A 57,296-nucleotide genomic window follows, 5' to 3' on the forward strand; every position below is an offset into this window, starting at 1 on the left:
GCGGCGTCGGCCATCACGCCGAGGTACCGTGCCGACGGTAGCCCGCCCTCCCAGGCGTCGAGCACGTACAGCCACGCCAGCGCGGGATCGGTGGTGGTGTCCGACGAGATGCGCTCCACCCGGCACCGGATCTTCTTGTGCACCCCGAACTCGGAACCCTCCCACCGGTCGAGGTTGACCTCGTCGGCCGGCGTCATGTCGTAGAGCACGACGAACACCTTGGAGCCGGGGTCCTCGACGATGGTCGCCAGGGCGCCTTCCCAGCCGATGTCTTCGCCGCCGAACGTCAGCCGCCACCCGTGCAGCCAGCCGGTTCCGGCCATCGGCGAGTGCGGTGCGCGCTTGAGCATCTGCTCGGGATCCATGTTCGACCCGTACGCGGCGTAGAGCGGCACGGGGAAAGCTTAAACGTCGCGCGCTCGCGCGGTATTCACCCGAGCGTTTAGCGGGCTTCGGGCCGCCCCGATAGGTTAGGGCGTGTGGTGACCCGCATCGTGATCCTCGGTGGGGGGCCGGCCGGTTACGAAGCCGCTCTGGTCGCCGCCACCTCGCACCCCGACACAACCCGCGTCACCGTGATCGACTCGGACGGGGTCGGCGGGGCGGCCGTGTTGGACGACTGCGTGCCGTCCAAGACGTTCATCGCCTCCACCGGGTTGCGCACCGAACTGCGCCGCGCCCCGCGCCTGGGCTTCGACATCGACATCGAGGACGCCAAGATCTCGTTGCCGCAGATCCACGCCCGGGTGCGGACGCTGGCCGCCGACCAGTCGGCCGACATCACCGCCCAGCTGCTGGCGGTGGGCGTCGAGGTGGTGGCGGGCCGCGGCGAGCTGATCGACCCGACGCCAGGGCTGGCCAAGCACCGGGTCAGGGCCACCGCCGCGGATGGCACCACCAGTGAGCACGAGGCCGACGTCGTGCTGATCGCCACCGGCGCCAGCCCGCGGATCCTGCCGTCGGCGCAGCCCGACGGCGAACGCATCCTGACCTGGCGGCAGCTCTACGACCTGGAGGCGCTGCCCGAGCACCTGATCGTGGTGGGCTCCGGGGTGACCGGCGCCGAGTTCGTCAGCGCCTACACCGAGCTGGGCGTACAGGTCACGGTCGCGGCCAGCCGCGACCGGGTGCTGCCCTACGAGGACGCCGACGCCGCGCTGGTGCTGGAGGAGTCGTTCGCCGAGCGGGGCGTCAAGCTGGTCAAGAACGCCCGCGCCGAGTCGGTCACCCGCACCGACGCCGGGGTGCTGGTCACCATGACCGACGGGCGCACCGTCGAGGGCAGCCACGCCCTGATGACCATCGGGTCGGTCCCCAACACCGGCGGCCTGGGGCTGGAGCGGGTCGGCATCGAGCTGGGGCGCGGCGACTACCTGCGGGTCGACCGGGTGTCGCGCACGTCGGTGCCCGGCATCTATGCCGCGGGGGACTGCACGGGGCTGCTGCTGCTGGCGTCCGTCGCGGCCATGCAGGGCCGGATCGCGATGTATCACGCGCTGGGGGAGGGCGTCAGCCCGATCCGGCTGCGCACGGTGGCGGCGACGGTGTTCACCCGGCCCGAGATCGCGGCCGTCGGGGTGCCGCAGTCGATGATCGACGACGGTTCGGTGCCGGCGCGCACGATCATGCTGCCGCTGCGCACCAACGCGCGCGCGAAGATGTCGGGCCTGCGGCAGGGGTTCGTCAAGATGTTCTGCCGCCGCTCCACCGGCGTGGTGATCGGCGGCGTGGTGGTGGCGCCCATCGCCTCCGAGCTGATCCTGCCGATCGCGGTGGCCGTGCAGAACCGCATCACCGTCAACGAACTGGCGCAGACGCTGGCCGTTTACCCGTCGTTGTCGGGTTCGATCACCGAGGCCGCGCGCCGGCTGATGGCCCACGACGATCTGGATTAGCAACTAGCCTGGGTAGCGCTACCGACGAGTAACCGGACAGGAGCCCCCGCAGTGAGCGACCCGATCGACGCGCTGGGACCGCAGCAACGCACGCTGGCCTGGGAGCGCCTCGGCGCCGAGCAGTTCGACGTGGTGGTCATCGGCGGCGGCGTGGTCGGCTCCGGGTGCGCGCTGGACGCCGCCACGCGCGGGCTCAAGGTGGCGCTGGTGGAGGCGCGCGATTTCGCGTCCGGCACGTCGAGCCGGTCGTCGAAGATGTTCCACGGCGGGCTGCGCTACCTCGAGCAGCTGGAGTTAGGCCTGGTCCGCGAGGCGCTGTACGAGCGCGAGCTGTCGCTGACCAAGCTGGCGCCGCACCTGGTCAAGCCGATGCCCTTCCTGTTCCCGCTGACGCACCGGGTCTGGGAACGCCCCTACACCGCCGCCGGCATCTTCCTCTACGACCGCCTGGGCGGCGCGAAATCCGTTCCGGCGCAAAAGCATTTGACCCGGGCGGGTGCCCTGCGGCTGAGCCCGGGCCTCAAGCGCACCTCGCTGATCGGCGGGATCCGCTACTACGACACCGTCGTCGACGACGCCCGCCACACGATGACGGTCGCGCGCACCGCGGCGCACTATGGCGCGGTGGTGCGGTCCTCCACGCAGGTGGTCGCGTTGCTGCGCGAGGGCGACCGGGTGACCGGGGTGCGGGTCCGCGACTCCGAGGACGGCGCGATCACCGAGGTCCGCGGCCACGTCGTGGTCAACGCGACCGGGGTGTGGACCGACGAGATCCAGGCGCTGTCCAAGCAGCGCGGGCGGTTTCAGGTCCGCGCGTCCAAGGGCGTGCACGTCGTGGTGCCCCGCGACCGCATCGTCAGCGACGTCGCGATCATCCTGCGCACCGAGAAGTCGGTGATGTTCGTCATACCGTGGGGCAGCCACTGGATCATCGGCACCACCGACACCGACTGGAACCTGGACCTCGCCCACCCCGCGGCCACCAAGGCCGACATCGACTACATCCTGGGCACCGTCAACACCGTGCTGGCCACCCCGCTGACGCACGCCGACATCGACGGCGTGTACGCCGGGCTGCGCCCGCTGCTGGCGGGCGAGAGCGAGGAAACCTCCAAGCTGTCCCGCGAGCACGCCGTGGCGGTGCCCGCGCCCGGGCTGGTCGCGATCGCCGGCGGCAAGTACACCACCTACCGGGTGATGGCCGCCGACGCGATCGACGCCGCGGCCCAGTTCGTTCCGGCCCGGGTGGCGCCGTCGATCACCGAGAAGGTCAGCCTGCTGGGCGCCGACGGGTACTTCGCGCTGGTCAACCAGGTCGAGCACGTCGGCACGCTGAAGGGTCTGCACCCGTACCGCGTGCGCCACCTGCTGGACCGGTACGGTTCGCTGATCGGCGAGGTGCTGGAGCTGGCGGCCGAAACCCCCGACCTGCTCAGCCCGATCAAGGAGGCGCCGGGATACCTGCGGGTGGAGGCCCTCTACGCCGTCACCACCGAGGGGGCCCTGCATCTCGAGGACATCCTGGCCCGCCGGATGCGCATTTCCATCGAGTACTCGCACCGCGGCGTCGACTGCGCCCGCGAGGTGGCCGAGGTGGTGGCCCCGGTGCTGGGGTGGACCGCCGAGGACGTCGACCGCGAGGTGGCCAACTACACCGCGCGGGTGGAGGCCGAGGTGCTGTCGCAGGCCCAGCCCGACGACGTGTCCGCCGACGAGCTGCGGGCCAGCGCGCCCGAGGCGCGCGCCGAAATCCTCGAGCCGGTGCCGCTCAGTTGAGGCCCGCGCCGCTGCCGGTGCGCGACGGGCTCGGCCCGGCGCGGGTGCGGCTGCGCGGTGGCCCGGTGCTGGCCGAGCTGACCGACCGGTTCGGTGCGGCGGCCCGCGCCAAGGTGCTGGCCGGCGAGGTCGTCGACGCCGACGGCGCGGTGGTCGGTGACGCGACGGTGCTGCGGGCCGGGTCGTTCGTCTACCTCTACCGCGAGCTGCCCGACGAGGTCCCGGTGCCCTTCGACATCCCCGTGCTGTACCGCGACGACGACATCGTCGTCGTCGACAAGCCGCACTTTCTGGCCACCATGCCGCGGGGCCGGCACGTTGAGCAGACCGCGCTGGTCCGGCTGCGCCGCGAACTCGGCCTGCCCGAGCTCAGCCCCGCGCACCGGCTCGACCGGCTGACTGCCGGGGTGCTGCTGTTCACCGCCCGCCGCGAGGCGCGCGGCGCCTACCAGACGTTGTTTGCGGCGGGTGCGGTGCGCAAGACGTACCTGGCGCGGGCCGCCGTCGACCCCGCGCTGGTTTTTCCGCGGGTGGTGCGCAGCCGGATCGTCAAGCGCCGCGGCGTTTTGCAGGCGTGCTGCGAGCCCGGCGCGGCCAACGCGGAGACGTTGGTGCAGCTGGTGTCGCCGGACGGACTGTACCGGCTGACCCCCCGCACCGGGCGCACCCATCAGCTGCGGGTGCACATGGCCTCTCTCGGCCTCCCGATCGAGGGTGATCCGTTGTATCCCAACGTGATTGACGTGCCAGCCGATGACTTCAGCACACCGCTGCGGTTGCTGGCGCAGCGCATGGAGTTCGACGATCCATTCACGGGTGCGCGCCGCGAGTTCGCCAGCGGCCACCCGGGCCCCTGACCAACACGCCGCCGCGGAGTTACGAGATTCGTTGCCCCCGGCGAACTGTCGGTGGCTATGGTGGCGGAACCACGCGCGGCGGCTGCGGTCGACGAGTCTGAGGAGCGCCAGTTGACGACGCCTGATTTGCGGCTGATGGGCGGCATCGGCCGGGGCCCTCCTGGTGGCCGGCACGGTGCTCTGTGCCGCGGTGCTCACCGCGGCCGGGGCGGCCGCCGACGGCCCGGTCCAGTTACGAAGCCGGCTGGGCGACGTTTGTCTGGACGCCCCGAGTGGGAACTTTTTCGCCGCGGTGGTCGTCAACCCCTGCAATGGTGCGGACTCCCAGCGCTGGACTCTCAACGGCCGGCAGCTGCAGAACGTGGCCTCCGGCGGGTGCCTGGTCAATCCCGCGGGCAACGGTGTGTTTGCGCACTTGAGCGCCTGCATCGGAATGTGGGATCAAAACTGGAATTTCGATTCCAACGGTCAGGTCAAGACCGATCCGGGGTGGCTGTGCCTCGCCGTGCTCGGCGGACCGGCCCCCCGGACGTGGGTCTCCACCCGCTATTGCAACGGCGATCCGGGCCAAGCGTGGGATGTCATTTCCTGACGGGGCTGGCCGGGGCCTCCCGAGTCGACCCGACCCACCGCCGTTCTGACGGCGTGAATGCCGCGGGACCGGGTAGCCCGCGGTCATGGACATCACCGTCACCTTCGTGGGCAACGCCACCACGTTGATCAGCGCCGGCGGGCTCACGCTGTTGACCGATCCGAACTTCCTGCACCGGGGGCAGCATGCCTACCTGGGCTACGGGTTGGTGTCCAGGCGGCTGCGGGAACCGGCGCTGCACATCGACGAGCTGCCGCCCGTCGACGCCGTGGTGCTGTCGCACCTGCACGGCGATCACTGGGATCGGGTGTCGCAGAAACGCCTCGATCACGGGCTGCCGATCGTCACCACACCGCACGCCGCCAAGCGGCTGCACCGCCGCGGCTTCGGTCACGCGCTGGGGCTCTCGACATGGCAGCGGCACACAGTCACCAAGGGGGGCAACACCGTTCACCTCACCGCGCTGCCGGGTCGGCACGCGCCGCTGGGGGTCCATCGGCTGCTGCCGCCGGTGATGGGCACCATGCTGGAGTTCGTCGCCGCCGACCGCTCGGTGCGCCGGCTCTACGTGTCCGGCGACACCCTGCTCGTGGAGGAGCTCGACGAGATTCCGGTGCGTTTCGACTCGATCGACGCCGGCGTGCTGCACCCGGGCGGGACGCGGCTGCCGGCCGGCCGGCGGCTTCCGTTCGGGCTGACGGTGACCATGGACGGCCGCCAGGGCGCGGAGCTGGTGGCAAAGCTCGCGCTGCCCACCATGATCCCCGTGCACTTCGACGACTACACCGTGTTCGCGTCGCCGCTGGCGGACTTCGTCGAACAGATGAAGCGGCGCGGCATGGGCGACCGAATCATCGAATTGGACCGCGGCGCCTCCGCGACCGTGTGACGGGCGCGCGGCCGCCTAGCTGCAGATTTACTTCGCTGGCTAACCTCGTCGGTATATCGTTCGTCTCATCCGGTACTCGAACGAACAGAGATCGGGGGGCCACTCGTGAGGCGCCGACGTGTAGTGTTTCCGCGCTGGTCGCGACGCGGTCAACCCGACGTTGCCGGGTCGTTGTCCGCATACGGAATGTGAGATGTCATGGATCTTCTGGCGCTGCCCCCCGAGGTGACCTCGGCGCTCATCCACTCCGGACCTGGAGCGGGCTCGCTGATCGAAGCGTCCGCCGCGTGGCAGGCCCTCACCATCGAATTGGAGAACTCGGCCAGCACCTACACGTCGGCGTTGTCCACGCTCAGTGAGTCGTGGAAGGGTCCCTCGTCGGCGGCGATGGTGGAGGCCGTCCAGCCCTACGTCACGTGGCTGCGGAGCACCGCGCAGCAATCGCAGCAGTTGGCCGAATCTGCGAACGCCGCCGCGGCGGCGTTCAACTCGGCGCAAGCGACCGTGGTGCAGCCCGCGGCGGTGACCGCCAACCGCACCCGGCTTGCGCAACTGATAGCCACCAACGGGTTCGGCCGCAATCTTCCGGCCATCGCGGCGACCGAAGACCAGTACCAGGCGATGTGGGCGACCAACTCCGCGGCGCTGAGCCGCTATCAGGCGGCCACCACGCAGGCGCTCGATCTGCAGCAGTTCCTGTCGCCGCCGGCGATCACCGATCCGGCGGGGACGGCCGCGCAGGCCGCCGCGACGTCCAGTGCCGCGGCCGCTCCGGCGCAGTCGATCGGCCAGTTCCTGGAGTCCATCGTCGGCACCCCGCTCGGCTTCGACCCCAACGTGGGTTGGTTCGGACTGGCGAACACCTATGCCAACCAGTTCATCTCGTCCGGATTCCCCATCAACATGCTGAGCTATATCGCACAGAGCACCTCGGCGCAGGCGTTGCAGAGCGTGGGCGGCGACATCGGCCAGGGCCTGTCGGAAGGCGAGTCGGCGCTGGGGGCGGTGGGGGCGAACTTGGCCAGTGCGGTCAGGGCGGCCGGGTCGGCGGCGCCCGCCGGGGCAATGGGGGTAGGGGTGTCGATCGGCAAGCTGACCGCGCCGCCCGCGGTGGTCGGGCTGCTGCCGGCCTCCCAGACGCCGGTCCAACTCGCCTCGGCGGCATCGCCTTTGGACGGCGCGGACGCCGGGTTCGGAATGCTGCCGCCGTTGATGCCGCCGCCCATCTCGGCCGGCAGCGGCTGGCGCAAGCGCAAGCAACCGACGCCCGAGGAGCTGCAGGTTGGCGCGGAGGTCAAGGGCAAAGTGATGCGCCCACCGCCGTCGGCGGGATGAGGACGATCGAATGTGCTGCCGCACACGGCAGTCGAGAGTCGCCACAGAGCGGCGGGGCTGAGACGTCATGGACTTCGGGACGCTGCCCCCAGAGATCAGCTCGGCGCTGATCCACTCCGGACCCGGTGCCGGTTCGCTGATCGAGGCGGCCGCCGCATGGGAGCGGCTGGGCACCGAGTTGGAGGAATCCCTGCCCAACTACTCCTCGGTGCTGTCCACGATGACCGAAACCTGGCAGGGTCCGTCCTCGGCGGCGATGACGCAGGCGGTCGACCCCTACCTCGGGTGGTTGCGCACCACCGCGCAGCAGTGCGACCAGGTCGGCTCCTCGATGCAGGCCGTCGCGGCCGCATTCGAATTGGCTTGCCGCACAGTGGTCTTCCCGGTCCAGGTCGCCACCAACCGGACCCGGCTGGCCCAGCTGATCGCCACCAACTGGCTCGGCACCAACTCCGTGGCGATCGCCGAGACCGACGCCCAGTACGAAGCCATGTGGGTGAACAACTCGGCGGCGATGTATCGCTACGCGGCAACCGCGGCGCAAGCGACCCGGCTGCCCCAGTTCTCCTCGCCGCCCGCGATCGCCAACCCCGCCGCGGCCGCCACGACGGCCGTGGCGGCCGCTCCGGCGCAGTCGGCGATCGGGGATTTTCTGACGTCGGTCCTCAGCACCCCGTTGGGCTTCAACCCGCAGGCCGGGTGGTTCGGGCTGGCCAACGCGTACGCCGACCAGTTCATCGCAGGTGGGATCCCCATCAACCTGCTCAGCTATCTGGCGCAGCTGAACGCCGCCCAGGCGCTGCAGAGCGTGGGCGGCGAGGTGGGCCAGGGCCTGGCGGAGGGCGAGTCGGCCCTGGGTGTGCCGGAGGGGGTGGGAACGATCAGCGCGCTGCGCGCCGCCGGGTCGGCGCCGACCGCGGCGGTGGGCGTCGGGGTTTCCATGGGCCGGCTGACCTTTCCGCCCGCCACCGTCGGAATGTTGGCCGCCGCGAAAACGCCGGTGCAGCTGGCCGCGGCGGTATCGCCGCTTCCGGCCGGGGAATCCGGGTTCCCGTTCATGCCGCCGCCGATGATGCCGCCGGTGGCGCCGCGCAAAAAGGGCAAGCGCGACGGGGGCAAATACGACGACATCGAGATCGGGCTGGAGATCAAGGGCACGTTCATGACCCGGCCGCCCTCAGCGGGATGACCCCCCGGGCCCGGCGGGTTCGGTGGGCGTGTCCTCGGCCAGCGTGAAGTAGTTCTCCTCCTCCTGCACAAAGTGCAGCCGCAGCAACGCGTGCAGCCCGTACAGGCAGGCGAGCAGGTCGTCGACCTGGTCGGGGGCGATGCGGCCGCCGCTCTGGGCCAGGGCCAGGTGCGCGCCGATCCGGTCCGACAACCGTTGTATCTCGGCGTGGGTCCGGCTCATCGTGGCGGTGGCCTCGCCGGTGCCCAACGGATGGGCCAGGGCGGGGTAGAGCTGGGTTTCCTCGGCCCGTTCGTGGGGAAGGATGCGCTCCACGAGCAGGCCGTGGGCACGCGTAACCGCTTGCAGCGCGGCCTGATCCGGCGCTTCGGCCAATCGGTCGGCCGCTTCCCGCAGCAGGCCGACGGTGTCGCGCAGCTCGTCGTGTTCGGTGTCGAAGCGGCGCAGCATCCGTTCGGTTTGCTCGGGCAGGTCGACGTCGAGGGACGGGTCGCCCCGCAGGGCCCGCAACGCGTTGAGAATCACGGCTACGTCGATGCCCTCCTGCAGCAGTGCGCCGGCGGCCGGCGGCAGCCACCCGAGTGCTGCTGCGGCCATCGCGGCCAGCGACAGGCCCATGCCGACGACGGCGCTCTGCACGGCGATGCGCCGTGACCACCGGGCGATGTCCATCGCGTCCGCGAGCCGCTCCAGGCGATCGGTGGTCAACACGATGTCGGCGGCCTCCGAGGACGCGGTGGCGCCGCGGGCGCCCATCGCCACGCCGACGCCGGCCGCGGCCAGCGCGGGGGCGTCGTTCACGCCGTCGCCGACCATCACCGTGACCGCGCGGCCCTGTTCGGCGCGCACGGCGGCCACCTTGTCGGCCGGGCTCTGCTCGGCGTAGACGTCGTCGAGCCCCAGCACGGCGGCCACCTCGCGGGCGGGCTCGGCCCGGTCGCCGGTGAGCATCACCAATCGCCGCAACCCGGCGCCGCGCAACCGGCGCACCGTCCGCGGCGCGTGACGGCGCAGCGGGTCGCGCAGCAGCACCGCACCGGCCGGTCGGCCGTCGACGCAGACCCAGGCGATCGCGGCGGTGTCCAGCAGGGCCCGGTTCACCGCCGCGCGGCCCCACTCCGCGGACGTGTCGCCGGCGAGCTTGCCGACGTAGACGCGCTGGCCACCGACGGTGGCGGTGACGCCCCGCCCGGGTTCCTCGACCACGCCGGTGGGCAGCGACAGCCGCAGGCCGCGGGCGAGCGCTTCGGTGACGATCGCCTCGGCGAGCACGTGCGGGGACAGCTGATCCACCGAGGCGGCCAGCCGCAGGATGTCGATGGCGTCGCGCCCCGGCGCGGCCGCCACGTCGACGACGACCGGCCGCCCCCTGGTCAGCGTGCCGGTCTTGTCCATCACCAAAGTCGTTGCGTGGCCCAGGTTTTCCAGCGCGGCGCCGCCGCGGACCACCACGCCCCGGCGCGAGGCGCGCGACAGCCCCGACACGATGGCCACCGGGGCCGCCAGCAGCAACGGGCACGGCGTCGCCACCACCAGCACGGCCACCGCCCGCACCGCCGACCCGCTGGCCAGCCACGCCCCGCCGGCCACCGACAGGGCCAACGGCAGGAACCACGCGGCGTACCGGTCGGCCAGCCGCACCACCGGCGCGGTCTGCGCGCCGGCCTCCGCGGCCAGCCGCACGATCTGCGCGTACGTGCTGTCTTCGGCCGTGGCCGTCGCGCGCATGTCGAACGCGCCGCCGGCGTTGACCACCCCGCTGCGCACCGGTTCGCCGACCCCGCGTTCCACCTGCAGCGGCTCGCCGGTCAGCACCGACTCGTCGAGCACCGCGGCCGCGCCGGCGACGCGCCCGTCCACGGGCACCACCTCGCCGGGGCCGACGACCAGCAGGTCGTCGATCGCCACGTCGGCCGCCTCGATCGTGGTCACCGCCGAACCGACCCGGCGGCGGGCGAACCGCGGGGCGTGTTCGAGCAGGGCCCGCAGGTCGTGCGACGCGCGCCGCTCGGCCGCGGCCTCCAGCGCCCGGCCGCCGGCCAGCATCACGGCGATCAACGCGCCGGCCAGATACTCGCCGACCAGCAGCGTGCCGACCAGCGACAGCACCGCGATGAGGTCCACCCCGAACCGGCCGCGGCGCAGCGCCGCCAGCACCCACACCGTCGCCGGAACCAGGGCCGTCGCCGTCCCCGCGATCCAGCACCCGTCGGCGACGTCGTGCGCGCCGACCAGCCAGGCGATCCCGCCCGAGGCCAGCGCACCGACGCTCAGCGCCACCAAAACCGCAAATCCCTTGCCGCCCACACCGTTCCCCTCGGGAATACAGGCCTTGTCGTCAGCGTGAACCGCATTCGCCGGGTCGACTAGGGCCGGGTGTCACATCACTGGCACATCCTGGGCCAGGAATTGCGAGTACCACCGCCACCTGAATTGAGGACTCAGGTCACTAGTCGCGGCGGACAAATTCCGGTGAACATTGCTGACGTGACCGAATTACCTGCCCCGACGTCCGCGGGCGCCCTCCCGATTTCCACCCTCATCGGCGAACCGGTGGCGCGCGTCGCCGCCGACGCCACGGTTGCCGACGTCGCCAACGCCCTGGTGACCGTCGACGCCGGGGCGGTCGTGGTCGGTGACGACAGCCGGCCCGCGGCGCTGGTCAGCGAGCGCGACGTCGTTCGGGTGGTGGCCCGCGGGCAAAACCCGGCCAGGGTCCTGGCCGCCGACGTGGCCAGCACCAAGCTGGTGTGGTGTGACGCAGCCGCGACGGTTGACGAGGTGTCGGCCCGGATGATGGATCACTACATCCGCCACATCCTGGTCGAGCACGACGGCGCACTGGCCGGCATCGTCTCGGCGCGCGACCTGCTCGGCGTCTACAGCGCCTACGGCGTCGATATCGATTCGGCGTGAAGCGGCGCCGGCTGGCCTGCGTCGTCGGCGGCGGCCTGGCCGGCCTGACGGGATGGGACCTGTTGCAACGCCGCCACACCATCCTGCGCAACTATCCGGTCATCGGGCACCTGCGGTTCCTGCTCGAAGCGGTCGGCCCGGAGCTGCGCCAGTACATCGTCACCGACAACGACGCGGAGCGGCCGTTCAGCCGCGACCAGCGGCGCTGGGTGTACACGTCCTCGAAGCTGTCCAACCGGTACTTCGGGTTCGGCACCGACAACGACCTGGAACGGGTGCACAACTATCCGGTCATCAAGCACGCGGCGTTCCCCGCGCCCACCCCCGCCGGCGAAGCCGGGCATCCCGACCCGGGGGTGCCCTTGCCGGCGGCCAAGGTGCTCGGCGGCGCGCGGGGCCGCGCCAGGGCCTTCCGGCCCGCGTCGCTGGTCAACGTCTCGGCGATGAGCTTCGGCTCGCTGTCCGGCGCGGCCGTCACCGCGCTCAACAAGGGCGCGGCCCTGGCGGGCGCCCTGCACACCACCGGCGAGGGTGGGGTGTCGCCGTATCACCTGCACGGCGGCGACCTGGTCTGGCAGATCGGCACCGGTTACTTCGGCTGCCGCGACGACGACGGCGGCTTCAGCCTGCCCCGCCTGATCGACCGGGTCGCGGCGACGCCGTCCATCCGGGCCATCGAGATCAAGCTGAGCCAGGGCGCCAAGCCCGGCCTGGGCGGCATGCTGCCCGGCGCCAAGGTCACCCCCGAGATCGCCGCGATCCGCGGGATCCCGGTCGGGGTGGACTGCAAGAGCCCCGCCGGCCACTCCGCCTTCCGCGACGTCGACGGGCTGCTCGAGCTGGTGGAGACCATCGCGGCCGAGACGGGCCTGCCGGTGGGCATCAAGTCGGCGGTCGGTCAGGAGCCGTTCTGGCTGCAGCTGGCCGACCGGATGGCCCGCACCGGCACCGGAGTCGACTTCGTGACGGTCGACGGCGGCGAGGGTGGCACCGGCGCGGCCCCGCTGGTCTTCACCGACCACGTGGCCTTGCCCTTCAAGTGGGCGCTGCCCCGCGTCTACCGGGCCTTCGCCGAGGCGGGCCTGCACCACGACGTGGTGTTCATCGGCTCGGGCAAGCTGGGCATCCCCGAAAACGCCCTGCTGGCCCTGGCCGCGGGCTGCGACATGGTCAACGTCGCGCGGACTGCCATGTTTTCGATCGGGTGCATCCAGGCCCAGCGCTGCCACACCGGCCGCTGCCCCTCCGGCGTCGCCACCCAGTCACCGTGGCTGCAGCACGGCCTGGACCCGGCTTTGAAATCGGTGCGCTGCGCGAACTACCTTGCCACCCTGCGCTTCGAGCTGCTGTCGCTGGCGCGCGCCTGCGGGCACGTCCACCCCGCCCTGGTGCCGCTGGGCGCGATCGAGCTGCTCGACGTCGACCTCAAGACCGTGCGGGCCGACGAGTTGCTCGGCTACCAGCCCGGCTGGGGCGTGCCCGGCCCGGCCGACGTCGCGGCGATCACCGCCGCGATGGCCTAGCCGGCGGCCGGCTTAGCCGGTGGCCGCGGTCGCCGCGCGGGACTCGATCATGCGATTGCGGACGATGTGCTCGACGAGGATCGGCACGAAGGTCTGCACGGGCGCGTCGACGAACTGCTGGGCGGCCTGCTCACACCAGCCCCTGATCTGGGCGGCTCGCCGCTCGTCGCCCAACCCCTCGTGGCGGGCCAGCTTGTCCGCGACCTCGGCGACCGACCGCGCGACCGCGGAACGCTCGGCCGGAAAGTCGGGATCGGCCGGAACCGGGGCTGGTTCCGAGGCTTCTTGCAGCACCCGGCGAGCCACCTCTTCGCCGGTGTCCGGCCGGATCACGTGCAACGTGACGTGACGACCGTCCTCGCCGAACAGGATGACGCTGGTCGGCTCGTCGCTGATGAAGCCCAGCAATTCGACGGCGTGCCCGGCGATTTCGACCTCCGGCGGCGTCTCATGCCAGCCGTTGCGGCGGTAGCCCACCATCACGACCCGCCCGAGCCGGCCGAACAGCGACGCGGCCAGGTCCGGTAGTTCGTCGGCGAGGTTGGTCGATCGTGGCCACCAGGCCCCGTCGAGGTGTTCCGACGCGGACCGATAGGGCTTGAGCCCCAACCGATTTTCGTGCTCCATCGCAACCAGGCTACGGGCAAAGCGACCGGGCCGCGACTCGAACGCCGCGGGTGGCCGGAGTGTGTCGCGGGCGTGAACGGCAGGTTGCGCCAGGGACTTTGGGCCGGATCCGCGGCCCGACGAAGACGACTTAAGCCCCTGTCGTATCGGCACCCGCACGGCGATGATGGGCGAATGCGAACCGCCTATCACAGGGAGCTGGACGACTTGGCCGCGCGGCTGGGCGAGATGTGCGGATTGGCCGGGGTGGCAATGAAGCGGGCGACCCAGGCCTTGCTCGAAGCGGACATCGAGGCGGCCGAGCGGGTGATCCGGGACCACGAGCGCATCGTTGAGATGCGCGCGCAAGCCGAGAAGGAGGCGTTCGCGCTGTTGGCGTTGCAGCAGCCGGTGGCCGGCGAGCTGCGGGCGATCTTCAGCTCGATACAGATCATCGCCGACACCGAACGAATGGGCGCGCTGGCCGTGCACGTGGCCGAGATCGCCCGGCGGGAGTACCCGAAGCAGGCGCTTCCCGACGACGTCCGCGGCTGTTTCGCGGAGATGGGCAAGGTGGCAATTGCCCTGGGCGACAGCGCAAAACGGGTGCTGGTGTCACGCGACCCGGAGCAAGCCGCTCAACTGCGCGAACAAGACGAGGCGATGGACGAGCTGTACCGGCAGCTGTTCGCCGCGCTGATCGATCGGAACTGGCGGCACACCGTCGCCGCCGGTGTGGAGGCGGCCTTGCTCGGCCGGTTCTACGAGCGCTTCGCCGACCACGCCGTCGAAATCGGTCGCCGCGTCATCTTCATGGATAGCGGTGTGCTGCCGGCCGAGGACGAAATCCCGTGACCACTGTGCTGGGCTCGGCGGCGCTGACGGCCGACCGGGTCGCCGGCGCTCCGGTGGAGCAGGTCCTGGGCTGGCTGGACAGTTCGGCCGCCGGGCTGTCGAGCGCCGAGGCCGCCGCCCGGCTGGCCCGGCACGGCCCGAACGCGGTGCGGACGCACCGCGTCAACGCGCTCGCGGTGTTGGGCCGCCAGCTGCGCAGCGCGGTGCTCATCCTGCTGGCCGGCACGGCGATCGTCTCGTACTTCCTCGGCGACAGCATGCAGGCGGTCATCATCTTCGTGATCCTTGCCGCCAGCATCGGTTTGGGTTTCGTCAACGAATACCGCGCCGAGCACGCCGCCGCCGAGTTGCACGGCCGGGTGCGCCACAACGCGCTGGTGCGCCGCGACTCGACGTTCGTCTCGGTCAGGGTCACCGAGCTGGTTCCGGGCGACGTCATCCGGCTGTCGCTGGGCGAGGCCGTGCCCGCCGACGTCCGCCTGATCGAGGCCACCGGCCTGGAATGCAACGAGAGCATCCTCACCGGGGAGTCGATGGGTTCGGAGAAATCGCCCGAGGCGGTGCCGGCGGGCGCCGAGCTGGCCGAATCGACGGACCTGGCGTTCATGGGCACCATCGTCAGCGCCGGGGAGGGCGTTGGCGTGGTGTACGCCACCGGCAAGGACGCCGAATTCGGCCGCATCGCAGCGGGTTTGGACAAGCGGCAACCGGAGACCGATTTCCAGGTGGGCCTGCGCCGGTTCTCCTATCTGCTGTTGCAGGTGGCGATCGCGCTGATGGTCGTCATCCTGGCGAGCAACCTGCTGCTCGAGAAGCCGATCATCGATTCCGTGCTGTTCTCGCTGGCGATCGCGGTCGGCATCACGCCGCAGCTGCTGCCCGCCGTGGTCAGCACCAGCCTGGCGACGGGGTCGCGGCAGCTGGCCAAGGCCAAGGTCCTCGTCAAGCGCCTGGTGTGCATCGAGGACCTGGGCGACATCGACATCCTGATCACCGACAAGACGGGCACCCTGACCGAGGGCCGGATCCGCCTGGTCGACGCGATCGACCCGTCCGGCACGCCCGCCGAACCGGTCCGGCGGCTCGGGCTACTGGCCACCGACGTCGACCTGGAATCCGTTGGGGTGAGCGCCAATCCGCTCGACACCGCGCTATGGGAGTCCCCCGAGCCGCAGCGGTTGGTGGGCGAGGCGGTGCGCCGGGTCGCGACGCTGCCGTTCGACCACGAGCGCCGCGCGTCGTCGGTGTTGGTCGACGACAACGGGACGCGCCTGCTCGTGGTCAAGGGCGCGCCCGAGCAGGTGCTGGCGGGCTGCCCGGGGGCGGCCGCCGTCGCGCAGGAGACCCTCGCGGGTCTGTTCGCCGCCGGGCGCCGGGTGGTTGCCGTCGCCACCCGCCCCGCGGCCGAGCTGACGGGGATCACCCCCGACGACGAACGCGACCTGACGCTGGCCGGCTTCCTGGTCTTCGCCGACGAACCCAAAGCCGCGGCGCGCGGGTCGCTGTCGCAGCTGGCGGCGCTGGGCATCGAACTCAAGATCGCCACCGGCGACAACGCGCGGGTCGCCGAAAAGGTCTGCGCCGACCTCGGTTTGGCGTCCAAGGGCACGGTCACCGGCGCCGAGCTCGAACCCCTCGACGACGAGGGGTTCGTCGACGCGGCACAACGCCACACCATCTTCGCCCGCATCTCGCCGGAGCAGAAGGCGCGGCTGATCGTCTCGCTGCGCCGCAACGGGCGATCGGTCGGCTTCCTCGGCGACGGCGTCAACGACGCGCTGGCCCTGCACGCCGCCGACGTGGGGATCTCGGTCGACGGCGCCACCGACGTCGCCAAGGACGCGGCCGACGTGGTGCTGCTGGAAAAGGACCTGGGCGTGCTGGCCACCGGGGTCGCCGAGGGCCGGCGGATCTTCGCCAACACCATCAAGTACGTGCTGATGGGCACCTCGAGCAACTTCGGCAACATGTTCAGCGCGGCCGCCGCCTCGGCGCTGCTGCCGTTCCTGCCGATGCTGCCCAGCCAGATCCTGCTGAACAACCTGCTCTACGACAGCTCGCAACTGGCGATCCCGACCGACCGGGTCGACGAGGAACAGCTGCACGCGCCGTCGCACTGGAACGTCGCGTTCATCCGCCGGTTCATGCTGATCTTCGGGCCGATCAGCTCGTTGTTCGATTTCCTGACGTTCGGGTTGATGCTCGGCGTGCTGGACGCCGGCGCCATCGAGTTCCGCACCGGCTGGTTCGTGGAATCGCTTGCGACGCAAACGCTGATCATCTTCGCGATCCGCACGAGGATGGTGCCGTTCTTCCGCAGCCGGCCCAGCGTCCAGCTCGCGGTCACCAGTCTCACGGTGGTGGCGGTGGGCGTGGCGCTGACCATTTCGCCGCTGGCCCACACGCTGGGCTTCACAACGCTGCCGTGGCAGTTCTTCGCCGTGCTGGGGGGCTTCGTCGCGATCTACCTGGTCCTGGTGGAGCTCGCCAAGCTGATGTTCTACGCCGAGCCGATGAATCACACCGCGGCTCCGCGACGCACCCGTGGGGATGCGCATCGCATCCGGCGCCGCGCCGCGCGCTTCCACTACGCTCCGGGAGCATGAGCGAAGAGCACGCGCTGGTCATTGTCGCCGGTTACCAGGACCTCGAGTCGGCCCGCACCGACTTCGAAACCCTCACCGAGGCGACCAAAGCCAAGGACGTCGCGCTGCGGGGCGCGGTGCTGGTCGGCAAGGACGCCGACGGCAGTCCCGTCCTGGTGGACACCGGCAATCGGCTCGGTCGCCGGGGCGCCGCGTGGGGCGCCGCGGCGGGCCTGGCCGTCGGCCTGTTCTCGCCGGCGCTGTTGGCCTCCGCCGCGGTCGGCGCGGCGGCCGGGGCGCTGGCGGGCACGTTCGCCAACCACCGGATCAAGAGCGGGCTGGCCGACAAGATCGGCGCGGCGCTGGCCGCCGGCAGCGGCCTCGTCATCGCCGTGACGCCCGCGGGCGGCCGGCTGGCCGTCGAGCGGGCGCTGGGTGGCTCGCCGATGAAATCCGTTGCCGAGCTGCCCCATTCCACCCTGCGGAGCCTGGGCGCGGCGCTGGAAGAGGCGATGGGGAAGTTCAATCCCGACCGCACCAAACTGCCACTGCCGCAACGCGGCTTCGGCGGCACCATCGGTCGCACCATGGCGGACTCCGTCGGCGACTGGACGATCGTTCCCGGCGCGAAGGCGCGCGACGGCGCGCCGAACGTGCTGATCGTCCTCATCGACGACGCCGGGTTCGGCGGCCCGGACACCTTCGGCGGCGCGATCCGCACCCCGACGCTGACCCGGGTGGCCCAAAGTGGGCTGACCTACAACCGCTTTCACGTCACCGCGGTGTGCTCGCCGACCCGGGCGGCGCTGCTGACCGGGCGCAACCACCACCGGGTGGGCTTCGGCTCGGTCTGCGAGTTCCCAGGCCCCTTCCCCGGCTACTCGTCGGTCAAGCCACGCAGCTGCGCCGCGCTGCCGCGCATCCTGCGCGACAACGGTTACGTCACGGGCGGTTTCGGCAAGTGGCACCTGACCCCCGACAACGTCCAGGGGGCGGCCGGACCGTTCGACAACTGGCCGCTGGGCTGGGGCTTCGACCACTTCTGGGGCTTTTTGACCGGCGCCGCCGGCCAGTACGACCCCATCATCACCGAAGACAACACGGTGATCGGCGTGCCGCAGGGCTCGAACTCTCAGGACGGCAAGCCCTATTACTTCCCCGACGACCTCACCGACAAGGCCGTCGAGTGGCTGCACAGCGTGCGGGCCCAGGACGCCGAGAAGCCATGGCTGATGTACTACTGCACCGGCGCGACCCACGCACCGCACCACGTGTTCAAAGAATGGGCCGATAAATACCGCGGCCAGTTCGACGAGGGCTGGGACACCTACCGGCGCAAGACATTCGAACGGCAGAAGGAGCTCGGGGTCATTCCGCCCGACACCGAGCTCACCGAGCGGCCCGACCTGTTCCCCGCGTGGGAGGGCCTGTCGGACAACGAGAAACGACTCTACGCCCGCCAAATGGAGGTCTTCGCCGGGTTCTCGGAAAACGCCGACTGGAACGTGGGCCGGCTGCTCGACGCGATCGAGGACCTCGGCGAGTCGGACAACACGCTGGTCTTCTACATCTGGGGCGACAACGGCGCCAGCATGGAGGGCACCGTCACCGGCTCCTTCAACGAGATGACGTTTTTGAACGGGCTGATGCTCGACGCCGACCACCAACTCGAACTCATCGAACAGTACGGCGGCATCGAGGCCCTGGGCGAAGAGCACACCGCGCCGCACTTCGCCAGCGCCTGGGCGCACGCGAACAACACCCCGTTTCAGTGGGGCAAGCAGATGGCCAGCCACCTCGGCGGCGCCCGCGATCCGATGGTGGTCGCCTGGCCGGCCCGGATCCGGCCCGACACCGCGGTGCGGTCTCAGTTCACCCACTGCATCGACGTGGTGCCCACCGTGCTGGAGGCGATCGGGCTACCCGAGCCGACCCATGTCGACGGCTTCGAGCAGGAACCCGTGGACGGCGTCAGTTTCGCGCACACCTTCAACGACGCGGCGGCCGAAGAGCGGCACACCGTGCAGTATTTCGAAATGTTCGGTAGCCGCGCCATTTATAAGGATGGCTGGTGGGCGTGCACCCGACTCGACAAGGCGCCCTGGGACCTGTCCCCGGAGACGCTGCAGCGGTTCGCGCCCGGCCGCTACGACCCGGACGACGACGTGTGGGAGCTGTACTACCTGCCCGACGACTTCTCGCAGGCGAAAAACGTTGCGGCCACCCATCCCGACAAAGTCGCCGAACTGACGCGGCTGTGGTGGGCCGAGGCCGAACGCAACCGGGTGCTGCCGCTGCTGGGCGGCCTCGCGGTGATGTTCGGCAGCCTGCCGCCGCTGCCCACCACCAGCCGGTTCACCTTCAAGGGAGACGTGCAGAACGTCCAGCGCGGCACGGTGCCACGCATCTTCGGCCGCTCCTATGCCATCGAGGCGCGGCTGGTGGTCCCCGACGACGGCGCGCAGGGCGTGATCGTCGCCAACGGCGACTTCATCGGCGGGTTCGCCCTGTGGGTCGACGAGGACCGGCGGTTGCGCCACACCTATTCGCTGCTCGGCGTGGACACCTACCGCCAGGTGTCCTCCGAGCCCATCCCGACGGGCGAGGTGAGGGTGCGGATGTTGTTCGAATCCGAGCGGCCGGTGCCCGGCTCCGGCGGCCGGGTGACGCTGTGGGCCGGCGATCGGCTGATCGGTGCGGGTGAGCTGCCCAAGACGGTGCCGCTGGCCTTCACGTCCTACGCCGGGATGGACATCAGCCGCGACAACGGCCTGGTCGTCGACCGCCACTACGAGGACAAGGCGCCCTACGCGTTCACCGGGACGGTCAAGGAGGTCGTCTTCGACCTCAAACCCGTTGCGCCCGAAGCCGAGCAGGCGCTGCACGAACACGCCGCCGTCCAGTCCGTCGGCCGGGGCGCCGCGGGTTGATGCCGCGGCTCAACTACTGTTGGGCCCGAACGACATTCGCGCCGGCAAGGCCGGATAGAATGCCCCGGTCGATCTGGTCGGCGACGGAGGCCCCGCCGTTTGAGACGGTCTGCGGGCAGCTGCAGCTGAGGTCGTTGAACACGCTGGGGTCGGCGCCGGCGGGCGCCGCGATCGCCACGGCAGCCCCGACGGCAAGGGCGGCGCAGGCAAGGATTTTCGATACCACTCGTTGGTCTCCGCGCTAGTTGGTACCGGAAACTCTAAGTGGCAAGGGTCGCGGCCGCGCTAGCGCGGCGTTTCGATTTCGTTAAGAAGCGTGCACGGGGCAGTAAGCCCGGATGGCCGCGCCGACGAAGTAGCCGGCGTGGTAGCCGTCCAGGCCGCTGTTGGCCTCCACGGTCGACGCGACCTGGGACGGGGTCTTGCCGTTGTCGAGCTCGTCGCACACCTCATGGCCGGCGATGATGGCCTTGTCCGGCGCGGCGAAGTGGATGCCCTTGGCGGTCAGGGCCCCCAAAAACGCGTCGTCGACCGCGTCGGCATGGGCGACCGGGGCCGCCGCGACGGGCGCCAGCGCGGCCAGCGCGACCACGAAGGCGGCCCACACGCGTGACATGTCCCGTCCTCCCTCAGCCGCGGATGTTGCACGTTACAGCTTCGCACAGAGCAGCGAACGCACATTGCAATCAGGGCGAGAGAAACCTGACGACGCCGCGTTACGCCGCGCGTTAGGCCGCCGGGATATCCGCGTATTGCGGGCAGTACGCGCGTTCGGCCAGCGCGACGAAGAACCCGGCGTTGTTGCCGTCGAGGGTGCTGCTGTTCATCACGTCCGTCGCGATCTGTTCCTGCGTCTTGCCCATGTCGAGCTGGTGGCAGACCAGATGGCCGGCCGCGATGGCGGCCTTGGGCGAATCGTGGGCGATGCCGTGGGCGTGCAACGCCGCGATGAACGCGTCGTCGTTGCCGTCGGCCCACGCGGTCGGCGCCGGGGCCAGCGGGCCGAGCAGCCCGACGGCGGGTACGAAGCCGGCCGCCAGCAGCGGGAGCAGCAGGCGGGCCTTGCGGCTGCGGGTGCTCGTCATTTTTTGATACCCCCAAGGGTTCTAAGATCCGGTGTTCGACGACTGAAGGTTCGACCTAGAACGTTGCAAGTAGGTTACAGCTTGGCATCGTCCAATCATCGTAGATGTTGCGAACATCGCAACATTGGTTATGTCGTCCGGGCGCGCTCGGTAACTTGACGGCATGCCGTACGCGCGCTGGTGGACGCTCGCCGTCCTGACGGCATGCGCGGTCTACCTGGCGGGCTGCAGCGAGCGGCACGTGTCGGCGGCCAGCGCCCGAGACCTGTCCGCCACGTTGCGTTCCGGCGGCATGGACCGCACGTACACGTTGCACGTGCCGCCCGGCGACCCCGTCGGCCTGGTGCTCAGCCTGCACGGCGGCGGCGGCACCGGAACCGGGCAGCAGGGCCTGACCGACTTCGACACCGTCGCCGACGCCAACCGCCTGCTGGTGGCCTATCCCGACGGTTTCGACAAGAGCTGGGCCGACGGGCGCGGGGCGTCGCCGGCGGATCGCCACCACGTCGACGACGTCGGTTTCCTCGTCGCGCTGGCGGGCAAGCTGCGAAGCGACTACAACATCGCGCCCGGGCACGTCTTCGCCACCGGCATGTCCAACGGGGGCTTCATGACCAACAAGCTGGCGTGCGAACGCGCCGACGTCTTCGCCGCGATCGCGCCGGTGGCGGGCACGTTGGGCACCGGCGTGGCCTGCCACCCGTCGCGGCCGGTGTCGGTGCTGGCCGCGCACGGCACCGCCGACCCGCTGGTGCCGTTCAACGGCGGGAACGTGCGGGGACGCGGCGGGGTCAGCCACTCGGTGGCGGCGAGCACGATGGTGGACACGTGGCGCTCGGCCGATGGCTGCCAAGGTGATCCGTCGCCGCAGGCCTTGCCCAACGTCGGCGACGGCACCGTCGTGCACCGCTACGACTCCGCGCCGTGCGCGGCGTCGACCGAGGTGGTCTTCTACCAGATCGACAACGGCGGACACACCTGGCCCGGCGGCAAACAGTATCTGCCCCAGGCGATCATCGGGCGCACCTCGCGGGCGCTGGACGCCTCGGAGGTCATAGCGCAGTTTTTCCTCGCCCACGCGCGCGATTAGCCCGGAGGCGACGGCGGACCGATCTTGTTACTATGCCTCATGGCGGCGATCGTCTCATCCGGTCTCTCTGCGGGAATTCGCTTGAAGTGCAATCGATTTGGCGCCGCCGCGAGCCTTCTGTCGATCGGCGCGGTGCTGTTGTCGGCGTGCGGTGGCGACCATCACACCGCCGGGGGCGCCGCGCCGGCGAGCGCGCCGCCGGCGAAGGTCGCCTGCGGCGGCAAGCCGACGCTGCGGGCCAGCGGTTCCACCGCCCAGGGGAACGCGATGACCCGATTCGTCAAGGCCTTCGAACTCACCTGCGCGGGGCAGACCCTGAATTACACGCCCAACGGTTCCGGCGCGGGCATCAGCGAATTCCTGGGCAACCAGACGGATTTCGCCGGGTCGGACTCGCCGCTGAACGCCGACGAGTACGCACGGGCCCAGCAGCGGTGCGGCTCGCCCGCGTGGAACCTGCCGGTGGTGTTCGGCCCCATCGCGATCGCCTTCAACGTCAACGGGGTGAGCGCGCTGAGCCTCGACGGTCCCACCGCGGCCCGGATCTTCAACGGCGCCATCACGACCTGGAACGATCCCGCGATCCAGGCGCTCAATCCCGGCGCCGCCCTGCCCGCCGAGCCGATCCGCGTCGTGTTCCGCAGCGACCAGTCCGGCACCACGGACAACTTCCAGCGCTACCTCGACACCGCGTCCAACGGAGCGTGGGGCAAGGGCGCCGGGAAAACGTTCAACGGCGGTGTCGGTGAGGGCGCCAAGGGCAACGACGGCGCCGCCGCGGCCGTCAAGGCCACCGAGGGCTCGATCACCTACAACGAATGGTCCTTCGCCGAAGCCCAACACTTGAACACGGCCAAGATCATCACGTCGGCCGGCCCGGACCCGGTGGCGATCGCGGTGGATTCGGTGGGCAAGACGATCTCCGCCGCCTGGTTTCTGAAGCAGGGCAACGACTTGGCCCTCGACACGATCTCGTTCTACCGGCCGAACCAGCCCGACGCCTACCCGATCGTGCTGGCCACCTACGAGATCGTGTGCTCGAAATACGCCGACCCCCACGTCGGCGCGGCCGTGCAGGCGTTCCTGCGCAGCACGATCGGTGCCGGGCAGGACGGCCTGGCGGACAACGGATACATCCCGATCCCGCCGGAGTTCAAGTCGCGGTTGTCGGCCGCCGTCGACGCCATCTCATGACGCGCGGTAGCGCGGGCAGTACGCCGCCACGCTGGCGCCGATGAAATACCCGGCGTGGTAGCCGTCCAGGCCGCTGTTGGCCATCACCTCGGAGGCGATGTCGGGCTTCTGCTTACCGAGGTCGAGTTCATCGCAGACCTCGTGACCGGCGATGACCGCGGCTTGCGGCGACGCGAATTGGATGCCCTTGTTCTTCACCGCCGTCACGAACGCGTTGTCGACCGCATCGGCGTGCGCGGCCGGGGACGCCACCGCCGCCAGGCCGAGCAGCGTGGCCACCGCGCCCAGGCCGCGCGCTATCCGGGTGGTCGCTGACACCGAAAGATCATTGCACGCCGCGGCCGGAAGTTCAGCGCTGACAGGTTGGACACAAGTAGGCCACCCGGTCGCCGCCGTCGTCGAAACGGATGCGGGTGCCGCAGCGGCGGCAGGGCTGCCCGGCGCGCCCGTAGACCCACAGCTGCCGGCCCGCCCGGGTGTCGCCGGTGGTGCAGCGGTTCCAGCGGAAGCGATTGGCCCACAGCATGTCCCGGGCGCGGCTCACCAGCCGGCGCGGGTCGGTGACGGCGCTGACCGGCGCGGTGGGCAGGCGTCCGCTGACGAAACACAGTTCGTTGCAGTAGACGTTGCCGACCCCGGCCAGCACGCGCTGGTCCAACAGCGCCTCCCCGAGCGGGCGGTCGGGGCGCGCCGCCAGGTTGGCGGCGGCGCGCACCGGGTCCCAGTCGGAGCCCAGCAGGTCGGGTCCCAGGTGCGCGACCACCTCGGCGTCGCGGTCGCGCTCCAAAATCTCTAGCACGCCCAGGTCGACACCGACGGCGCGAACGCCGTTGGCCTCCAGGACGATTCGCGCCCGGTGGTCCACCCGCACCGGCCGGTTACCTACGCGCCAGCTGCCGTCCATCTTCAGATGCGAGTGAATGCTGGACCGGCCGACCCGGATGAACAGGTGCTTGCCGCGGCTTGCCACCTCGTCGACGACCTGCCCGGTGAGGTCGACGGTGGCAAACCGCGGCACCCGGACATCGCAGCGCGTCAACGTGCGACCGGCCAGGTGCTCGCGCAGCATGACCGCGGTGTGCCAGACGGTGTCGCCCTCGGGCATGGGTCAGCGCAGCCGCATTCCGCGTGGGGTCCGGGCGAATCCGGCCTCGTGCAGGGCGTCCGCAACCCGGCGGGGCCCGTCGTGCGGCTGCAGCGCCGGCGCCCCGTCGATGCGTTCCACCAGGATCGACGCCACACGCCGGGCGGCGACCAGGTCGGCCAGCGCCGCGGCCGCGGCATGCGTGGCCCCGGGGTCGTCGGTGAACGTCAGCAGCGACCTGCCGCCGCGCTCCAGGAACCAGGCCAGCGCGCCGTCGACCAGCACGACCAGCGCCCCCGCCTTGCGGCCGGGCCGCGCGCCCTCGGCGCCCGAGGCGGGCCATCCCAGCGCGGCGCCGTAGGGGTTGGCCGGGTCGGCGGCGGCCAGCGCGACGGCCCGGTATTCGGGCCGCTCGGGGTCGATGCCGTCGCTGTAGCTGCGCAGCCGGTCGACGGTGGAGGCGATGGCGAACTGGGCGCCGCCCAGCGACTCGACGAAGTAGCCGCGCTGGCACCGGCCGGCCTCCTCGAACGTGCTCAGCACCTTGTAGAGCGTCGCGAAGCCACCCGGGATCCCCTCGGCCGCGACCGCGCCCCGGGTGAGCACGCCGTGGCGGTTCAACAGCAGCTCGGCCTGATAGTGCGCCCGCAGCGTGGAATCCGGCTCCGGCACGGCCACCACCGACCACCGCCCGGCCACGGTCGGGTCGGTACTGCGGTGCTGCGGGTGCGCCACGCTGTAGCGGCTCAGCCGCGGAGGGCGCTGCGTCCGGTGCGCCGGCGCCGAACGCTTGCGGGCTCCGGCGCCGCCCAGGACGGCGCGCACCGGCGCGAACGTGTCCCCGGTGACCCAGCCCGCCCAGATCAGCTCCCACAGCGCCTCTTTGAGCCCGGGGATCGACGGCTCGGCCAGCTGGCGGAAGAAGTAGGCGCCGCCGCCGGCCAGCGTGTCCAGGATCGCGCGGTGGGCGTCGCTGAGCTCGAGCGGGGCGGGCGGGGACAGCGTGAGCGGCGCGGAATCGCTCGCGTGCAGCGCGACCCAGCCGTCGCTGCCCGAGATCGATCCGACCCCCGACCAGGTGACCTCGCCGGTGGCGAGCAGCTCGTCGAGCAGCGCGGGGGAGTAGTCCCGGATCCGGGGCGCCAGGATCAGCGGTTCCAGCGCCGAGGCCGGCACCCGGGCACCCGCCAGCTGGTCGATCGCCGCGACCAGCCCGTCGACGCCCGACTGCGGCGCCGACACGTGGTGCCAGGCCGGCAGGAATCGCCCGTAGGCGGCGGTGCTGACCGGCTCCACCTGCGCGCGCAGCGCCGCCAGCGAACGCCGCCGCAGGATGCGCAGGACGTCGGCGTCGCACCACTGCTCGCCTCCCGCGGCGCCGGACGTCTCGGCCGCGGTGACGAAGTCGCCGCGCACCAGCTTGCCGTCGGCGGCCAGCCGGCCCAGCACGTCGGCCGTGACCCGCAGCCCCAGGCCGAACCGGGCGGCGGCCTCCGCCGTGGTGAACGGGGTGTGCGTGCGCGCGTAGCGGCCCAGCAGCTCCCCGAGCGGGTCGGCCACCGCTTCGGTGAAGGCGGCCGGCACGCCCAGCGGAACCGCGGCCCCGACCCCGTCGCGCAGTCGCCCGATGTCCTCGATGGCCACCCACCAGCTGCGCCCGGCGAAGGAGACCGTCAGCGCGCGCCGGGCGCCCCGCAACCCCTCGAGCCAGCCCCCGACGTCGGCGCCGCCGGCCCGCGCCGACAGCTCGTCGGCGCTCAGCGGCCCCAGCAGCCGCAGCAGGTCCGCGGCGCCCTCGGCGTCGCGGGCGGCCCGGTCGGCCGACAGGTGCTGCAACTGCCGGCCGGTCGCGGCGATGACGTCGGGATCGAGCAGCTCGCGCAGCTCCACCCGGCCGAGCAGCTCGGCCAGCAGCGAGGTGTCCAGCGACAGCGCCGCGGCCCGGCGCTCGGCCAGCGGGGTGTCCCCCTCGTACATGAACGCGCCGACGTAGCCGAACAACAGGGACGCCGCGAACGGGGAGGGCTTGGCCGTCTCGGCTTCCAGGACCCGCACCTTGCGCTGGGCGACGCCCGTCATCAGCTTGACGAGGGCCGGCACGTCGTAGACGTCCTGCAGGCATTCGCGGATGGTCTCCAGCACCACCGGGAAGTCGGGGTAGCGGCGCGCGACGTCTAGCAATTGGGCCGCGCGCTGGCGCTGGTGCCACAACGGCGAGCGGCGGCCGGGGTGCCGGCGCGGCAGCAGCAGCGCGCGGGCGGCGCATTCCCGGAACCGCGACGCGAACAGCGCCGATCCGCCCACCTCGGTCGTTACGATCGGGTCGATCTCGTCGGCGTCGAAGACGAACAGTTCGGCTCCGGGCGGGGCGTCGTCGCCGGAAAACCCGGTGTCGGGCAGGCGCACCACGATGCCGTCGTCGGAGGCGGTCGGCTTCTCGTCGAGGCCGTAGCGTTCGCGCAGCCGCCGCCCCACCGCCAGCGCGAGCGGCCCGTGCACCCGCAGACCGTACGGCGAATGCAGGATCACCCGCCAGTCGCCCAGCTCGTCGCGGAACCGCTCGACCAGCAGGGTGGTGTCGGTGGGCACCACCCCGGCGGCGGTCCGCTGCTCGTCCAGCAGCGCCCACAGGTTGTCGGTCGCGTAGGCGTCGAAACCCAAAGCGGCGCAACGCTTGTCGAACGCCGCGCGCTTCAGCCCGGCCAGCTCGCCGGTGAACGCCCCCAGCGCGGCGCCGAGCTCGGCCGGGCGGCCCGCGTCGTCGCCGCGCCAAAACGGCAACCGGGCCGGCTGTCCAGGCGCGGGAATCACCAGCACCCGGTCGTGGGTGATCTCGGTGATCCGCCAGCTGGTGGCGCCCAGCGAGATGACGTCGCCGGGGCGCGATTCGTAGACCATTTCCTCGTCGAGTTCGCCCACCCGCGAGGGCTTGTCGGCCTCGCTGGCCAGGTACACGGTGAACAGCCCCCGGTCGGGGATGGCGCCGCCGGAGGTCACCGCCAGCCGCTGTGCACCGGGCCGCGCGGTCAGGGTGCCGGCGTCGCGGTCGTAGACCAGGCGCGGGCGCAGCTCGGCGAAGTCGGTGGAGGGGTACTTGCCACTCAACAAATCCAGGGTGGCCTCGTACACGCTGCGCGGCAGCGTCGCGAACGGGGCGGCCCGCCGCACGGTGTCGAACCACCGGTCGGCGTCCAGCGGCTCCAGCGCGGCGGCCGCCACCGTCTGCTGCGCCAGGATGTCCAGCGGGTTGGCGGGCACCCGCATGGTCTCGATCTGGCCGGCGAGCATCCGCTGCACCGTCACCGCGCAGCCGATCAGGTCGGTGCGGTGCTTCGGGAACAGCACCCCCTGGGACACCTCGCCGACCTGGTGGCCGGCCCGCCCGATGCGCTGCAGGCCGCTGGCCACCGACGGCGGCGCCTCCACCTGGATCACCAGGTCGACGGCCCCCATGTCGATGCCCAGCTCCAGGCTCGACGTCGCCACCACCGCCTTGAGCAGCCCGCGCTTGAGGTCCTCCTCGACCAGGGCGCGCTGCTCCTTGCTGACCGAACCGTGGTGGGCGCGCGCGAGCACGGCGTCCGCGCCCAGCGTCTGGCCGCTGCCCATGATGTGGGCCGGCGCGCCGCCGGGCACCTGCGCGTTGAGGTCCGCCCCGAGCGCGATCCCGCAGCGCTCGGCGTGAATCTCGTTGAGGCGGGCGGTAAGTCGTTCGGCCAGGCGCCGGGAGTTGGCGAACACGATGGTCGAGGAGTGCGATTCGATGAGGTCGACCAGGCGCGCCTCGACGTCGGGCCAGATGCTGGTGTTGGCCAGGTTGGCCATGTCGGGCACCGGCACCTGCACGGTGAGCTCGATGGTCTTGGCCGACGGCGGCGCCACGATGGTGGTCGGTTGCTGCCCGGACAGGAACCGGGCGAGCTCCTCGGGTGGGCGCACCGTCGCCGACAGCCCGATCCGCTGCGCGGGTGGCCCCTCCCGCAACTCGTCGAGCCGCTCCAGCGACACCGCCAGGTGCGCGCCGCGCTTGCCGCCCGCGATGGCGTGGATCTCGTCCACGATCACCGTCTGCACGCCGGCCAGGGTTTCGCGCGCGGACGACGTCAGCATCAAAAACAGCGACTCCGGGGTGGTGATCAACACGTCGGGCGGGTGCGCGATGAGCTGGCGGCGCGCGGCGGGCGGGGTATCGCCGGAGCGGACCCCGACGGTGATGTCCGGGGCGGGCAGCCCGTGGCGTTCGGCGATCCGGGTGAGTCCCGCCAACGGAGTGCGCAGATTGCGTTCGACGTCGACCGCGAGCGCCTTGAGCGGGGAGACGTACAGCACCCGGGTGCCGGCCGGCCTCTCGGCCGCCCCGGCGAGACCAGCGAGGCTATCCAGGGCCCACAGGAACGCGGCGAGCGTCTTGCCGGATCCGGTCGGCGCGATCACCAGGGTGTTGTCGCCCCGCGCGATGGCGTCCCACGCCTGGGCCTGCGCGGTGGTTGGCGCGGCGAAGGTGGCCTGGAACCACTCGCGCGTCATCGCGCTGAACCCGCCCAGCGGGTCGAGGCGGGGATCGGCGCGAGAACTCACCTCACCATGGTGCCAATGCGCACCGACAACACAGTGCGGGCCTCGTCAGAGCCGCGCGGTGGCCATGGCCTCCGACAGCTCCTTGGGAATCTCCGGCACCCGCGCGATGGCGTCGAGCAGCGCGTGCGCGCAGGCGTCGGCCAGCCGGTCGGCGTCGGTGGTGGGATCCATGATGCGCTGCCGGCAGATCTCGAACGTCAACGCCAGCCAGCCCTGCAGGATCACCCGCAGGTCCCGCTCGACATCGGGTTCCAGCGCGTTGGTGTCCGGCATCCCGCTGACGACCTCGCCGATGCGCGACATGATGTGTTCCATCTGGCGGTTCTTGGCCTCGTCGTCGATGCCGAGCAGAACCGGGTCGGACCGGCCGAGACCCACGTAGGCGGCCCACGCGGCCTCCGGATTCTGCTCGTGATAGGCCATGTAGGCCAGCACACCCATCCGGATCTCCTCGAACATGGTCAGGCCGGCGGGTGGCGGGTTGTTGGTCGCCTCGTACAGCCGGTCGGCCTCGTCCTTGACGACCGCGGCGAAGAACGCCCGCTTGTCGGGGAAGTAGTGATACATCAGCGCGCGGGACACCCCCGCGCGTTCGGCTATCTCGTCGATGCGGACCTCGTCGTAGGGTCGCTTCCCAAAGACTTCTGCCCCCAAAGCGAGCAGCTCGGCGCGTCGATCCTCAGGGGATAACCGCCTCCTGGCTGTCGGCATGTGTCAGATAGTACTCATCTGGTATGAGACAGCCGCCACACCGGCGCGTTGGCGGCCGATCCGCGGCGTATGCGCTGGTCAACGCGGTCCAGTCCGGGCGAGACGGCCGTTTATGGTGGTTTGCCGCCGGGTATCTGTTCCCATGAGATCTCTCGCCTGGGGGTGAGCGCCGCGACGGGGGTCGGTAACTAATTCGGCGCGCCGAACGATGGACAAAAAGCAGCTGGCAGTGGGACATGAGGGGCAGCTATGCACAAAGCGGATGAGCGGTCACCCGGCGACCGCTTGGGGCAGGACGACGGCGAGGTGCACGCCGCCATCCGGTTTGCGGTGCTGGCCGCGGCCGCCGGGGTCGGTTTCGTGGTGCTGGCGGCGCTGTGGGTCAGCACCTGCCCGGGCACGGGCGTGGACACGGTGGCCTGCGGCGCGCCGCAGCGCACCATGCTGGCTTTCGGCGGTCCGTTGATTCTGTTTGCCGGGGGTCTCTGGGCGTTCGTGCGCACCTACCGGGTGTGGAAGGCGCACGGCATCTGGTGGGCGTGGCACGGCGCCGGCTGGTTCCTGCTCACGCTGATGGTGGTCGCGCTCGGCCTGGGCGTTGCGCCCATCGCCGGGCCGGTGCTGGCCCTGTAGCTCAGGACCCGGCGGGCTTGTGGCTGACCGCGCGCCGGCGCGCTGCGGCGTCGGCTTCGGCTTTTTCGGCGATGGCCCTTTCGGCGATGAGGTGCCATTGCTCGTCGATGCGGGCCACCCGGCGATGCTCCACGACGAACCACAGCGCCGCCGCGACCACGCCGAGCACGGCGACCAGGCTCGTCGTGGCGAGCCACTCGTAGTGCCCGTAGGCGGCGGCCGCCGTCGTGCTGATCATCCCGCCCAACGCGACGATCAGCAGGATGAACCCGGGCCAGTAGAGGTTGTCCTTCATCGTGAAACCGGCGTGCGGTTGCGTGGTCCGGAAGTGATCCGTCGGATCGTGGTGCCGGTCGCCCATAACGCCTCCCTTCGTCGTGTGGTCAGGCCGGGACGGCCGGATCGCGAGCGAGCACCTCGGGCAGCGATATCGCCCCGATCGTGGTGATCAGCCACACCACCACGATTGCGGCGGCCCAGGACGCGACGCCGCGGATGGTGAGCCCGTGGCTGAGCACCGCGGCCAGCGCCAGCGCGACGAGCGTCAACACCAGGCCGGTGGCCCCGAGAAGCAGCGATGCGTACGCGCGCGGCAGCCTGACGATCGCGAGCGACAGCGTGGCCTGCGCGGCCGTGAACAACACCACGGCGGGGATGAACCCCGACACCGACACCGAGACATTCGGCACGACCCGGGCCGCCACCAGCAGTCCGACCGACCATGACGCGAGAAGCACAACTGCGCGAAGCAGAGCCTGCTTCATGCCAATAAGTGTAGGTCTCGGCGTTGCTAGTGTTAAGCAGCTGACGCGCGTTACTGGGTTATTCGCCGCCGCAAATGGGTATCAGCCCTAAACCATGAATGCTGGAACTGTTGCTGCCCATTTCACCAGCGATCACTATGACCAGCGCGATCCCGGTCGTGCCGCATGACCAACCGCTTGGAACCGACGGTCGACGGCGGGCTGCGCAGCAGTAGTAGTGTCGAGCCGACATTGCCGGGAGACCATATGACCGATGCGGGATCGCGCGCTCACAGCCGTCAACGCGGCCATCGCGCCGTCGAATTGCACGTCGCGGCGCGCCTGGAGAACCTGGCGATGCTGCGCACGCTCGTCGGTGCGATCGGCACCTTCGAGGACCTTGATTTCGATGCGGTCGCCGACCTGCGGCTCGCGGTCGACGAGGTGTGCACCCGCCTGATCCGCTCGGCCACACCGGACGCCACGTTGGTCGTCGTGGTCGACCCGCAGGACGACGAATTGGTGGTGGAGGCGTCCGCGGCGTGCGACACCCACGACGTGGTGGCGCCCGGCAGCTTCAGCTGGCACGTCCTGACCTCCCTGGCCGACGAGGTCCAGACCTTCCACGACGGTCGCGAGCCCAACGAAAGCGGCAGCGTTTTCGGCATCACGCTGACCGCGCGACGGGCGGCCTCTAGCAGGTGACAGCGCGAGCTGCAGGCGGTTCGGTCTCGCGGCCGAACGAGTATGCCGACGTCCCGGACATGTTCCGGGAACTTGCCGGCGTCGCCGCCGACTCGATGGAATTCCAGCGCCAGCGCGACAAGATCGTGGAGCGGTGCCTGCCGCTGGCCGATCACATCGCCCGGCGGTTCGAGGGCCGGGGCGAACCCCGCGACGACCTGGTGCAGGTGGCGCGGGTCGGCCTGGTCAACGCCGTCGTCCGCTTCGACGTCGAGACCGGATCGGACTTCGTCTCGTTCGCGGTGCCCACCATCATGGGGGAGGTCCGCCGGCACTTCCGCGACAACAGCTGGTCGGTCAAGGTTCCCCGGCGGCTGAAGGAGCTGCACTTGCGGCTGGGCACCGCTACCGCGGATCTGTCCCAGCGGCTCGGCCGGGCGCCGACCGCCACCGAACTCGCCGCCGAACTCGGGATGGAGCGCGACGAGGTCGTCGAGGGCCTGGTGGCGGGGAGCTCCTACAACACCTTGTCCATCGACACCGGGGGCGGCAGCGACGACGACGACGCCCGCGCCATCGCGGACACCCTGGGTGACGTGGACGCCGGCCTCGACCGCATCGAGGATCGGGAGGCGTTGCGCCCCTTGCTCGAGGCGCTGCCCGAGCGGGAACGCATGGTCTTGGTGCTCAGGTTCTTCGAGTCGATGACGCAGACGCAGATCGCCGAGCGGGTGGGCATCTCCCAGATGCACGTGTCCCGGCTGCTGGCCAAGTCGCTAACGCGGCTGCGGGACCAGCTGCAGTAGCGGCCGCGATCCCGGGCCATCCGCCCGGGTCGGCCCCAACAGCTGCTCGGCCTGCGGCGTCGTCACCGGCAGCGTGCCGTCGGGGTCGCAGATGCGCAACAACCGCGCCACCACCGCGCTGGGCACCATGGCCCAGTGCACCTGCGCCGCCGAGCACGCGACGTTGATCCGGTGTATTGCCGAAAACCCGGCGGTGCCAATGAATTCCAGGCCGCGCAGGTCCAGGATGATGCGCCTGGAACGCCTGACGCTGCGCTGCACGTAGGCCGCGAGCTGATCGGCGTTGGCGGCGTCGAGCTCGCCGTCGGCGGTGATCACGGTGCCCAGCGCGCTCGATCGCGCGGTGAATTGGGCCGTGCGGCTTTGTTGCCAAGATTGGGCCACAGACATGCTTGTCTCCGTCATTAGGAGGATCCTGCTGTGGATGACGTCGGGTGGTCGATGCTGGTTCAAGACCGGGAGTTCGCACGCCCCATGGCCCCCGACGTTATCCGGGCGGCTGTGAACTCAACCTGACCCGACCCTACCCGCGGTGGGGCGGGCCGACAACGTTTGGTGACCGAACGGTTACTTGATCTCGGCGAGGACCGTGCCCTGGGTGATGGCCGCGCCCGCCTCGACCGCCAGGCCGGTGATGGTGCCGTCCTTGTGGGCCGTGACCGGGTTCTCCATCTTCATCGCCTCCAGGACCACCACCAGGTCGCCGGTGGCGACCTCCTGACCCTCCTCGACGGCGACCTTGACCACGGTGCCCTGCATCGGCGCCGTCACCGCGTCGCCGGAGGCCGCCGCGCCCGCGTGCGACCCGCGCTTGCGCGGCTTGGGCTTCTTGCGGATGACGCCGGCCGGGTCGGCCGAACCGTTCGACAGGGCCAGGTCGCCGGGCAGCGACACCTCGAGCCGGCGCCCGCCCACCTCGACGACGACCTTCTGGCGCGGCCGGGCGTCCTCCTCGTCCAGCGGCTCGCCGCCGGTGAACGGTTCGACGGTGTTGTTCCACTCGGTCTCGATCCAGCGGGTGTGCACCGAGAAGCCGTTGTCGTCGCCGATGAACGCCGGGTCACTCACCACGGCCCGGTGGAACGGGAGCACCGTGGCCAGGCCCTCGACCTCGAACTCGGCCAGCGCCCGGCGGGCCCGCGCCAGCGCCTCGTGCCGGTCGGCGCCGTACACGATCAGCTTGGCCAGCATCGAGTCGAACTGGCCGCCGATCACCGAGCCGGTCTCCACGCCGGAGTCCAGCCGCACGCCGGGGCCGGTGGGCGGGTGGAACTTGCTGACCGGCCCGGGCGCGGGCAGGAAGTTGCGGCCGGCGTCCTCGCCGTTGATGCGGAATTCGATCGCGTGCCCGCGCGGGGTCGGGTCCTCGGTGATGTCCAGCTTCTCGCCGTTGGCGATCTTGAACTGCTGCAGCACCAGGTCGATGCCCGCGGTCTCCTCGGTGACCGGGTGCTCGACCTGCAGGCGGGTGTTGACCTCCAGGAAGGAGATCAGGCCGTCCTGGCCGACCAGGTACTCGACGGTGCCGGCGCCGTAGTAGTGCGCCTCCTTGCAGATCCGCTTGGCCGACTCGTGGATCTCCTTGCGCTGGGCGTCGGTCAGGAACGGCGCGGGCGCCTCCTCCACCAGCTTCTGGAAGCGGCGCTGCAGCGAGCAGTCGCGGGTACCCGCGACGACGACGTTGCCGTGCTGGTCGGCGATCACCTGCGCCTCGACGTGGCGGGGCTTGTCGAGGTAACGCTCCACGAAGCACTCGCCGCGGCCGAACGCGGACACGGCCTCGCGGACGGCCGACTCGTACAGCTCCGGGATCTCCTCGAGCGTGCGGGCCACCTTCATGCCCTTGCCGCCGCCGCCGAACGCCGCCTTGATCGCGATCGGCACGCCGTACTCCTTGGCGAAGGCCACCACCTCGTCGGCGTCCTTGACCGGGTCGGGCGTGCCGGGCACCAGCGGGGCCTGGGCGCGCGCGGCGATGTGGCGCGCGGTGACCTTGTCGCCCAGGTCGCGGATGGACTGCGGGCTCGGCCCGATCCAGATCAGGCCGGCGTCGGTCACCGCCTGGGCGAAGTCGGCGTTCTCCGACAGGAATCCGTAGCCGGGGTGGATGGCGTTGGCGCCGGACTTCTCCGCCGCGTCCAGGAGCTTGCCGAAGTCCAGGTAGGACTCCGCCGAGGTTTGGCCGCCGAGGGCGAACGCCTCGTCCGCCAGGCGCACGTGCGGCGCGTCGGCGTCGGGCTCGGCATACACCGCCACGCTGGGCAGGCCCGCATCGCGGGCCGCGCGGATCACCCGGACGGCGATCTCACCGCGGTTGGCGACGAGCACCTTGGAGATCCTCGAGCTGGCGTGACTGGCCACTGCGCCTCCTGTTTGGCTGGACGTCTTCGTCTCTAAGAGATTTTCTTACAAGTCTTGTCCGGGGAAGTTTATGCGGCGCGCCGCGCGCCCTGAAACCCGGTGCCGGAATCCGTTTGTGATCAGGCCGCCTCGCGCAGGCGGCGCTTGATCCGGGCCAGCATCGCCGACATGCCGCGCAGTCGCAGCGGGCTGATCAGAGCGGCCAGGCCCAACTCGGTGTAGAAATCCTCGGGCACCGCCAGGATGTCCGCGGCGGGTTGTTCGTCGAGACCGGCGGCCAGGATCGACGCGAACCCCCGGGTGGTGGGCGCCTCGGCGGGCGCGCTGAAGTGCAGCCGCACCCGGCCCCGGTCGCTGGCGTCGACGTGCAAAAACAGCGGCGACTGGCATTCGGGCACCGGCTCCATCGCCGCCTCCTCGAGTTCCGGGGGCAGGGCCGGCAGCTCGTTGGCGAATTCCAGCAGCAGCGCCAGCTTGTCCTGGCCCTGGACCTCGGCGAAGTCGGAGACCACCTCGGCCAGGGGCGCGGGCATGCTCATGGGACCGGCACGGCTCCCGGTTCGGGGCCCCCGACGATCGGGACTCGTACCGTGTTGCCCCACTCGGTCCACGATCCGTCGTAGTTGCGGACCCCGGGCTTGCCCAGCAGATGCGTCAGCACGAACCAGGTGTGGCTGGAACGCTCGCCGATGCGGCAGTAGACGACGGTCTTGTCGTTGGGCTGCAGGAAGCCGTAGAGCTCTTCGAGCTCGGCGCGGCTGCGGAACCGGCCGCTCTCGTCGACGGCCTTGGCCCACGGGATCGACCGGGCGGTGGGGATGTGCCCGCCGCGCAGCACGCCCTCCTCGGGGTACTCGGGCATGTGGGTGCGCTTGCCGGTGTACTCGTCGGGCGAGCGCACGTCGATCAGCGGCTGGGTGCCGAGGATGCCCAGCACGTCGTCCTTGTAGGCGCGGATGGGCTCGTCGTTGCGCTGCACGACGGGATAGCCCGTCGACGTCTTGGTCGGGACGTCCAGGGTGGTCTCGCGGCGCTCGGCCAGCCACAGGTCGCGGCCGCCGTTGAGGAGGCGGACGTCGGGGTGGCCGAACAGCGTGAAGACCCACAGCGCGTAGGCCGCCCACCAGTTGCTCTTGTCGCCGTAGATCACCACGGTGTCGTCGCGGGCGATGCCCTTGCGGTCCATCAGCTCGGCGAACTGCTGGCCGTCGATGTAGTCGCGGACCCTCGGGTCGTTGAGGTCGGTGTGCCAGTCGATCTTGACCGCGCCGGGGATGTGGCCGACGTCGTAGAGCAGCACGTCCTCGTCGGACTCGACGATCACCAGGCCGGGGGCGCCCATGTTGGCCGACAGCCAGTCGGCGGTGACGAGCCGTTCGGGGTGGGCGTATTCCGTCAGGGAGGGATGCGGGTCGGGGGGTAATGGCACGACTTCGAGCCTACCGCCGGGGCTCGGGGCGCGGCCGGTCAGTGCTGGCCCCCCGGCGCTTTGCGTGTGAAACCTGGGCTTTGCTTGTGATCTGAGGGATTTGGGTGTGCAGCCCCGGCGGGAAAATCGCCGAATCACCGCCCCGGCTTCACGCCGAAAGCCCTGGCTTCACACCCAACGCACTGGGCTCGCCGCCCACAGCGCGGCCACCGACAGCCCCACCCGTGCCAGCAGCGAGCGCAGCAGCGGCAGGCTCACGCCGATCACGTTCGACGGGTCGCCGTCGATCCCGTCGACGAACCAGCCGCCCAGCCCGTCCAAAGTGAATCCCCCCGCCACCCCCAGTGGCTCGCCGGCCGCGACATAGGCCCGCAGATCCGCCTCGGCAGGCCGCGCGAAATGCACTGTGGTGCAAACGGATTCGGTCTCGCGGTGGGTGATCGCGCCGTCGCTCAGCCGCAGCAGGCAGTGCCCGGTGTGCAGGCGGCCGGACCGGCCGCCCATCAGGCGCCACTGGGCCGCGGCTGCTTCGGGCGAGCCCGGCTTGCCGCACAGCCGCCCGTCGAGGTAGAGCATCGAATCACAGCCGAGCACAACGCAATCCGCCGCGACGGTGGCTCCCACGTCGACGGCCACCCGGTCGGCCTTGGCGGCCGCCAGCGCGCAGACCACCTCGTCGGGCGCAGCGCCCGATCCCAAACTCGCGGTGATCGCATCCTCGTCGACGCCGGACACCACGACCAGCGGATCGACGCCGGCCTGGCGCAGCACCTTCAGGCGACCCGAAGACGCCGAACCCAGCACCAGCCGGGTCACTGCTTCATGTGTGTCATCTGCTGCATGGTGAGCCGCTGGTAGTTGGACATCGCGTAGCGCAGCCGGTCGACGGGCAGCCCCCAGCGGGTGCGCTCCGGCTCGGCGGGCTCCGGGACGCCGCCGCCCACGCCGCCCAGCACCGCGATCAGCGCGGCCAGCTCCTCGTCGGTCGGCTTGCCCTTGACGACCTGGATGTGCGGCTCGTGCTCGTGGGGGTGCTTCGTCTCGTCGCTCATAGCGGAATGTTCCCGTGCTTCTTGGGCGGCAGGTGGGAGATCTTGCGTTCCAGCAGGCGCAGCGCCGTGCCGATGTAGCCGCGGGTGGACGACGGCGGGATCACCGCGTCGACGTAGCCGCGCTCGGCCGCGACGTAGGGGTTGACGAGGGTGTCCTCGTACTCCTGCTGCAACTGCAGCCGCAGCGCGTCCACGTCCTCGCCGTTCTTCGCGGCCTCGGACAGCTGCTTGCGGTAGACGAAGCCCACCGCCCCCGAGGCGCCCATGACGGCGATCTGGGCGCTCGGCCAGGCCAGGTTGACGTCGCAGCCCATGTCCTTGGAGCCCATGACGCAGTAGGCGCCGCCGTAGGCCTTGCGGGTGATGACCGTGATCTTCGGGACCGTGGCCTCGCCGTAGGCGAACAGCAGCTTGGCGCCGCGGCGGATGATGCCGTTGTACTCCTGGCCGGTGCCCGGCAGGAAGCCCGGAACGTCCACCAGCATGATGATCGGGATGTTGAAGCAGTCGCAGGTCCGCACGAAGCGGGCCGCCTTCTCCGAGGCGTTGATGTCCAGGCAGCCGGCGAACTGCGTGGGCTGGTTGGCCACGATCCCGACCGGCCGGCCCTCGATGCGGCCGAACCCGACGACGATGTTCTGCGCGTAACCGGCCTGGATCTCGAGGAACTCGTCGTCGTCGAGGATGCGGGTGATCACCTCGTGCATGTCGTACGGCTGGTTGGGCGAGTCCGGGATCAGCGTGTCCAGCTCGAGGTCCTCGGCGGTGAGGTTGTCCTCGATCGCGCCCTCGGGGACGGGCTCGGCGTAGCGGGGCGCGTCGGTGGCGTTGTTGGGCGGCAGGTAGCTCAGCAGGTCGCGCACCCAGTCGAAGGCGTCCTGCTCGCCGGAGGCGACGTAGTGCAGGGTGCCCGACTTGGCCATGTGCGTGTGGGCGCCGCCGAGCTCCTCCATGGTGACGTCCTCGCCGGTGACGGTCTTGATGACGTCGGGTCCGGTGATGAACATCTGGCTGGTCTGGTCGACCATGACCACGAAGTCGGTCAGCGCGGGGGAGTAGACGTGCCCGCCGGCGGCGGCGCCCATGATCAGCGAGATCTGCGGGATGACGCCGGAGGCCAGGATGTTGTTGCGGAAGATCTTGCTGTACAGGCCCAGCGAGACGACGCCCTCCTGGATCCGCGCGCCGGCGCCGTCGTTGATGCCGATCAGCGGGCGGCCGGTCTTGAGGGCCAGCTCCTGGACCTTGACGATCTTCTCGCCGTACACCTCGCCGAGGCTGCCGCCGAACACCGTGGCGTCCTGGCTGAAGATGCACACGTCGCGGCCGTCGATGGTGCCGTAGCCGGTGATCACGCCGTCGCCGAGCGGGCGGTTGGCCTCCAGGCCGAAGTTCGTGCTGCGGTGCCGCGCCAGCGCGTCGAGCTCGACGAACGAGTCCTCGTCGAGCAGGGCGAGGATGCGCTCGCGGGCCGTCAGCTTGCCCTTGGCGTGCACCTTCTCGACGGCCTCTTCGCCCACCGGGTGCAGCGACTCCTCGCGCCGCTTGTGCAGCTCGGCCAGCTTGCCCGCGGTGGTGTGGATGTCGATGGTGTGCTCGGCGGCGGGCTCGGCGGTGTGGTCGGTAACGCTTGTCATGGGACTCGATGGTATCGGCAGGCCCGGCGCCCGAGTTTTAGGCTGGGTCCAGTGACGGATCGCGATTCGCTTCGGCAACCGTTGGATCAGGCCGCGCTGCGCGCCGAGCTGATCGGCACCGGGCTGGGCTGGCGCCGGCTCGACGTCGTCGAGCAGACGGGCTCCACCAACGCCGACCTGCTGGCGCGCGCCGCCGCGGGGACCGACGTCGCCGGTGCGGTGCTGATCGCCGAGCACCAGACGGCCGGCCGGGGGCGCCACGGCCGCGGCTGGTCGGCCACCCCGCGGGCCCAGATCACGATGTCGGTGGGCGTCAGCATCGTCGACGTGCCGACCGAGGGGTGGGGCTGGCTGTCGCTGGCCACAGGCGTGGCGATCGTCGACGCGGTCCAGCAGGTGACCGGCGTGCGGGCCGGCCTCAAGTGGCCCAACGACGTGTTGGCCGGCCCACCGGATTCGCCGGGAAAGCTGGCCGGCATCCTCGCCGAGGTCGCGCGGCCGGTCGTGGTAATCGGCTTGGGGCTCAACGTGACTCAGGCCCCCGACGAGGTCGACGGCCCCGGCGCGACGTCGCTGTACGACCTCGGCGTGGCCGCGCCCGACCGCCACCGGCTGGCGTGCGCGGTGTTGACCGAACTGGGCCGGCGGATCGTGGGCTGGCGGGCCGCGCGCGGCGCCGACTGGGCGCTGGCGGCCGACTACCGGGCCCGCAGCCTGACCATCGGCCACGCCGTGCGCGCCCAGCTGCCCGGCGGCAAGGAGGTCGTCGGCACCGCGACCGCCGTCGACGACCACGGCCGGTTGTGTCTGGAGGCCGGGGGCCAGACGGTCGTCGTTTCCGCCGGTGACGTGGTGCATCTGCGCTAGCGGCGGTAGCTTCGCTCCCGTGAGCTATCCCGACAATGCCCTGGCCGCCGGCGAACAGGTGGTCCTGCACCGCCACCCGCACTGGAAGCGCCTGATCTGGCCCGTCGTGGTCCTGGTGCTGGCGACGGCGCTGGCCGCGTTCGGCTCCGGCTACCTCAACTCGACGCACTGGGAGCAGCTCGCCAAGAACATCATCTACGGGGTCATCTGGGGGATCTGGCTGGTGATCGTCGGCTGGCTGACGCTGTGGCCATTCTTGGATTGGCTGACAACGCATTTCGTCGTCACCAGCCGGCGGGTGATGTTCCGGCACGGGGTGTTGACCCGCAGCGGCATCGACATCCCGCTGGCGCGGATCAACAGCGTGGAATTCCGGGACAAGCTCACCGAGCGGATGTTTCGCACCGGGACGCTGATCATCGAGTCGGCGTCGCAGGATCCGTTGGAGTTTTACGACATTCCGCGGCTGCGCGAGGTGCACTCGCTGCTATATCACGAGGTTTTCGACACCCTGGGCTCGGAGGAGTCGCCGAGCTGAGCCGACCGGCTGCCCTTTTTCCGCCAGGACCGCAACAGGGTGACGTTGCCCCCCTCGAGCTCGTCCTCCAGCACCTCCGCGAAACCGCCGGCGGTGAGCGCCGATTCCAGGGCCTTGTCGGGGTTGCGGGCGAACTCGTCGGGGAACACCCAGCGCCGGAACGAATAGAAGCGGAACGCCATCTGCAGCAGGTTGCCGATGATGTAGGCCGAGATGAAGTCCGCGATGTTCTCCACGGTCAGCGACACCATGGGCACCCGCAGCTGCAGGACATAGCTCGAGATCCACAGCGGCGCCATGGAGAGCAGCACGCCCACCCCGCTGAAGGCAAAGAACAGCAGCGCCTCGTGGTGGCGCTCGCGGCCCCCGCGGTCGCGGAAGCTCCACTCCCGGTTCAGGACGTAGGACGCGATCACCGCGACGATGCCGGCGATAACCTTGGCGGTGACCGGCTTGGTCTCGAGAACCGTCAGCTTCAGGGTGTAGAAAATCGCCGAGTCGATGACGAAAGTGGTGCCGCCGACGATCGCGAATTTGATCAGCTCGTGATGGCGCAGCAAATGCGGCTGCAAGGCCTCGGGCAGGCGCGAGATGGCGGCATCGGCGAAGGACACAACACGTCAGTGTACGGACGGACACGAAAACGACGCAAAATGTTACATAACGATTGGGCTTCTCGGCCGGTCACCACGCCTCCCGCACCACACCGCGCGCCGTGACACCATGATGGCCGTGCCGCGCAGACGCCTTCCCTCAGGTACCCCTTCCGTGGCGATGGTCGGCGGCGGGCAGCTCGCGCGCATGACCCACCAGGCCGCGATCGCGCTGGGGCAGACGCTGCGGGTGCTCGCCACCGCGCCCGACGAATCGGCCGCTCAGGTCACCCCCGACGTCGTGATCGGCTCGCACACCGATCTCGAGGACCTGCGCCGCGTCGCGGCCGGGGCCGAGGTGCTGACGTTCGACCACGAGCACGTCCCCACGGAGCTGCTGGAGAAGCTGGTCGCCGAGGGCGTCAACGTCGCGCCGCCGCCGCAGGCCCTGGTGCACGCGCAGGACAAGCTGGTGATGCGGCGGCGCTTGGAGGCCCTCGGCGCGCCCGTGCCGCGTTATGCCGAGATCCGCAGCGTCGACGAGCTCGACGCCTTCGCGCGGCGGATGGGCGGCCCGGTGGTGGTGAAAGCGGTCCGCGGCGGGTACGACGGGCGCGGCGTGCGGATGGCCCGCGACCCCTCGCACGCCCGGGAAATCGCCGAAAGCTTCCTGGCCTCTCGTGTGCCGGTGATGGCCGAGGAGCAGGTGAACATGCGGCGCGAGCTGTCGGCCCTGGTGGCGCGCTCGCCGTTCGGGCAGGGCGCCGCGTGGCCCGTCGTGGAGACGGTGCAGTCCGACGGGATCTGCGTGCAGGTGATCGCGCCGGCGCCGGACCTCCCCGACGACGTCGCCGCGGCGGCCCAGCGGCTGGCGTTGCGGTTGGCCGCCGAGCTGGGCGTCGTCGGCGTGCTGGCGGTCGAGTTGTTCGAGACGGCCGGCGGCGACCTGCTCGTCAACGAGCTCGCGATGCGGCCGCACAACTCCGGGCACTGGACCATGGACGGCGCGCGCACCAGCCAGTTCGAACAGCACCTGCGCGCGGTGCTGGACTATCCGCTCGGCGACACCGACGCCATCGCGCCGGTGACGGTGATGGCCAACGTCCTGGGCGCCGCGCAGCAGCCCGCGATGTCCACCGACGAGCGGCTGCACCACCTGTTGGCGCGGATGCCCGACGCCCGCGTTCACCTCTATGGCAAGGCCGAACGGCCGGGGCGCAAGGTCGGGCACATCAACTTCCTGGGCACCGACCCGGCGGAGCTGCCCAGGCTGCGTGAACGCGCCGAGCTGGCGGCACACTGGTTGTCACACGGGCAGTGGACGGACGGATGGGATCCGCATGAGTGAGCCTCGCGTCGGCGTGATCATGGGCAGCGACAGCGACTGGTCGGTGATGTCCGACGCCGCCGACGCGCTGGCCGAGTTCGACATTCCCGCCGAGGTCCGGGTGGTCTCGGCGCATCGCACGCCTGAGGTGATGTTCGACTACGCCCGAGGCGCGGCTGGCCGCGGCCTGCAGGTGATCATCGCCGGCGCCGGGGGCGCGGCCCACCTGCCCGGGATGGTCGCCTCCGCCACGCCGCTGCCGGTGATCGGGGTGCCGGTGCCGCTGGCCCGCCTCGACGGTCTGGACTCGCTGCTGTCGATCGTGCAGATGCCGGCCGGCGTCCCGGTGGCCACCGTTTCCATCGGCGGCGCCCGCAATGCCGGGCTGCTGGCCGTGCGCATCCTGGCGTCCTCCGACCCGGCGCTGCGGGCCCGGGTGGAGGCGTTCTCCGAGCAGCTGGCCGAGACCGTGCGCGCGAAGGATGCGGCGCTGCAGGAGCGCCAGGGTAAAGTTACCGGCCAGTAGCTCGGTGACGACGCGGGCGCGTCGCGGCCGCCGAGGAGCCGAGCAGGGCCAGCAGAGTGCAAGAGGAGGCCGAGATGGCTGCATGGGCCGGAAACCCGTCGTTTGATCTGTTCCAACTGCCCGAGGAGCACCAGGAGTTGCGGGCGGCGATCCGTGCGCTGGCGGAGAAGGAGATCGCCCCGCACGCGGCCGACGTCGATGAGAACGCGCGGTTCCCGCAGGAGGCGCTCGACGCACTGAACGCCTCGGGGTTCAACGCCGTGCACGTGCCCGAGGAGTTCGGCGGGCAGGGCGCGGACTCGGTGGCGGCGTGCATCGTGATCGAAGAGGTCGCCCGGGTGGACGCCTCGGCGTCGCTGATCCCGGCGGTGAACAAGCTGGGCACCATGGGCCTGATCCTGCGGGGTTCCGACGAGCTCAAGAAGCAGGTCCTCCCGGCCATCGCCGACGGAACGATGGCGTCGTACGCCTTGAGCGAGCGCGAGGCCGGCAGCGACGCGGGATCGATGCGGACCCGGGCCAAGGCCGACGGCGACGACTGGATCCTCAACGGCGCCAAGTGCTGGATCACCAACGGCGGCAAGTCGAGCTGGTACACGGTGATGGCGGTGACCGACCCGGACAAGGGCGCCAACGGCATCTCGGCGTTCATGGTGCATTCCGACGACGAGGGCTTCACCGTCGGGCCGAAGGAACGCAAGCTCGGCATCAAGGGCTCGCCGACCACCGAGCTGTACTTCGAGAACTGCCGCATCCCCGGCGACCGGATCATCGGCGAGCCGGGCACCGGCTTCAAGACGGCGCTGGCGACGCTGGACCACACCCGCCCCACGATCGGCGCCCAGGCCGTGGGCATCGCCCAGGGCGCGGTGGACGCCGCGATCGCCTACACCAAGGACCGCAAGCAGTTCGGCGAGTCCATCAGCAGCTTCCAGGCCGTGCAGTTCATGCTGGCCGACATGGCGATGAAGGTGGAAGCCGCGCGGATGATGGTGTACCAGGCGGCCGCCCGCGCCGAGCGCGGCGAATCCAACCTCGGCTTCATCTCCGCGGCCTCGAAGTGCTTCGCGTCCGACGTCGCGATGGAGGTGACCACCGACGCGGTGCAACTGTTCGGCGGCGCGGGCTACACCACCGACTTCCCGGTCGAGCGGATGATGCGCGACGCCAAGATCACCCAGATCTACGAGGGCACCAACCAGATTCAGCGCGTGGTGATGTCCCGGGCGCTGTTGCGCTGACCAGCCCGCAATGCGGGACTGCATTGGGAACCCACAGGCGGACCGCATATCATCTCCGACGGCAACCACTCCGGGTGGTGAGGCCGAACACAGAGCCGGTGAGCAGGCACCGGTCATCCACGTCGACCGAAATTACATAGCAAAGCGTCTTACCGCGGCCAGGGGGTCTCAGGTGAAAAACGCGGCTACCCGGGCGCACCTTCGGACGATCGGGACTTGATCCGGTGCGCACTCCTGTCACTGAAGCGGCGCATTGGCAGTCCTTGTCGCTGTTGTTGGTCGAGGACGACCGCGCCGACGCGGTGCTCGTCGAGGACCTGATCGCGGACGCGGTCGCCGACATCCGCGTGATCTGGGCGCAGTCGATGGCGCATGCGGAACGCGAGCTCGCGACGGCCCGGCCCGACTGCGTCCTGCTGGACCTGCACCTGCCGGACGCCAGCGGGATGGACGCGCTGGACCGCATCGCCAAGCGCGACGCCACCGTTCCGATCGTCGTGCTGACCGGGCTGAACGACGAATACTTCGGGGCGTCCGCCGTCGCGGCCGGCGCGCAGGATTACCTGGTCAAGGGACGCGTCGAGCCCGAAATGCTGCGGCGCGCGCTGCTGTACGCGATCGAGCGCAAACGGGCCGAGCTCATCTCCGCCGACCTGCATGCCAGCCGGCTGCGGGCCCGCGAAAACGCGCTGCTGGAACGCGGGCTGCTGCCCTCGCCGCTGCTGCTCGAGGAGCCCGGCGTCGACATCGTCGCCCGCTACCGGCCCAGCCGCGAGGACGCGTTGTTGTGCGGCGACTTCTACGACGTCGTGCAGACGCCCGACCGGGTGGTGCACGTCCTGATCGGCGACGTCGCCGGCCACGGGCCGCACGAGGCGGCCCTGGGCGCGGCGCTGCGCATCGCGTTTCGGGCGCTCACCTTCGCCGGCGTACACGGCGTGGAACTGATGCGGCGGCTCGAACAGGTGCTGCACTCGGAACGAACCGGGACCGGAATCTTCGCGACGGTGCTCAGCCTGGAAATCCACCCCGACAGTCCGCGCGTCACGGTGGTGCGCGCCGGTCATCCCGGGATGCTGCTTCAGGACGGCACCGGGGTGGGATGGGTCGAGCCCCCGGCCGGGCCGGCGCTGGGCCTGCGCGCCGACGACTGGCCGCAGCACGATCTGGACCTGGCCACCGGCCGGGGCCTGCTGCTGTTGACCGACGGGCTCTTCGAGGGGTATTCGGGCGAGGGCAACCGCCGGCTGGGCGAGGACGGCCTGCTCGAGCTGGCCCGCCGGCACGCGCAGCTGCCCGGCCCGGCGTTCGTCGACGCGCTGATCGACGGCGCCCAGTTCCTCGCCGAGCCGCGCGGCGGGCTCACCGACGACATCGCCGTGTTGCGCGTCGAGCGGACGACGGCGTGAGCCCCGCCCCGCGCGCGCCGCGCCTGGCCCAGCTCACCGTGCGCGGCTGGCAGTTCCTGGTGCTGTTCACGATGGGCGTGATGGTGCTCGCCGGAGCGATCGTCGGTTGGGCGTTGCTGCACCGCACCGACCAGATGTCGCGCGCGGTGATCGACGGCATCGCGCCGGCGCGGGTGGCCGCCGGTCAGCTGCAGGCGGCGCTGCGGGACCAGGAAACGGGGATTCGCGGCTATGTGATCACCGACGATCGCCAGTTCCTCACCCCGTACTACGACGGGCAGCACGAGGAACAGGTGGCCGCCGCCGAGATGCGGCGCCGGCTGAGCCCGCGGCCCGACCTGATGGCGGATCTCGACGCGATCGAGAAGGCGGCCGCCAGGTGGCGGGTGACGTATGCCGAGCCGTCGATCGAGGGCGTGGCCCCGGGCGGCCGCAACGTCACGAACCGGCCGGCCGCCGAACGCGGAAAGGCCGAATTCGACCACCTGCGCGGCCTTTTCGACACACAAAACGCGAACCTCGCCGCCGCGCGCGACCGCGCGGTCGACGACCTCCAACGCACCGATGCCTGGCGGGACAGGGTGCTCGGGGCGATGGTGTTGCTGTTTTTCGGCACGGCCGCGGCGCTGGGGATCCTGACGCGCAACGCGGTCACCCGCCCGATCGCCGCGCTGACCGACGCGTGCCGGCGAATCACCCGCGGCAGCTTCGACGAAACCATTTCGCCCCCGCGGCGGCCCAAAGACATCCGCAACATGGCCATCGACGTGGAGAACATGCGGGAACGGCTCGTCGAAGAGCTCGAGGTCTCCCACTCGGCCCGGACGCTTCTGGATGAACAGGCGGCCGAGTTACGGCGCTCGAACGCCGAACTCGAGCAGTTCGCCTACGTCGCGTCGCACGATCTGCAGGAGCCGCTGCGCAAGGTCGCCTCGTTCTGCCAGTTGCTCGAAAAGCGGTACGGCGACCAACTCGACGGCCGCGGAATCGAGTACATCGGGTTCGCCGTGGACGGGGCCAAGCGCATGCAGGTGCTGATCAACGACCTGCTCACCTTCTCGCGCGTCGGCCGCCTGGGCACCTCCGAAACCGAGGTCGAACTCGACGCGGCGCTGGCCCCCGGCGTCGCCAACCTCGCCGCCGCGATCGAGGAAGCCGACGCCGAGATCGTGCGGCCGTCGCAGCCCCTCCCGCGCATCATCGGGGATCCCACGCTGCTGACGATGCTGTGGCAGAACCTGATCGGCAACGCGATCAAGTTCCGGCACTCCGATCGCCGGCCCCGCGTCGTCATCGACTGCGAACGCCGCGCCGGCGAACACGGTGATGAGTGGTTATTCTCCGTGTCGGACAACGGCATTGGCATCCCCGAAGAGTTCACCGACAAGATCTTCGTGATCTTCCAGCGCCTGCACGGCCGCGAGGTGTACTCCGGAACCGGCGTCGGCCTGGCGCTGTGCAAGAAGATCGTCGAGCACCACGGCGGCACCATCTGGGTCGACACGTCCTACACCGACGGGACCCGATTCCAATTCACCCTGCCGATTCCCGCGCCGGTGGGTGCGGGCGGGGCAAGACCAGTCACTTCGGAAGGAAGCCACCTTGACACCAGCGACGTCGGCCGGTAGGGCGATCGAAATCCTGCTCGTCGAAGACGACCCTGGCGATGAGCTCATCACCCGAGAGGCGTTCGAGCACAACAAGCTCAAGAACAATCTGCACGTCGCGCACGACGGGGAGGAGGGCTTGGACTTCCTCTACCAGCGCGGCCAATTCGAGGGCGCGCCACGCCCCGACCTCATCCTGCTCGACCTGAACCTGCCGAAATACGACGGCCGGCAGCTGCTGGAGAAGGTCAAGTCCGATCCGGACCTCGCCCGCATCCCGGTCGTCGTGCTGACCACCTCCTCGGCCGAGGAGGACATCCTGCGCAGCTACGAACTGCACGCCAACGCCTACGTCACCAAGCCGGTCGACCTCGACCAGTTCATGAGCGCCGTCCGCCAGATCGACGAGTTCTTCGTTCAGGTGGTGCGGCTGCCGGGCAGGTAAACCCCGGGCTAGGAAGCGGTTTCCGGTGCGGTGAGGAACTCCTCGTTGTGCTGCCCCGGGGCGGGCGGCGGATCGGTGGCCCAGCCGGACGACGAAGCGTCGAAACTCGCGTAGCGCGCGGGCATGCGCACCACGGTGATCACCTGATCGCCGCTGCCGAGCCGCAGGGCCAGCTCGTTCTCGGCGAACAGCGGGGTGTCGACCACCTGCTTCCAGGTGTAGGCCAGACAGGCCATCAGGCCGCCCGCCTGCAGCAGCTCGACCCATTCGGCGGCGGTCTTGGCGGCCAGCGCCGACTCGAGTTCGTCGGTCAGTTCCGGGTAATTCATTGCGCGCGAACGCTGATCGATGAACCGCTCGTCCTCCGCCAAGTCCGGGCGGCCGATGATCTCGCACAGCTTCGCCCAGTGCTTGGGCACGTAGGCGCTGATCACCAGGTAGCCGTCCGCGGCCTTGAACGCGTCCGACGGCTGGGTGGCGAAGCCAACCCCCTTGCGCTTCTTGGCTTTTGGCTCCGAATCGCCCTTGGGCGCCTCGCTCGGCTTGTTCAGGTGAATCGTGAGCTGGCTGGCCTGCAGTCCCACCGCGACGTCGTACATCGCCACCCGGACGACATCGGCCACGCCGTGCCGCTCCCGGTTGAGCAGCGCGGCCAGCACCGCCTGGGCCAGCACGTGGCCGCTGGCGGCGTCGACGAGTTGGAACGGGATGATCTGCGGTTTGCCTGTCGGCGTGGGCATCCCGGTGGTCATGCCGGATTCGGCGGCCACCATCAGGTCGACGCCGGGCCTGCTGCCGTGCGGGCCGTTGCCGCCGTAGGCCGACAGGCGCGCGTAGATGAGCCTGGGATTGCGCGCCCGCAGGTCGTCGGGGCCCAGCCCCAGGCGCTCCATCACGCGTGGGCGAAACCCCTCCAGGACGACGTCGGCGGTGTCGGCCAGTCGCAGGATCTGCTGCCTGTTGTCCTCGTCGGTCAGATCGACCGCCACCGATTTCTTGCCCCGGTTGTGGGGCCAGAACAGCGTGGGCAGCGGCGGGCGCCCGGGCAGCACCACGGTGATCTGCCGGGCCGCCTCGCCGCCGGGTGCCTCGACCTTGATCACCTCGGCGCCCAGGTCGGCCAGCACCTGCCCGGCCAGCGGGCCGGCGATGTTCTGGGTGAAGTCGAGCACCCGGTAGCCGTCAAGGGGCTTGGGGGGCTTGGCGTTTGGCATATCGGCCTTCCTTTAACCCGCCTCGTGCAGCACCGCGGTGCAGTAGTAGTTCCTGGCGAACGGCGCGGCGGGGCCCTCGGGCTGCAACGGTAACCCGGTGTCGGCCAACAGCCGATTCAGCGGGGTCCGGACGGGCCGCCAGCCGCGGTCGGCCAGGTAGGTCGCCGCGTCGTTGCGCTCGCCGGGGAAGCCCAGGTCGCCCAAAGCGATGTCGAGGCCGTTGGCCCGCCACTTTTCGCTCGCGGCGTTGAGCGCGTCCCCGCTGACGCCGGTGTTCCAGAACACCTCGGCCACCAGCCGGCTGCCGTCGGCGCTGAGCTCGGTCACCTGATCGAGCAGTCGGTCCTGGGCCTCGGGCGGCAGGAACCCGAGCAGCCCCTCGGCGGCCCACGCGGCCGGCCGGCCGGCGTCGAATCCGGCCCGCCGCAGCGCCGACGGCCAGTCGTGGCGCAGGTCGATCGACACGGCCCGCAGCTCGGCCGCGGGCGTGGCGCCGAGCGCCGAGATGGTGGCGGACTTGAACGCAATGACTTCGGGTTGGTCGACCTCGAACACGGTGGTGCCCGCCGCCCAGGGCAGCCGGTAGGCGCGGGCGTCGAGACCCGAGGCCAGGATGACGACCTGGCGGATGCCCGCCTCGCCCGCCTCGGCGAAGAAGGCGTCGATGAAGCGGGTGCGGGCGGCCATCATGTCGGTCATGCGCTGCATGCCCCACGGGGCGCCGGGAACGTCCACGTCGGTGGAGCGCAATTCGCCCGCGGCCCACCGGGTCATGAAATCGACGCCCACGGCCCGCACCAGGGGCTCGGCGAACGGGTCGTCGATCAACGCGTCCCGGGTCGCCCGGGCCCTGCCCGCGGCCACCATGGTCGCGGTGGCTCCCACGCTGGTCGCCAGGTCCCAGGTGTCGTTGTCGCTGCGCGCCATGTCATCCCTTCGCCGGTCGACTCGTTAGCCACAATAACGGTGACCAAAGACCCAACCGGCGGTGGCGTTGCGCCCGCGGAAGCGCTCCGGCGTCTTCGGCCGTCACCGCGCAGGCACGGTTGGGTTACGGCCGCGTGTGGGTGCGCGCGTTCCCGCCCCGGCGCCGCTAGCCTCGCGCCATGACCAGCCTTCCCCTCGTCGCCGACGAGTGCGGTGTCGTCGCCGCGACGCGTGACGCCGGCTGGCAGCGCAGCGCGCAGTGGGCGCGGCGGCTCGCCTGGATCGGCCTCGCGGTGGTGCTCGTCGAGGGCGCCGTCGGCCTGTGGCAGGGCCTGCTGGTCGGATCCATCGCGCTGACCGGCTGGGCCCTGGGCGGTGGCGCCGAGGCACTGGCCAGCGGGGTGGTGATATGGCGTTTCAGCGGCACGCGAACCCTGTCCGAGACGGCCGAGCGGCGCGCACAGCGCGGGGTGGCGGTGTCGTTCTGGCTGACGGCGCCCTACGTCGCCGCCGAGTCCATTCGCGACTTCGCCGACCAACACCACGCTCAGGCGTCGGTGATCGGCATCGCGTTGACGGCCACCGGCTTTTTGCTGATGCCGGTCCTGGGCTGGGCCAACCACAAGCTGGGTGCGCGGCTGTCCTCCCACGCGACCGAGGGGGAAGGCACGCAGAACTACCTGTGCGCGGCCCAGGCCGCCGGCGTGCTGGTCGGCCTTGCGATTACGGCGCTTTCGTCGAGCAATTGGTGGTTTGACCCCGCGATCGGACTGGCCATCGCCGGCATTGCGGGCTGGCAGGGGGTGCGGGCCTGGCGCGGGCAGGACTGCGGCTGCTGATGTCGGCCGTCAGTCCAGGCGGTATCGGATCAGCCGGGAGCTGTTGGCCACCACCGCGACCGACGACGCGTTGTGCAGGATCGCGGCCAGCACCGGGGACAGCGCGCCGCCCGCGCCGATGATCAGCCCGGCGGCGTTGACGGCGATGGACATGCCGTAGTTCTCGCGGATGACGTCGACGGCGCGGGCGCCCAGGTCCCGCACGTCGAGCAGCCGATGCAGGTCGTCGTTGGCCAGCGCCACGTCGGCGGTCTCGACGGCCACGTCGGTGCCGGCCAGGCCCATGGCGATGCCGATGTCGGCGGCGGCCAGCGCGGGGGCGTCGTTGATGCCGTCGCCGACCATGCCGACGACGAAGCCCTCGTCCTGCAGCTCGCGCACCGCGGTGAGCTTGTCCTCCGGCATCACCTCGGCGCGCCACTCGTCGATGCCGAGCTCGGCGGCGACCACCTCGGCGATGTCGGGATGGTCGCCCGTGAGCATCACGATGCGGCGAATCCCGTTGGCCCGCAACTGCGTCAACACCTCGGCCGCCTCCGGGCGCACCTCGTCGCGCAGGCTGATCAGGCCGACCAGCGTGCCGTCCACGGCGAGCAGCAGCGGCGTCTCGGCGCGGCGCCGCAGCTTGTCCACCCATTCCGAGGCCCTCTTGGACACCTTCACCTTTTCGGCGCGCAACAGCGACGGGCTGCCGAGCAGCAGGGTCCGCCCGTCGGCCCAGGTCCGCATGCCCAGCCCCACCAGCACCTCGCACTCCTCGTGCGGCGGGATGCTGATGTGGCGCTCCTCGGTGGAGCGGATCACCGCCTCGGCCAGCGGGTGGCGGGAGTGGATCTCCGAGCTGGCCGCGTAGGCCAGCACCTGCTCGGGCTGCCAATCCTTGTGCATCGCAACGATATTGGTGACCACCGGGCGTCCGACGGTCAGGGTGCCGGTCTTGTCGAACACGATCGCGTCGACCTGGCCCGCCTGTTCGAGGTGGGAGCCGCCCTTGATCAGGATGCCGCGGCGCGCGCCGTTGCCGATCGCGGCGCTGATCGCGGTCGGGGTGGCCAGTCCCACCGCGCACGGGCACGCGATCAGCAGCATGGTCATCGCCCGGCGCACGTCGCCGGTCACGGCCAGCGTGATGGCGGAGACGATGAACGACGTGGGAACGAAACGGCGGGAGAAGTTTTCGCCGACGGTCTGGATCGGCGCCCGGTCGTGCTGGGCCTCCTCGACCCGGGCGATGATGCGGCCGATGGTGGTCTGGTTGCCGACGGCGCGGGCGCGCACCACCAGCCGCCCGCGCACCAGCACCGAGCCGGCGTGCACCCGCGAGTCGACCGCGACGCTGACGGGCAGGTTCTCCCCGGTGATCGCGGACTGGTCGACGATCGCCTCGCCGTCGAGGACCTCGCCGTCCACGGGTATCGCGACGTGGTCGTGGACCACCACCTCGTCGCCGATCTGCAGGCTGTCGATGGGGACCTGGATCTCTTGGCCGTCGGGCAGGCGGATCCACGCCGTGTCCTGGGTTCCCCGCAGCAGCTCGGAGATGGCCCGCCGGGTCCGCCGCAGTGTCAGGTCCTGCAGGTACTCGCCGATGTTGAGCAGCCACAGCACGGTCAGGGCGACGACGTTCTCCCGCAGCACCAGGCTCGCCACGGTGGCCGCGGAGACCAGCGCGTCGGTGCCGGCGCGCCCGGAGCGCAGCGAGCGCAGCGCGCCGGCCAGGAACGGGTAGCCGGTGAAAACCGTGACGCCGGTGGCGAACAGCCGGCCGCTCGGGCCGAGCAGCGGCGGCCGGGCGAACACGTAGCGGCGCACGCCGAGCAAAGCCAGCGCCGCGCCGCCGATCACCATGCGCAGCACGTCGGTGTTGCGGATCTCCGACGAATGCGGCGCGCGCGCCGGGATCAGCTCGGCGGCGACGCGCGCGGCGGCGCCGATCGCGTCCAGCACCGAGGGGCGATCGCAGCGCGGCGGCGAATACCAGACCACCACCGAGCCGGTGCGCGGGTAGGCGTGCACCACCCGCACCCCCGGCTGCTTGGCGACGGCCTCCTCGACCGCGACGGCGCGACGGGAGTCGCCGCGCACCCAGTCGACCGAGACCCGCATGCGCCCGGCGGCGTCCGAAACCACTTGCAAGGCAGAACCTTTGGGTCAGTGTTCGTGCTCGTGGGCGTCGGCGACCGTGGGGGTGGGCGCCTCTTCGCCGACGCGTTCGCGGGCCTCGGCCATGACGTCGCCGAGCTTGAGGCGCGCCGACTCGGCGGCCTCCTCGGCCTTGCGGGTGCCGCGCAGCCCCAGCTCCGCCGCCGATACCGCCGTCTCGTGCAGCGGCGCCTTGGCCACGGCCTTGCGCACCACCTCGTAGGCCGTCACGCCGACCAGGCCGGTGACCAACGTGCCCGCCGCCTTTGCCAAGAGCCCGTACACCGCCATCGCCTCAACCCTCCTGTCGTCGCGAGGTCTACCCGTGCTTGCACGACGTTAACATTGAAATATTGCGATATCAACATGTATTGCGGGCGGCCGGCGCGGTCAGCCGCCGCAGCGCGGTGGGGCGAGGCGGCCCTGGCCATTGGCGACGTCACGCGGCGCATCAAGGATCGGACCGGTCGCTAGCCGTTGGTAGTGGGTCAGTGCGGGTCATCGTGACCGGAGGACGCGAGATGTTGGGATCGGTAGCGGCCCGGGCGATATCCACTTGCTCCAGTGCCGCTGCTCACCCTGGGCACGGCCAAAGGCGTCCGGGCCGCGGTTCATCTCACCTGTGAGAGCGGCCCGTCCGGGGCCGCGAGGACAAGGGGACAAACAGATGAAGGCGATCAAGATCGCTGAGCTCGCGCTGATCGCCACCGCGGCGGCGGCGACAGCCACCGCCCTGCCGCCGACCGCACACGCCGACACCAAGTTCGACTTTCTGTCACCGTCAGGAAACATCAACTGCTCGATGTCGTTGCAGTCCGACTTCGTACTGAACGGCGTCAAGCAGACGGGCAGCAACTACGTGCAGTGCGAGCTGTCCGACTACACCTGGCAGCTACCACAAGCCTGCCCAAGCGGGGTTGTCGGGGTTGCCTTCCGCTCGGACGACACGGAGCCGCCACGCGCGGGCTGCTGGAAGTTTCCCAACCAGACTCCCTTGCCGTGGCCGACCCTCGACTACGGCCATTCACGAACGGTCGGCGCGATCACCTGCGACAGTGAGCCTTCGGGGGTGACGTGCACCAACAGCAACACCGGCCATTTCTTCCATGTATCGCGTGAGTCCTACCAACTGGGGTGAGGTGCCGGCGCCGCTGATTGCTGTGAACCGGTATCCCACTAGGCATGTGGTGCAAGGTCGAGCTGTCGTCGTGTTCTTGATGCAACCAAATAACCCAGAAGGGAACATCCGCCATGCTGAAAATTGCTGCCCGCTCGATCGCGGCTCTCACCGCAGCAGCCGTATCCCTCATCATTGCGGGTGCCGCGGTCGCCAACGCGGATCCGCCGGTGGTGCCGTCGATTCAGGCGTCGCGCGGCGACTACGTCGGGGACTGGCAGAGGCACCTGAGCGCGATGACGATCGCGCCAGACGGCACCGGCACGATCGTGCTCGGGTCCAGCGCCCGCGACGGCGAGCGGTGGACCATACGCTGGACGCAGGGCGACGGCCCGGGTCTCGCGATCAGGTTGGTGCAGCGCATCGGCGCCTGGGGCGCTGGACTGGACGGTGACATCAACGAGCAGACGGCGTGGAAGGCCGAGCTCGTCGTGGCCCCAGACGGCGTCACTGTCCTCCACTTAGCCCACAGCGACGCCGAACTCACCGACGCGAACGCAGGTGACATCTGGTGCTCACAGAAGTATGGCTATAGCCACCTTTGCGGCGCCTGACCAGAGTCGCCCGGCCGGACACCTTCGACGACGACAGGACCAAGACTTCTGCACCAGAAGAGCACTCCTTGGTCGCCCACCGACCTCCTCGGGCGTTCCCATGGGCTCCGTTCGGCAACCGCGCCTCAGAGGACGCGGGTGACCTTTTCCGTCTCGACCCGGCGCGCCAGGGCCGCCGGGTCGGGATGGGCCACCTGCACCAGCGACGCGCCGACGGCCAAGATGGCCAACAGGCCGTCCACCAGATCGCCGGGTCGCGCCCAGGACGCGCTGGACAGCACCCGGTCGGCGGCCGTCAATCCCCGTGCGGCGGCGGATGTTTCGCAGTCGGCCAGGACGTCGCCGACGGATCGCCCGGCCAGCGCCGGGCCGGGCCGGGGCTCGCCGACGATCTGGTCGCCGTGCACGCGCACCGCGGTGGCGTAGTCGGTGACACCGATCGGCAGGTCCGGAGCCGGGCGACCGAACGGGTCCAGCGACAGCACGGCCACCTCGCCGGCGCCCGTCGCTGTAATTTCAAAGGCCTCGTCCAGCCGCTCCGCGGTGCACAGCGCCACGTCCGCGTCCGCTGGTTCGAGCACCGCCTCGGCGCCGATCCACCACACCCCGAACAGCACCGCCGCCGTCTGCCAGTGCGCCGGCAGCAGGATCGCGACCCGGCTGGCCGGCCCGGCGCCCAGCTCGTCGCGCAACAGGTTGCCGGTCTTGGCGGCCCAGTTGGCCAGCGTGGCGGCGGACAGTTCGATGCGCTCGCCGCTGGCGTCGTCGTAGTAGGTGATGCGCGGGCCGACCGGGTCGGCCCGCACCATCGGATCCAGGATGGCCCCGGCGAGCGTGCTCAGTTGATGCACTCGGGCTTGTCGGACCCGGCGGTCAGGATCGGCGACGGCGCCGGCACGTTCGGGTCGGCCCCGGCGGCGGCGTTCGACACCCGGGCGGACACGGCGGCACCGCCGCCGGACAGCCCCGACCCGGGCCCGGTGTAGTCGTTGGCCAGCACCACCCGGACCGTTCCGGCGGCGACGGCCGGGTCGGCGACGACGGGCAGCCCGCCCAGCTCCTTGGCGACCTGCTGGGCGCCCAGGTCGTCGGTCTTGGCGGCGCGCACCTGGCTGCTCTTCACGTGCGCGCCGTCGTTGTTTCCGACGGCGCCGGCGGCAAACCCCTTGGAGCTCAACACCTCTGACACCGCGGCCGCCAGGCCGTTGATGTCGGTGTCGTTGAGCACGCTGGCGGTCGTCTTCGCCGGGGTGTAGGCCAGCTCCTCGGTCTTGCCCTGGGCCTGATCGTGCAGCAGGCCGGCGACCCAGTCGGCCACCTGATGCGGGTCCACCCGCACCACGCTCTGCATGCCGTCGTCGCTCCAGCCGGCCCCGTCGAGCACCGGGATGGTCGCGAAGGCGACGTTGCCGCCGGCCAGCTTCTGCATCTGCTGGACGAAATCCATGACGTCCCAACCCGAGGAGATCACCACCGAGCGCTGTACGGCCGCCTCGAGGCGCCGCAGGGTGGTGGGGCTGGACAGCGTCTTGCCGGAGATGACCCGGTGGGCCAGCGACGCCATCACCACCTGCTGGCGCACCACGCGGTCCAGGTCGCCGCGCGGCAGGTCATGGCGCTGGCGCACGAAGCTCAGCGCCTCGGGGCCGTCGAGCTTTTGCTGCCCGGCGGGGAAGTCGGCTCCCGAAAGCGGTTCGAACACGGGCGCTTTGAGGCAGACGTCGACGCCACCGAGCGCGTCGGTGATCAACGCGAATCCGAGCAGGCCGATCTCGGCGTAGTGGTCGACGGTGACGCCGGTGAGGTCGGCGACGGTCTTGATCAGGGCCTCGCGGCCGGCCTCGGTGCCCTGGGCCGCCGCTTCGGCCGCCGACGCCCCGGCCTGAACGAGGCTGGCGCGCTTGGCCTCCCTGGTCTGGCCGTAGACGCCGTTGATCTTGGTCTTGCCCAGCCCGGGCGCCGCGACGTACGAATCCCGGGGGATCGAGATCGCCGTCGCCGACTTTCCGTTGTTCGGTATCCGGATCAGGATGATCGTGTCGGTGTTGGTCGCTTCCTCGTCCCCGGCCCGCAGGGTGGCCAGCTCCTCTTGCGACAGGGGATTGCCGTGCGCGTCGGTGCGGCTGTCCATCCCGACCAGCAGGATGTCGATCGCGCCGTCGTCGCCGCCCTTGCCCAGCGAGGGCGCGGACATGTGAAAGATGCCGTCCTCGAACGCGCGCACGTTGCCCCAGGCCATCCCGGTGCCGACAACGACCGCGACGGTCAGCACAGTGGCAACCACACGAACCACACGTTGCACAGGCATCACAATAGGTTACTTGTGACACAGCGGCTTCGCGGGTAGCCGGGGGCGGCGTGCCCGGGCCGTGCCAGACTCGACGACATGTCGGGCAGGTCAGAACGAATCGTGATCACGGGGGCCGGGGGGCAACTGGGCAGCTGCTTGGCGGGGCTGGCGACCGAGCGGGGGCGGGAGGTGCTCGCGCTGACGTCGGCGCAGTGGGACATCACCGACCCGGCCGCGGCGGAACGGAACATCCGCGCCGGCGACGTGGTCATCAACTGCGCGGCCTACACCGACGTCGACGGCGCCGAGAGCGACGAGGCGCGCGCCTACGCGGTCAACGCGACCGGCCCGGAAATCCTGGCGCGGGCCTGCGCCCGCGCCGGCGCCCGGCTGATCCACGTCTCCACCGACTACATGTTCACCGGCGACCCCGGCGCCGACCCACGCCCATACGAGCCCAGCGACAAGACCGACGCGCGGGGCGTGTACGCGCTGTCCAAGCTGGCCGGCGAAGAGGCCGTCCTGGCCGCGCTGCCGTCGGCCGTCGTGGTGCGGACCGCCTGGC

General features: G+C 70.6%; 53 protein-coding genes and 1 pseudogene (1 of these 54 running past the window's edge). 29 read left to right on the forward strand and 25 right to left on the reverse strand.

Going from position 1 to position 57,296, the window contains the following annotated elements; genetic code table 11:
- Nucleotides 1-395: gamma-glutamylcyclotransferase (locus tag A5673_RS24945; protein WP_068238793.1), on the reverse strand; the 395-nt coding region annotated here is incomplete at its 3' end.
- An 84-nt stretch (nt 396-479) separates the two neighbouring features.
- On the opposite strand from A5673_RS24945, the gene A5673_RS24950 reads away from it, so the two are divergent.
- The 7 genes and pseudogenes from A5673_RS24950 to A5673_RS24980 all read left to right on the forward strand — a co-directional run bounded on the left by A5673_RS24950 (nt 480) and on the right by A5673_RS24980 (nt 8,533).
- Nucleotides 480-1,895: an NAD(P)H-quinone dehydrogenase gene (locus A5673_RS24950; RefSeq protein WP_068238795.1), complete on the forward strand. Its 1,416-nt coding sequence runs from the start codon at nt 480-482 to the stop codon at nt 1,893-1,895.
- Nucleotides 1,896-1,946: 51 nt separating this feature from the next.
- A complete protein-coding gene (locus A5673_RS24955; protein ID WP_068238797.1) occupies nt 1,947-3,671 on the forward strand; it encodes a glycerol-3-phosphate dehydrogenase/oxidase in 1,725 nt (574 codons plus the stop codon).
- The gene (locus tag A5673_RS24960) at nt 3,668-4,528 is read left to right on the forward strand and encodes a pseudouridine synthase (RefSeq protein ID WP_068238799.1); all 861 of its coding nucleotides are present in this window, start codon (nt 3,668-3,670) and stop codon (nt 4,526-4,528) included. The genes A5673_RS24955 and A5673_RS24960 overlap by 4 nt, the downstream gene beginning before the upstream one ends.
- Nucleotides 4,529-4,663: 135 nt before the next feature.
- A pseudogene (locus A5673_RS24965) lies at nt 4,664-5,120 on the forward strand (RICIN domain-containing protein).
- Between the two features lie 85 nt (nt 5,121-5,205).
- A complete protein-coding gene (locus A5673_RS24970) occupies nt 5,206-6,009 on the forward strand; it encodes an MBL fold metallo-hydrolase (protein ID WP_068238801.1) in 804 nt (267 codons plus the stop codon).
- Between the two features lie 198 nt (nt 6,010-6,207).
- Entirely contained in the window at nt 6,208-7,344 is a 1,137-nt protein-coding gene (locus A5673_RS24975) for a PPE family protein (protein WP_068238803.1), read from the forward strand.
- Nucleotides 7,345-7,411: 67 nt separating this feature from the next.
- Entirely contained in the window at nt 7,412-8,533 is a 1,122-nt protein-coding gene (locus A5673_RS24980) for a PPE family protein (protein ID WP_068238805.1), read from the forward strand.
- Here the strand turns inward: A5673_RS24980 and A5673_RS24985 are convergent.
- Entirely contained in the window at nt 8,522-10,840 is a 2,319-nt protein-coding gene (locus A5673_RS24985; protein ID WP_231971453.1) for a heavy metal translocating P-type ATPase, read from the reverse strand. The two genes, A5673_RS24980 and A5673_RS24985, sit on opposite strands and share 12 nt — an antisense overlap.
- A 180-nt stretch (nt 10,841-11,020) precedes the next feature.
- Between A5673_RS24985 and A5673_RS24990 the strand changes: the two genes are divergently transcribed.
- Nucleotides 11,021-11,449, forward strand: coding sequence for a CBS domain-containing protein (locus A5673_RS24990; RefSeq protein ID WP_068238809.1), 429 nt, complete (start codon nt 11,021-11,023; stop codon nt 11,447-11,449).
- Nucleotides 11,446-12,972 (forward strand): FMN-binding glutamate synthase family protein, encoded by a 1,527-nt coding sequence (locus A5673_RS24995; RefSeq protein WP_068238810.1) that lies wholly within the window; start codon nt 11,446-11,448, stop codon nt 12,970-12,972. Before A5673_RS24990 ends, A5673_RS24995 begins: the two co-directional genes overlap by 4 nt.
- 12 nt (nt 12,973-12,984) lie before the next feature.
- Here the strand turns inward: A5673_RS24995 and A5673_RS25000 are convergent, their stop codons facing one another.
- A complete protein-coding gene (locus tag A5673_RS25000) occupies nt 12,985-13,599 on the reverse strand; it encodes a DUF5994 family protein (protein ID WP_068238812.1) in 615 nt (204 codons plus the stop codon).
- 174 nt (nt 13,600-13,773) lie between these two features.
- On the opposite strand from A5673_RS25000, the gene phoU reads away from it, so the two are divergent.
- Genes phoU through A5673_RS25015 form a run of 3 tightly spaced genes read left to right on the forward strand, consistent with a single transcriptional unit; the run spans nt 13,774 to nt 19,948 of the window.
- Nucleotides 13,774-14,433 (forward strand): phosphate signaling complex protein PhoU, encoded by a 660-nt coding sequence (gene phoU, locus A5673_RS25005; RefSeq protein WP_068238814.1) that lies wholly within the window; start codon nt 13,774-13,776, stop codon nt 14,431-14,433.
- On the forward strand, nt 14,430-17,039 hold the full coding sequence (gene mgtA / locus A5673_RS25010; protein ID WP_068238816.1) for a magnesium-translocating P-type ATPase: 2,610 nt from the start codon (nt 14,430-14,432) through the stop codon (nt 17,037-17,039). The genes phoU and mgtA overlap by 4 nt, the downstream gene beginning before the upstream one ends.
- Nucleotides 17,036-19,948, forward strand: coding sequence for an arylsulfatase (locus A5673_RS25015; protein WP_068238818.1), 2,913 nt, complete (start codon nt 17,036-17,038; stop codon nt 19,946-19,948). The genes mgtA and A5673_RS25015 overlap by 4 nt, the downstream gene beginning before the upstream one ends.
- Before the next feature lie 307 nt (nt 19,949-20,255).
- On the opposite strand, the gene A5673_RS25025 is transcribed toward A5673_RS25015, so the two are convergent.
- Nucleotides 20,256-20,564, reverse strand: a complete 309-nt coding sequence (locus A5673_RS25025) for a DUF732 domain-containing protein (protein WP_068238823.1) — start codon at nt 20,562-20,564, stop codon at nt 20,256-20,258.
- Nucleotides 20,565-20,676: 112 nt separating this feature from the next.
- Nucleotides 20,677-21,033 carry a DUF732 domain-containing protein gene (locus A5673_RS25030; RefSeq protein ID WP_068238824.1) on the reverse strand — a complete coding sequence of 119 codons (357 nt, stop codon included), beginning with the start codon at nt 21,031-21,033 and terminating at the stop codon, nt 20,677-20,679.
- A 163-nt stretch (nt 21,034-21,196) separates the two neighbouring features.
- Between A5673_RS25030 and A5673_RS25035 the strand changes: the two genes are divergently transcribed.
- The gene (locus A5673_RS25035) at nt 21,197-22,123 is read left to right on the forward strand and encodes a PHB depolymerase family esterase (RefSeq protein ID WP_068238826.1); all 927 of its coding nucleotides are present in this window, start codon (nt 21,197-21,199) and stop codon (nt 22,121-22,123) included.
- 81 nt (nt 22,124-22,204) lie between these two features.
- Complete coding sequence (gene pstS / locus A5673_RS25040) at nt 22,205-23,317, forward strand: phosphate ABC transporter substrate-binding protein PstS (protein WP_068238829.1); 1,113 nt, start codon at nt 22,205-22,207, stop codon at nt 23,315-23,317.
- On the opposite strand, the gene A5673_RS25045 is transcribed toward pstS, so the two are convergent.
- From A5673_RS25045 to A5673_RS25060, 4 genes are all read right to left on the reverse strand, one after another.
- Nucleotides 23,312-23,635 (reverse strand): DUF732 domain-containing protein, encoded by a 324-nt coding sequence (locus A5673_RS25045; protein ID WP_231971454.1) that lies wholly within the window; start codon nt 23,633-23,635, stop codon nt 23,312-23,314. The genes pstS and A5673_RS25045 overlap by 6 nt on opposite strands.
- A 31-nt stretch (nt 23,636-23,666) precedes the next feature.
- Nucleotides 23,667-24,422: an endonuclease VIII Nei2 gene (gene nei2 / locus A5673_RS25050; RefSeq protein ID WP_068238830.1), complete on the reverse strand. Its 756-nt coding sequence runs from the start codon at nt 24,420-24,422 to the stop codon at nt 23,667-23,669.
- A 3-nt stretch (nt 24,423-24,425) separates the two neighbouring features.
- A complete protein-coding gene (locus tag A5673_RS25055; RefSeq protein WP_082958948.1) occupies nt 24,426-28,928 on the reverse strand; it encodes an ATP-dependent helicase in 4,503 nt (1,500 codons plus the stop codon).
- Between the two features lie 96 nt (nt 28,929-29,024).
- Nucleotides 29,025-29,690: a TetR/AcrR family transcriptional regulator gene (locus A5673_RS25060; protein ID WP_068238832.1), complete on the reverse strand. Its 666-nt coding sequence runs from the start codon at nt 29,688-29,690 to the stop codon at nt 29,025-29,027.
- 249 nt (nt 29,691-29,939) lie between these two features.
- Between A5673_RS25060 and A5673_RS25065 the strand changes: the two genes are divergently transcribed.
- Nucleotides 29,940-30,323 (forward strand): hypothetical protein, encoded by a 384-nt coding sequence (locus tag A5673_RS25065; RefSeq protein WP_068238836.1) that lies wholly within the window; start codon nt 29,940-29,942, stop codon nt 30,321-30,323.
- Nucleotide 30,324: 1 nt separating this feature from the next.
- On the opposite strand, the gene usfY is transcribed toward A5673_RS25065, so the two are convergent.
- Nucleotides 30,325-30,684 (reverse strand): protein UsfY, encoded by a 360-nt coding sequence (gene usfY, locus A5673_RS25070; protein WP_231971455.1) that lies wholly within the window; start codon nt 30,682-30,684, stop codon nt 30,325-30,327.
- A gap of 22 nt (nt 30,685-30,706) precedes the next feature.
- Nucleotides 30,707-31,087, reverse strand: coding sequence for a hypothetical protein (locus A5673_RS25075; RefSeq protein WP_068238838.1), 381 nt, complete (start codon nt 31,085-31,087; stop codon nt 30,707-30,709).
- A 246-nt stretch (nt 31,088-31,333) separates the two neighbouring features.
- Here A5673_RS25075 and A5673_RS25080 point away from each other — a divergent pair, with 246 nt between their 5' ends.
- Both A5673_RS25080 and A5673_RS25085 read left to right on the forward strand, forming a co-directional pair.
- Nucleotides 31,334-31,771: an ATP-binding protein gene (locus A5673_RS25080; protein ID WP_068238840.1), complete on the forward strand. Its 438-nt coding sequence runs from the start codon at nt 31,334-31,336 to the stop codon at nt 31,769-31,771.
- The gene (locus tag A5673_RS25085; RefSeq protein WP_066908092.1) at nt 31,768-32,556 is read left to right on the forward strand and encodes an RNA polymerase sigma factor SigF; all 789 of its coding nucleotides are present in this window, start codon (nt 31,768-31,770) and stop codon (nt 32,554-32,556) included. Before A5673_RS25080 ends, A5673_RS25085 begins: the two co-directional genes overlap by 4 nt.
- Here the strand turns inward: A5673_RS25085 and A5673_RS25090 are convergent.
- The 7 genes from A5673_RS25090 to A5673_RS25120 form a co-directional block, all read right to left on the reverse strand.
- Nucleotides 32,527-32,946, reverse strand: a complete 420-nt coding sequence (locus A5673_RS25090; RefSeq protein WP_068238918.1) for an STAS domain-containing protein — start codon at nt 32,944-32,946, stop codon at nt 32,527-32,529. The genes A5673_RS25085 and A5673_RS25090 overlap by 30 nt on opposite strands.
- A gap of 177 nt (nt 32,947-33,123) precedes the next feature.
- Nucleotides 33,124-34,917 (reverse strand): acetyl/propionyl/methylcrotonyl-CoA carboxylase subunit alpha, encoded by a 1,794-nt coding sequence (locus tag A5673_RS25095; protein ID WP_068238842.1) that lies wholly within the window; start codon nt 34,915-34,917, stop codon nt 33,124-33,126.
- A gap of 119 nt (nt 34,918-35,036) precedes the next feature.
- On the reverse strand, nt 35,037-35,456 hold the full coding sequence (locus A5673_RS25100) for a SufE family protein (RefSeq protein WP_068238844.1): 420 nt from the start codon (nt 35,454-35,456) through the stop codon (nt 35,037-35,039).
- Nucleotides 35,453-36,346, reverse strand: a complete 894-nt coding sequence (locus A5673_RS25105; RefSeq protein WP_068238846.1) for a sulfurtransferase — start codon at nt 36,344-36,346, stop codon at nt 35,453-35,455. Before A5673_RS25105 ends, A5673_RS25100 begins: the two co-directional genes overlap by 4 nt.
- A 168-nt stretch (nt 36,347-36,514) precedes the next feature.
- A complete protein-coding gene (locus tag A5673_RS25110) occupies nt 36,515-37,162 on the reverse strand; it encodes a nucleoside triphosphate pyrophosphatase (protein ID WP_068238848.1) in 648 nt (215 codons plus the stop codon).
- Nucleotides 37,159-37,398 carry an acyl-CoA carboxylase subunit epsilon gene (locus A5673_RS25115; protein ID WP_068238850.1) on the reverse strand — a complete coding sequence of 80 codons (240 nt, stop codon included), beginning with the start codon at nt 37,396-37,398 and terminating at the stop codon, nt 37,159-37,161. Before A5673_RS25115 ends, A5673_RS25110 begins: the two co-directional genes overlap by 4 nt.
- Nucleotides 37,395-39,035, reverse strand: coding sequence for an acyl-CoA carboxylase subunit beta (locus A5673_RS25120; protein ID WP_068238851.1), 1,641 nt, complete (start codon nt 39,033-39,035; stop codon nt 37,395-37,397). Before A5673_RS25120 ends, A5673_RS25115 begins: the two co-directional genes overlap by 4 nt.
- Before the next feature lie 51 nt (nt 39,036-39,086).
- On the opposite strand from A5673_RS25120, the gene A5673_RS25125 reads away from it, so the two are divergent.
- Both A5673_RS25125 and A5673_RS25130 read left to right on the forward strand, forming a co-directional pair.
- Nucleotides 39,087-39,902, forward strand: a complete 816-nt coding sequence (locus tag A5673_RS25125; RefSeq protein WP_068238852.1) for a biotin--[acetyl-CoA-carboxylase] ligase — start codon at nt 39,087-39,089, stop codon at nt 39,900-39,902.
- 19 nt (nt 39,903-39,921) lie between these two features.
- The gene (locus A5673_RS25130; RefSeq protein ID WP_068238854.1) at nt 39,922-40,440 is read left to right on the forward strand and encodes a PH domain-containing protein; all 519 of its coding nucleotides are present in this window, start codon (nt 39,922-39,924) and stop codon (nt 40,438-40,440) included.
- Here the strand turns inward: A5673_RS25130 and A5673_RS25135 are convergent.
- On the reverse strand, nt 40,395-41,054 hold the full coding sequence (locus tag A5673_RS25135) for a GtrA family protein (RefSeq protein WP_068238859.1): 660 nt from the start codon (nt 41,052-41,054) through the stop codon (nt 40,395-40,397). The two genes, A5673_RS25130 and A5673_RS25135, sit on opposite strands and share 46 nt — an antisense overlap.
- Before the next feature lie 109 nt (nt 41,055-41,163).
- Here A5673_RS25135 and A5673_RS25140 point away from each other — a divergent pair, with 109 nt between their 5' ends.
- The 6 genes from A5673_RS25140 (at nt 41,164) to A5673_RS25165 (ending at nt 47,588) form a co-directional block, all read left to right on the forward strand.
- Nucleotides 41,164-42,381, forward strand: coding sequence for a 5-(carboxyamino)imidazole ribonucleotide synthase (locus A5673_RS25140; protein ID WP_082958944.1), 1,218 nt, complete (start codon nt 41,164-41,166; stop codon nt 42,379-42,381).
- Nucleotides 42,374-42,886 carry a 5-(carboxyamino)imidazole ribonucleotide mutase gene (gene purE, locus A5673_RS25145; RefSeq protein ID WP_068238862.1) on the forward strand — a complete coding sequence of 171 codons (513 nt, stop codon included), beginning with the start codon at nt 42,374-42,376 and terminating at the stop codon, nt 42,884-42,886. Before A5673_RS25140 ends, purE begins: the two co-directional genes overlap by 8 nt.
- 74 nt (nt 42,887-42,960) lie before the next feature.
- Nucleotides 42,961-44,127 carry an acyl-CoA dehydrogenase gene (locus A5673_RS25150; RefSeq protein ID WP_068238920.1) on the forward strand — a complete coding sequence of 389 codons (1,167 nt, stop codon included), beginning with the start codon at nt 42,961-42,963 and terminating at the stop codon, nt 44,125-44,127.
- Between the two features lie 263 nt (nt 44,128-44,390).
- Nucleotides 44,391-45,536, forward strand: coding sequence for a PP2C family protein-serine/threonine phosphatase (locus tag A5673_RS25155; RefSeq protein WP_082958945.1), 1,146 nt, complete (start codon nt 44,391-44,393; stop codon nt 45,534-45,536).
- The gene (locus A5673_RS25160) at nt 45,533-47,164 is read left to right on the forward strand and encodes an ATP-binding protein (RefSeq protein WP_068238865.1); all 1,632 of its coding nucleotides are present in this window, start codon (nt 45,533-45,535) and stop codon (nt 47,162-47,164) included. The genes A5673_RS25155 and A5673_RS25160 overlap by 4 nt, the downstream gene beginning before the upstream one ends.
- Nucleotides 47,139-47,588, forward strand: coding sequence for a response regulator (locus A5673_RS25165; RefSeq protein WP_068238867.1), 450 nt, complete (start codon nt 47,139-47,141; stop codon nt 47,586-47,588). Before A5673_RS25160 ends, A5673_RS25165 begins: the two co-directional genes overlap by 26 nt.
- Nucleotides 47,589-47,596: 8 nt before the next feature.
- Here the strand turns inward: A5673_RS25165 and A5673_RS25170 are convergent, their stop codons facing one another.
- Entirely contained in the window at nt 47,597-48,802 is a 1,206-nt protein-coding gene (locus tag A5673_RS25170) for a CoA transferase (protein ID WP_068238869.1), read from the reverse strand.
- A 12-nt stretch (nt 48,803-48,814) separates the two neighbouring features.
- Nucleotides 48,815-49,729 carry a class I SAM-dependent methyltransferase gene (locus A5673_RS25175; RefSeq protein ID WP_068238871.1) on the reverse strand — a complete coding sequence of 305 codons (915 nt, stop codon included), beginning with the start codon at nt 49,727-49,729 and terminating at the stop codon, nt 48,815-48,817.
- 179 nt (nt 49,730-49,908) lie between these two features.
- Between A5673_RS25175 and A5673_RS25180 the strand changes: the two genes are divergently transcribed.
- The gene (locus tag A5673_RS25180; protein WP_068238877.1) at nt 49,909-50,568 is read left to right on the forward strand and encodes a cation transporter; all 660 of its coding nucleotides are present in this window, start codon (nt 49,909-49,911) and stop codon (nt 50,566-50,568) included.
- Between the two features lie 9 nt (nt 50,569-50,577).
- Here the strand turns inward: A5673_RS25180 and ctpC are convergent, their stop codons facing one another.
- Entirely contained in the window at nt 50,578-52,674 is a 2,097-nt protein-coding gene (gene ctpC / locus A5673_RS25185; protein ID WP_156748612.1) for a manganese-exporting P-type ATPase CtpC, read from the reverse strand.
- Between the two features lie 45 nt (nt 52,675-52,719).
- Complete coding sequence (locus tag A5673_RS25190; RefSeq protein ID WP_068238882.1) at nt 52,720-53,001, reverse strand: DUF1490 family protein; 282 nt, start codon at nt 52,999-53,001, stop codon at nt 52,720-52,722.
- 376 nt (nt 53,002-53,377) lie between these two features.
- Here A5673_RS25190 and A5673_RS25195 point away from each other — a divergent pair, with 376 nt between their 5' ends.
- Nucleotides 53,378-53,848, forward strand: a complete 471-nt coding sequence (locus A5673_RS25195; RefSeq protein WP_068238883.1) for a hypothetical protein — start codon at nt 53,378-53,380, stop codon at nt 53,846-53,848.
- 113 nt (nt 53,849-53,961) lie between these two features.
- Complete coding sequence (locus A5673_RS25200; RefSeq protein ID WP_068238884.1) at nt 53,962-54,441, forward strand: hypothetical protein; 480 nt, start codon at nt 53,962-53,964, stop codon at nt 54,439-54,441.
- Nucleotides 54,442-54,566: 125 nt separating this feature from the next.
- On the opposite strand, the gene A5673_RS25205 is transcribed toward A5673_RS25200, so the two are convergent.
- Complete coding sequence (locus A5673_RS25205; RefSeq protein WP_197518468.1) at nt 54,567-55,292, reverse strand: TIGR03089 family protein; 726 nt, start codon at nt 55,290-55,292, stop codon at nt 54,567-54,569.
- Nucleotides 55,280-56,752: an LCP family protein gene (locus A5673_RS25210; protein ID WP_369806525.1), complete on the reverse strand. Its 1,473-nt coding sequence runs from the start codon at nt 56,750-56,752 to the stop codon at nt 55,280-55,282. Before A5673_RS25210 ends, A5673_RS25205 begins: the two co-directional genes overlap by 13 nt.
- Before the next feature lie 75 nt (nt 56,753-56,827).
- Here A5673_RS25210 and rfbD point away from each other — a divergent pair, with 75 nt between their 5' ends.
- Nucleotides 56,828-57,296 carry the 5' portion of a dTDP-4-dehydrorhamnose reductase gene (rfbD, locus tag A5673_RS25215; protein WP_068238886.1) on the forward strand. Its footprint extends 431 nt past the window's final position, so the window shows 469 of its 900 coding nt (coding positions 1-469); it begins with the start codon at nt 56,828-56,830; the stop codon falls past the right edge of the window.

The organism is Mycobacterium sp. E3198, assembly GCF_001667015.1.
GTDB lineage: Bacteria > Actinomycetota > Actinomycetes > Mycobacteriales > Mycobacteriaceae > Mycobacterium.

Excerpts from the sequence above, each read along its gene's own strand:
- A5673_RS24970 (WP_068238801.1), top strand. The coding sequence starts at position 5,206 with ATGGACATCACCGTCACCTTCGTGGGCAACGCCACCACGTTGATCAGC.
- A5673_RS24975 (WP_068238803.1), top strand. The coding sequence starts at position 6,208 with ATGGATCTTCTGGCGCTGCCCCCCGAGGTGACCTCGGCGCTCATCCAC.
- A5673_RS24980 (WP_068238805.1), top strand. The coding sequence starts at position 7,412 with ATGGACTTCGGGACGCTGCCCCCAGAGATCAGCTCGGCGCTGATCCAC.
- A5673_RS25000 (WP_068238812.1), bottom strand. The coding sequence starts at position 13,599 with ATGGAGCACGAAAATCGGTTGGGGCTCAAGCCCTATCGGTCCGCGTCG.
- phoU (WP_068238814.1), top strand. The coding sequence starts at position 13,774 with ATGCGAACCGCCTATCACAGGGAGCTGGACGACTTGGCCGCGCGGCTG.
- A5673_RS25015 (WP_068238818.1), top strand. The coding sequence starts at position 17,036 with ATGAGCGAAGAGCACGCGCTGGTCATTGTCGCCGGTTACCAGGACCTC.
- A5673_RS25025 (WP_068238823.1), bottom strand. The coding sequence starts at position 20,564 with ATGTCACGCGTGTGGGCCGCCTTCGTGGTCGCGCTGGCCGCGCTGGCG.
- A5673_RS25030 (WP_068238824.1), bottom strand. The coding sequence starts at position 21,033 with ATGACGAGCACCCGCAGCCGCAAGGCCCGCCTGCTGCTCCCGCTGCTG.
- A5673_RS25035 (WP_068238826.1), top strand. The coding sequence starts at position 21,197 with ATGCCGTACGCGCGCTGGTGGACGCTCGCCGTCCTGACGGCATGCGCG.
- nei2 (WP_068238830.1), bottom strand. The coding sequence starts at position 24,422 with ATGCCCGAGGGCGACACCGTCTGGCACACCGCGGTCATGCTGCGCGAG.
- A5673_RS25055 (WP_082958948.1), bottom strand. The coding sequence starts at position 28,928 with ATGACGCGCGAGTGGTTCCAGGCCACCTTCGCCGCGCCAACCACCGCG.
- A5673_RS25060 (WP_068238832.1), bottom strand. The coding sequence starts at position 29,690 with ATGCCGACAGCCAGGAGGCGGTTATCCCCTGAGGATCGACGCGCCGAG.
- A5673_RS25065 (WP_068238836.1), top strand. The coding sequence starts at position 29,940 with ATGCACAAAGCGGATGAGCGGTCACCCGGCGACCGCTTGGGGCAGGAC.
- usfY (WP_231971455.1), bottom strand. The coding sequence starts at position 30,684 with ATGGGCGACCGGCACCACGATCCGACGGATCACTTCCGGACCACGCAA.
- A5673_RS25075 (WP_068238838.1), bottom strand. The coding sequence starts at position 31,087 with ATGAAGCAGGCTCTGCTTCGCGCAGTTGTGCTTCTCGCGTCATGGTCG.
- A5673_RS25080 (WP_068238840.1), top strand. The coding sequence starts at position 31,334 with ATGACCGATGCGGGATCGCGCGCTCACAGCCGTCAACGCGGCCATCGC.
- A5673_RS25090 (WP_068238918.1), bottom strand. The coding sequence starts at position 32,946 with ATGTCTGTGGCCCAATCTTGGCAACAAAGCCGCACGGCCCAATTCACC.
- A5673_RS25100 (WP_068238844.1), bottom strand. The coding sequence starts at position 35,456 with ATGAGCATGCCCGCGCCCCTGGCCGAGGTGGTCTCCGACTTCGCCGAG.
- A5673_RS25115 (WP_068238850.1), bottom strand. The coding sequence starts at position 37,398 with ATGAGCGACGAGACGAAGCACCCCCACGAGCACGAGCCGCACATCCAG.
- A5673_RS25120 (WP_068238851.1), bottom strand. The coding sequence starts at position 39,035 with ATGACAAGCGTTACCGACCACACCGCCGAGCCCGCCGCCGAGCACACC.
- A5673_RS25140 (WP_082958944.1), top strand. The coding sequence starts at position 41,164 with ATGATGGCCGTGCCGCGCAGACGCCTTCCCTCAGGTACCCCTTCCGTG.
- purE (WP_068238862.1), top strand. The coding sequence starts at position 42,374 with ATGAGTGAGCCTCGCGTCGGCGTGATCATGGGCAGCGACAGCGACTGG.
- A5673_RS25150 (WP_068238920.1), top strand. The coding sequence starts at position 42,961 with ATGGCTGCATGGGCCGGAAACCCGTCGTTTGATCTGTTCCAACTGCCC.
- A5673_RS25170 (WP_068238869.1), bottom strand. The coding sequence starts at position 48,802 with ATGCCAAACGCCAAGCCCCCCAAGCCCCTTGACGGCTACCGGGTGCTC.
- A5673_RS25175 (WP_068238871.1), bottom strand. The coding sequence starts at position 49,729 with ATGGCGCGCAGCGACAACGACACCTGGGACCTGGCGACCAGCGTGGGA.
- A5673_RS25180 (WP_068238877.1), top strand. The coding sequence starts at position 49,909 with ATGACCAGCCTTCCCCTCGTCGCCGACGAGTGCGGTGTCGTCGCCGCG.
- ctpC (WP_156748612.1), bottom strand. The coding sequence starts at position 52,674 with ATGCGGGTCTCGGTCGACTGGGTGCGCGGCGACTCCCGTCGCGCCGTC.
- A5673_RS25190 (WP_068238882.1), bottom strand. The coding sequence starts at position 53,001 with ATGGCGGTGTACGGGCTCTTGGCAAAGGCGGCGGGCACGTTGGTCACC.
- A5673_RS25195 (WP_068238883.1), top strand. The coding sequence starts at position 53,378 with ATGAAGGCGATCAAGATCGCTGAGCTCGCGCTGATCGCCACCGCGGCG.
- A5673_RS25200 (WP_068238884.1), top strand. The coding sequence starts at position 53,962 with ATGCTGAAAATTGCTGCCCGCTCGATCGCGGCTCTCACCGCAGCAGCC.